Here is a 56293-nt window from a genome sequence, read left to right on the forward strand (position 1 = left end):
ACGGCCCGCGCCCCGCCCGGTGTCCTGTTCCGCGGGGGACTGCTGCTCGGTCACCCCTTCGAGCCCGCCGTTCCCGAGCCCTTCGCCCCCGACGCGTGCGAGGGGGCCAGGTGCCGCCGCGCGAAGGCCAGCGCCTCGGCGAGGTCGTCGATCCGCTCGGTACGGCCGCTCGCCTTGCGCGTGTTGATCTCCAGCACGACGAGGCCGTCGTAGCCGTTGCCCGCCATGCGCTCCAGGATCTCCGCGCACGGCTGGTTGCCCCGCCCGGGGACCAGGTGCTCGTCCTTGTTGGCCACCCCGAGCCCGTCGGCCAGGTGCAGGTGGGCCAGCCTGTCGCCGAGCTTGTTGAACATCTCCCTGGCGTCGACACCGGAGACCGCGGTGTGCGACAGGTCCAGGGTGACCTGGGGGAAGTCGTAGTCGATCGGGTTCCACCCGGGAGAGTAGGGGACCACCTCGTTGCCCCTGGCCTTCAGCGGGAACATGTTCTCCACCGCGAAGACCACGTCGGTCTCCTCGCGCATCCTGGCCAGGCCGACCTCGAACTCGCGGGCGTAGTCACGCTGCCAGCGGAAGGGCGGGTGCACCACGACCGTCCTGGCGCCGACCCGCTCCGCGGCCCGCTGCGCCCGCTGGAGCTTGACCCACGGGTCCTTGCCCCACACCCGCTGGGTGACCAGCAGACACGGCGCGTGGATCGCCAGGATCGGCAGCTGGTAGTGGTCGCTGAGCCGTTCGAGCACGTCGACGTCCTGGCTGACCGGGTCGGCGCCGACCATGATCTCGACGCCGTCGTATCCCAGCCGGGCCGCCAGCTCGAAGGCGTCAGGGGTGCGTTCCGGGTACACCGACGCCGTGGACAGGGCGATCTTCGCGGTGGATGCTCGGGTAACGCTCATACGGATTCCTCGCCTCCCGGCCAGAGCTCGCGTGAGCGGGTCCCCCTACCGCCGTCGGTTCTCTCACTCACGTTGCCAGCCTAAGCGCGCTCGGGGAACGATGGCGTATCGCCCGCTTGACGTGGCGCGGATCACCCGGGCACCGTCGCTACGGTTGGGGGCATGCCGCGGTTTGCCAAGGGCGCCATTCCCAGCCCGAACATCTGGAACACCCCGCAGATCTACGAGCTGGAGAACCGCGCCGTCGATCCCGAGGGGGTCGCCGACGCCGCGATGGCCGCCGTCAGGCCGCTGACCGGCGCGACGGTCGTGGACATCGGCTGCGGGACGGGCTACCACCTGCCGTCCCTGTCCGCGCGGGCCGCCCGGGTGGTCGGCGTCGAGCCGCACGACGACCTGGTCGAGCTGGCCAGACGCCGCTGCCGCTCCCTGCCGAACGTGGACGTGCGCCGGGGAACCGCCCAGGACCTGCCGCTCCCCGACGCCTCGGCCGACGTGGCCGTCGCCCGCTGGGCCTACTTCTTCGGCCCCGGCTGCGAACCCGGCCTGAAGGAGCTGTCCCGGGTCGTACGGCGCGGCGGCACGGCCTTCGTCATCGACCTGGACGCCACCCGCGGCGCCTTCGGCCGCTGGTTCAGCGCCTCGCTCCCGTCCTACTCCTCCGCCTCCGTCGAGGAGTTCTGGCGGCGCAACGACTGGCACACCCAGCCTCTCGACCTGCGCATGGCCTTCGAGCGCCGTACCGACCTCGAAGCCGTGCTCCGCATCGAGTTCACGCCGGAGGTCGCGGCGCGGGCCATCGCGGAGACGTCCGGGGTGGAGCTCGAATACCCCAACCTCCTGCGCTGGAAGCGGTTCTGACCTCGCCGGGAATGCGTTCCCCCGGTCCGGGGCTTGACCCTGACACTGACGTCAACGTTTACCGTGGCGCCGTAAGGAGGACCGGATGCGGATCGGGGAGCTCGCCAGACGGGCCGGGGTCAGTCCCAGGGCGCTGCGTTACTACGAGCAGCAGGGGCTGATCAGGGCTCGGCGGACGGCGAACGGCTACCGGGAGTACAGCGAGGCGGATCTCAAGCTCGTCACCGAGATCAGGTCGCTGCTCACGGTCGGGTTCACCCTGGAGGACGCCAAGCCGTTCGTGGCCTGCCTTCGGGCGGGGCACGAGTCGGGGGCCGACTGTCCCGAGTCCGTCGAGGTCTACCGGCGCAAGCTGGCCGAGATCGACGACGAGATCCGCGCGCTACTGGTCCGAAGGGCCGAGGTCGCCGGACAGTTGTCCACGGCCTGCCCCGGATGCGTGCTGACGAAACGGGAGTAGAAATGATCACCCTGACCGCGGAGAACTTCGCAGAACAGGTGCTGGAGAGCGACAAGCCCGTCCTGGTCGACTTCTGGGCCGAGTGGTGCCCGCCGTGCCGCATGATCGCGCCGGTCCTCGACGAGATCGACGCCGAGTACGGCGACCGCGTCACGATCGCCAAGATCAACTCCGACGACCACCCCGAGATCAGCGCCAGGTACGGCGTGCTCGGACTGCCCACGCTCAACCTCTACAAGAACGGCGAGGTCGTCAAGCAGGTCGTGGGCGCCAAGCCCAAGCGCCTGCTCCTGGCCGAGCTCGAAGGCCACATCTGAGCCCGTGGGGCCCTTCCCGGTGATCCACGGGGAAGGACCCCACGACTCAGGCGGGGACCGAGCCGCCCCAGAACCCGCAGCACCGCCTGCGCATGGCCGGCCTCCTCGCCCGCGCCCGGGACACGACGGGTGAAGTTGTCGGTCGGGACCGGTAGCCTCGCGGCCATGGCAAAGAGGGTCGGCTATCGCTGTGGTGAGTGCGGTTGGCAGACCGCCAAGTGGGTCGGTCGCTGCGGCGAGTGCCAGGCCTGGGGCACGGTCGAGGAGGAGACCGCGCGTGGCGGCGTCAACGTGGCCTCCGCGGGCGCCGTCTCCGCCCCCGCCGTCCCGATCGGCGAGGTCAAGGCCGAGGTCGCGCAGGCCCGCAGCACCGGGGTCGGCGAGCTCGACCGGGTGCTCGGCGGCGGCCTGGTCCCCGGCGCGGTCGTGCTGCTGGCCGGAGAGCCCGGCATCGGCAAGTCCACACTCCTGCTTGAGGCGGCGGCCAAGATCGCGCGTCAGCAGACCGTCCTCTACATCACCGGTGAGGAGTCGGCCTCCCAGGTGCGGCTCAGGGCCGACCGGATCGGCGCGATCCAGGACCGCCTCTACCTCGCGGCCGAGACCGACCTGGCCGCGCTGGTCGCCCATGTGGAGAAGGTCCAGCCCGACATGCTCGTCGTCGACTCGGTGCAGACGATCGGCTCGACCCTGGCCACCGGCGTCCCCGGCGGTGTCACCCAGGTCAGAGAGGTCGCGGGAAACGTGATCAGGCTGGCCAAGGAGCGCGGCATGTCCACGGTCCTGGTCGGCCACGTCACCAAGGAGGGCTCCATCGCGGGCCCCAGGACGCTTGAGCACCTGGTCGACGTCGTGCTCCACTTCGAGGGCGACCGCCACTCCCGGCTCCGCATGGTCCGCGCGATCAAGAACCGGTACGGTCCCGTCGACGAGGTCGGCTGCTTCGACCTGCACGAGAACGGCATCGAGGGCATCGCCGACGCCAGTGGCCTGTTCGTCTCCCACCGCAACGACCCGGTCCCCGGCACGTGCGTGACCGTCACCCTTGAGGGCACCCGCCCGCTGCCCGCCGAGGTCCAGGCACTGGTCGCGCGGACCGAGGCCCAGCAGCCGCGCCGCTCCTCCTCCGGGCTCGACACCTACCGCGTGACGATGGTGCTCGCCGTGCTCGAACGGCGGCTCAACGCCAAGCTCGGCGGCTGCGACGTGTTCACCGCGACCGTCGGCGGCATCAAGCTCAGCGACCCCGCGGTCGACCTGTCGGTGATGCTCGCCGTCGCCAGCGCCGCCGGGGACAAACCGCTGCCCCCCGGCCTGGTCGTGCTCGGCGAGGTCGGCCTGGCCGGTGAGCTCCGCCCGGTCCGAGACGTACGGCGCCGCCTGTCGGAGGCCGCCAGGCTCGGCTTCACCCGCGCCCTGGTCCCCTCCGGGTCCCTCGACTCGGGCAAAAGGCGCAACGGCGACCGCACCCTGGTCCCGGTCGGCGGCCGGGGCACATCCTTCATGCCAGGTTTCGATGTCGTTGAGGCGGAAAACGTCTGGGACGCCCTCACTCATGTCACTTAGGAGAGGCGATCCGGTGATTCCGGACTCGGGGGGACCTTCGCCGGTAAGCTAGACCTTATACGCGGACCACGGGGGTCATGTGGCAGCCACCTACAAAGGACTCGACGAACAAGGACTCGACGAACGCCGCAGAAGTGTCCTGGCCGCGGTCGCGCCGGGCACCGAGCTGCGCGACGGCCTGGAACGCATCCTTCGCGGCCACACCGGCGGTCTCATCGTGCTGGGCTACGACAGCACGGTCGAGGCGATCTGCAGCGGCGGATTCGAGCTGGATGTCGAGTTCTCCGCCACCCGACTGCGCGAACTGGCCAAGATGGACGGCGCCATCGTGCTGAGCTCCGACGACCACAAGATCGTCCGAGCCGCGGTGCACCTGATGCCCGACCCGTCCATCCCCACCGACGAGTCGGGCACCCGACACCGTACGGCCCAGCGCGTCGCCGTGCAGACGTCCCTTCCCGTGATCTCCCTCAGCAAGTCCATGCGGATCATCGCCCTCTACCTGGGCGGCATCCGCCATGTGCTGGAGGAGTCGGCGGTGATCCTGTCGAAGGCCAACCAGGCGCTGGCCACTCTGGAGCGATACAAACTCCGGCTCGACGAGGTCTCGGGCACGCTGTCCGCCCTGGAGATCGAAGACCTGGTGACCGTCCGCGACGTGGCCGTGGTCGCCCAGCGCCTGGAGATGGTCCGGCGCATCTCCAACGAGATCGCCGGCTACGTGGTCGAGCTCGGCACCGACGGCCGGCTCCTCTCCCTGCAGCTCAACGAGCTGGTCGCCGGGACCGAGAGCGACCGCGAGCTGATCGTGCGCGACTACCTCCCCATCTCGGCACGACGTCCGCGCCGCTTCGCCGACGCCCTGCACGACCTCGACCAGCTCTCCTCCGACGGCCTGCTCGACCTGACGGCCGTCGCGCACGTGCTCGGCCAGTCGGGCACCGACGTCCTGGAGAGCCCGGTCAGCCCCCGTGGCTACCGGCTGCTGGCCAAGGTGCCCCGCCTGCCCGTGACGGTCGTCGACCGCCTGGTCGACCAGTTCGGCAGCCTGCAGAAGCTCTTGGCCGCCAGCATCGGCGACCTGCAGGAGGTCGGCGGCGTCGGCGAGGCCAGGGCCCGGCACATCCGCGAGGGCCTGTCCCGCCTGGCCGAGTCGTCCATCCTGGAACGTTACGTCTGACCCGCCCTCCCGGGGTTCCACCGCGAACCGGCCCTCAAGCCGGTGCGTGCCTCGGCGATCTCAGGTGGGAAGACGGTAGGTCCCGTCGTCGAGGACCTCCGCCAGCCCGTCGGCGACCAGGCCGTCCAGCGCGCGCTCCCGCTGCGGGGCGTCGTCCCAGACCACGTCGAGGGCGTCCTTGGGGACGGGCTCGTGGGCCTGACGGAGTACGGCCAGCAGCCGCCCCCGGCACTGACGGTCCGTACCCGCGTAGGTCTGCCCCTTACGCGCCGGTCCCTCGTAGGGCGGTTTGCCCGCCAGCCGCCAGGCGCACAGGCCGACGACCGGGCAGTCGGCGCAGCGAGGGGCGCGAGCCGTACAGACCAGGGCGCCGAGTTCCATCACGGCCACCGCCCAGACCGGGGCGTCCTCCTCCCCGGGCAGCAGCGAGGCGGCGAGCTTGCGCTCGACGGGCGTGGTGGCCTTCGGGGGATACTCCTCCCCCCGCACGGCCCGCGCGAGGACCCTGCGCACGTTGGTGTCCAGCACGGCGTATCGCCCCCGGAAGGCGAAACTGGCCACCGCGGCGGCGGTGTACTCGCCGATACCGGGCAACGTCAGCAGCGTCGCGTGGTCGGAGGGCACCTCCCCGCCGTGCTCGTCGGTGATCACCCTGGCGCAGGCGTGCAGGTTGAGGGCGCGCCGTGGATACCCAAGACGCCCCCAGTGCCGTACGGCCTCGCCCGGCGGTTCCTTGGCCAGGGCCGCGGGCGTCGGCCAGCGCTCCATCCACTCCGTCCAGATGGGAAGCACCCTGACCACCGGAGTCTGCTGCAGCATGATCTCGCTGACCAGGATCGACCAGGGGGAGGCGTCCTCGGCCCGCCATGGAAGGTCACGCGCGTTGTCGGCGTACCAGGAGAGGACAGGCTCCAACAGGAGGTTCGACTCGGGCACTCTCCGACGATAGTGCCGTTCCGGACGTGCTTCGCCGCCTTCGCCGGACCTCGCCCTCCGAAACGACGACCAGAGCGGCGGGTCGCCCTTCACGGCCCTTGGAGAGTCACCATACTGTGCGTATGGATCCGGACACTTTCCGTAGTGATATAGGAGTGGACGTCTACTGGCGGCGGCGGATGGTCGCGCTCCTCGGTGTGCTCATGGTGGTCGCCCTGGTGGCATGGGCCTGCTCGGCAGGCGGACAGGACGACGGCCCCCGGGCGAACGGCACGGCCACCGGGTCCCCGTCACCGGATCCGGTCCTGGCGCTTCTGCCCGCGGTGACGATCACCCCGACGCCTCCCGCCCCACGATCCCCCGGGGCCACCCCCTCCCCGAAAGCCGCCGTCGTCAAGGCGAAGCCCAAGGTCCAGATCAGGCGCCCCGGCCAGACCTGCGACCCGTCCGACCTGGTCCTGGACATACGCGGACGGAGCGAGGTCTACCCGGGGGGCAGCCGACCCCAGTTCATCGTCACGCTGGTGAACACCAACAAGGTGATGTGCACCGCCAACGTGGGGGCACGGGCGCTTGAGGTCCGCATCACCTCGGGCGACGACCGGATCTGGTCGTCCGCCGACTGCGTCAGCGGAGAGGCCGAGGAGATCCGCCGGCTCGACCGGGGCATCCCGTACGTCCGGCAGATCGACTGGAACCGGCACCGCTCCGGCAGCGACTGCTCAGCCCATCGCCCCGCCGCCAAGGCCGGAACCTATGTGGCCATGGTCCGCACTCCCGACCTCAAGAGCCACAAGGCCGTCTTCCACCTCCGCTGACCTGCCCTTCCCCCCATTACAGTTTCCGAGGCTTTTGCAACGCGGTTTCTCGGGGCTCACACCTTGGGATTCCGGGGCCGTGCCGCGGTTTTTCCTGACCCGTCTACTTCTTCAGGACTTTTCCTGACCTGATAGGCCCACACCACCGCCCGCTTCTCAACCCGCCTCGGATTCCTCCAATTCACACCACCCAGATCGGTTTTCCCGGTTCTTCCACATAGCCTTTCCCGGCCTTCACCTGGCGTGCCCTCTCCACACTCACACGCGGTTTCGCCCTCCCGCGCCCAGGCCACGAACTCCCCCTGAAGCCCACCATCCGCCTCACGGGCCACACTCCGCTTCCCCCGGCCCTCACCCTGAAGCCCACCCTCTGCCTCACGGGCCACACTCCGCCCAGCCCACACCCCGCAGACGCGCAGCTCCCCAAACCGAGCCGTGGACCTCCCCTGGCTCCACACCTCAGCGCCCGCCGTCCACGCCACTCCCCATGCCGAGCCGTGGCCCTTCCCTGACTCCGTCCCGGCCCTCCATCCATGCCGCAGACCCACCGGGCTGTGGGTTTCCCCTTGCCTCGTCCTGGCTCCCGCTGTGCGCACCGAGGATGGCGGCCTGGTCCGACGTGATCACTACCGAAGAACGGTTGACTTCGTCTGCCCAGTGCCCTCCAGCCCGCTGAAGCAACCCGCGCGACCCCCACCCGGAACCAACCACCGCAGCTGAAGCCCCCACGCGGAAAGGAGCGCATGGCTGAACTGAAACCAGCACGAGCCCCACGAAACCCGGCCCATGCGCGCCAAAGGCGGTTCCGGCACCTTCCAACGCCCGAACCAAGGAAATTGGGCCTGTTGCCCTCGGTGCTCCCACCACCTGAGCCGAGGAAACCGACGCCCCCCACACCAGGAGTGAGGGGTTTTGCCTGTGCTTTACCGGTGCCAAGTGTGAGGGGTGTCGGTTCGGGTGCGCCGACGCTTGGACTGAGGAACACAGGAGCGAAGCGACGGAGTGACGAGGGAAAGCGTCGGCTCGAAGCACCCGAACCCGCGACGCCGAAGGCGGCGCAAAGAGACACGCCGAAGGCGGCGCAAAAGGTTACGCAGCGAGTGTCAGGCCCAGTGCCGTCAGGTTCGTCCTTGCCCAGTCGAGTTCCTCGGCGATCATGTTGACCAGGGCGCCGGGGCCCTTGGCGCGCAGCGGTACGGCCAGACCGTGGGTTTCGACCTCGATGTGGGCCGTGCCGTTCACCGCGCCGGAGAGCATCGCGGTGAGGGTGTCCTCAAGCACGGAACGGGTGCTGGGGAGCTCCTGGCAGGCGTCGCCGAAGTGGTTGTGGACGTGGCCGAGCTTGACGACGGGGGCACCAGCGGCGGCCAGGCCGCGCAGGGCGTCCTCCGGCTGCTCCGCGCCGCCCGCGAGGTGGCAGGCGTCGAGGCAGACGCCGAGATGCTCGGAGTCGATGCCGCAGACGCGTTCGAGGGCCTGCTTGGTGGTCTCCAGCACACAGCCGGGCCAAGGCTCGAAGCCGACCCTGACCGTCTTGCCGGTGACGCTGTAGAGGCCGCGCAGTTCGCGGGAGAGTCGTTCGAGGCGGCGGGCCGCGATGGCGTGCAGGTCGGCGGGCCAGTCACGGCGCCAGCCGATGGGGATGGTGGAGATGCTGCCGAACTGGACGTCGTCCGGGAGCAGGAAGGCCAGGATCTTGGCCAGGGACATCGTGTAGCGGTACCGCTCGGGCTTGGCCCAGTCGGGGCCGGGGCTCTCCTGGTTACGGCCACCGGTGCCGTTGAGGCTGACGACCTCCAGGCCGCGCTCCTCCAGGGAACGGCGCAGGCGGACCAGTTCGATCCGGTCGGCGATGAGGTGGTCGGCCACGCTCGGGGAGAGCCAGAGTCCGACGCCCATCCGCCCGACGCCGAGGCGCTTGCGCACCGGAACGGCGTACCTGGTCAGGTGGGCGATCAGGTTCTCCAGGTCCTCAGCGGGATGGACGCCCGCGTTGTAGGACAGGTGAACGAGAGTCCCGTCCTGGTGTCGCAAACGCATCCGATGCCTCCAAGCGTGTGGTGCTTTCGATCAGGTGGTCCTGGGACCCGCCTGGTGGGCCGAGCATCCCGCGCGGAGGCCGGTCACCGCGTCACCTCTGCAGGTGATTCGCCGGTACGCCGCGCGGCTGACCCCGGAAGGCGATCTCGCCGCGGAAAGCACGATGTGTGGCTCACTTGGTGAGCCTTGGCCAGGCTCACTCTACAGAGTGTAGTACTACCTTTGGTGGTAGGACACCTCCTTGTATAACAAATGAGCAGACCCCGCCGTGATGTCTCACGACGGGGTCTGCTTCAGTTCTCTGACCTGCCGGTCCTTCGGGGATGGAGCCCCGGGGACCGTTCGGCCTAGTGCTGGATCGGCTCCGCGATGGCGGCGGCCGAGTCCGGGACACGGTCCGTGGGCGCGGCCTCGCCGACGAAGGTGAAGGTGGCGTTGTCACCCTCGCCCTCGACGCCGATCTTGACGATCTGGCCGGGCCGGAGCTCGCCGTACAGGATCTTCTCCGACAGCGTGTCCTCCAGCTCGCGCTGGATCGTACGGCGCAGCGGGCGGGCACCCATCACCGGGTCGTAACCGCGGTCGGCCAGCAGCTGCTTGGCGTCGTCGGAGACTTCGAGACCCATGTCGCGGTCCTTCAGGCGCAGCGCCACCTGGGCGAGCATCAGATCGACGATCTTGATGATCTCCTTCGGCGTGAGCTGGTGGAAGACCACGATGTCGTCGACACGGTTGAGGAACTCGGGCCGGAAGTGCTGCTTGAGCTCCTCCTGCACCTTGGCCTTCATCCGGTCGTAGTTGGACTCGTTGTCGTTGGCCTTCGCGAACCCGACCCCGATGCCCTTGGAGATGTCACGGGTACCGAGGTTGGTCGTCATGATGATGACGGTGTTCTTGAAGTCGACCACCCGGCCCTGGGCGTCGGTCAGGCGACCGTCCTCCAGGATCTGCAGCAGCGAGTTGAAGATGTCCGGGTGCGCCTTCTCGATCTCGTCGAAGAGGACCACGGAGAACGGCTTGCGCCGCACCTTCTCGGTGAGCTGACCGCCCTCCTCGTATCCGACGTAGCCGGGAGGCGAACCGAACAGCCTGGAGACGGTGTGCTTCTCCATGAACTCGGACATGTCCAGCATGATCAGCGCGTCCTCGTCCCCGAAGAGGAACTCGGCGAGCGACTTGGACAGCTCCGTCTTACCGACACCGGAGGGACCGGCGAAGATGAACGAGCCACCCGGGCGGCGCGGGTCCTTCAGACCGGCGCGGGTGCGGCGGATCGAGCGGGACAGACCCTTGATGGCGTCGTCCTGGCCGATGATCCGCTTGTGCAGCTCGTCCTCCATGCGGAGCAGTCGCTGGGACTCCTCCTCGGTGAGCTTGAAGACCGGGATGCCGGTGGCGGTGGCCAGGACCTCGGCGATGAGCTCCTCGGTGACCTCGGCCACGACGTCCATGTCGCCGGCCTTCCACTCCTTCTCGCGGCGTTCCCGCTTGAGCTGGAGCTGCTTCTCCTGGTCGCGCAGCGCCGCGGCCTTCTCGAAGTCCTGCGCGTCGATCGCGGACTCCTTGTCGCGCCGCACGTTGGCGATCTTCTCGTCGTACTCACGCAGGTCCGGCGGCGCGGTCATGCGGCGGATGCGCATGCGCGAGCCGGCCTCGTCGATGAGGTCGATCGCCTTGTCCGGCAGGAACCGGTCGCTGATGTAGCGGTCGGCGAGCTGGGCGGCGGCGACCAGGGCGCCGTCGGTGATGGAGACCCGGTGGTGGGCCTCGTAACGGTCGCGCAGGCCCTTGAGAATCTCGATCGTGTGGCTGAGGCTGGGCTCGGCCACCTGGATCGGCTGGAAGCGGCGCTCAAGCGCGGCGTCCTTCTCCAGGTGCTTGCGGTACTCGTCGAGCGTGGTCGCGCCGATGGTCTGCAGCTCACCACGGGCCAGCATCGGCTTGAGGATGCTGGCGGCGTCGATCGCGCCCTCGGCGGCGCCCGCGCCGACGAGCGTGTGCAGCTCGTCGATGAACAGGATGATGTCGCCGCGGGTGCGGATCTCCTTGAGCACCTTCTTCAGGCGCTCCTCGAAGTCACCGCGGTAGCGCGAGCCCGCGACCAGGGCGCCCAGGTCGAGGGTGTAGAGCTGCTTGTCCTTGAGCGTCTCCGGAACCTCGCCCTTGACGATCTTCTGCGACAGGCCCTCGACGACGGCGGTCTTGCCGACGCCGGGCTCGCCGACCAGGACGGGGTTGTTCTTGGTCCTGCGGGACAGGACCTGCATGACCCGCTCGATCTCCTTGTCCCGGCCGATGACCGGGTCGAGCTTGCCCTCGCGGGCGGCCTGGGTCAGGTTGCGGCCGAACTGGTCCAGCACAAGGGAGGTCGACGGCGCCGTCTCCTGCGGACCGCCCGAGGCGGCCGGCTCCTTGCCCTGGTAACCGTGGAGCAACTGGATGACCTGCTGCCTGACGCGGTTGAGATCCGCGCCCAGCTTCACCAGCACCTGTGCGGCGACACCCTCGCCCTCACGGATGAGGCCGAGCAGGATGTGCTCGGTGCCGATGTAGTTGTGTCCCAGTTGCAAGGCCTCACGGAGCGACAGCTCAAGGACCTTCTTCGCACGCGGGGTGAAGGGAATGTGCCCCGACGGCGCAGACTGCCCCTGGCCGATGATCTCCTCGACCTGCTGACGCACACCTTCAAGACTGATGCCGAGGCTCTCCAGAGCCTTGGCGGCAACGCCTTCACCTTCATGGATCAAGCCAAGAAGAATGTGCTCCGTACCGATGTAGTTGTGGTTGAGCATCCGGGCCTCTTCTTGGGCCAGGACGACAACCCGCCGTGCGCGGTCGGTGAACCTCTCGAACATCTCGTCGCTCCTCACAGAGCGGTCAGGCAGGTCCGGGATATCCGGGCCCTGTCATCCCGCATGGTAGCCCCGACCCGGCGACCGCTCTACGCAGAAGACGTTCCCCGAGAGCAGGGCGTTCACCCTCCATCCAACTACTTGCGGGGGGTGCGATGTTCCCGATACGCCGCAAGCGAACGACGTTTATCGGCCGCTCAAACGCGTCATGCGGTCATGGCCGCCACCGGACCCCACCGTGGCCGCCATAACCGCATGATTCAACGATCTAGTGAGCCGCTTCGTACTGCTCGACGATCTTGGAGGCGATTCGACCGCGCTCGCTGACGTTGAGGCCGTGGGACTTGGCCCACGCCCGGATGTCGGCGCTCTTCTCCCTCGTGAGTGCCCGGGTACCACCCGCACGACGACGGCGAGGAGCCAGAGCACCGGAACGACGGGCGCTCTGCACGAAAGGCGACAGGGAGTCGCGGAGCTTCTTCGCGTTTACGTCGCTGAGGTCAATCTCATAGCTGGTGCCGTCAATCGCGAAGGCGACGGTCTCATTGGCCTCGCCCCCATCGAGGTCGTCGATGAGTATCTCCTGGATCTGCTTGGCCATCTACGCAATCCTTTCGCGGAGTATTGTTTCATTCGCTAGCTAAACATATACCCGCAATCGGAGAGCGGCAATTCCAGGAGCCCGGCGATTCTCGTCGCCCCGCGAGCCCGGGGAGTGATCAACCGTTCTGCGACTCGACCTGATCTCGTCGTTTTGCCGGGCGACGGCCGGCGGCTTCACTCCGAAGAAGCTTGACAACTCCGTAGATGAAGGCCCCGCCGACGACCACCGGGGGTATCAACGCGGACAATACCTCGTTCATTCGTCCTCGCTCCGCACCGTGGGTAACTTTCGGAGACCATGGAAATTTTGCCTGCGACAACCCGGGCCACGCTGGGAGGACGCGCTCGATCGGTCCGGTTCCGTCCACGGATGACCATAGCGTCACCTGCGGTCGGTGGGTGTCACTGGGGCAGACAGACCTGCCGCTCACTACCTTAATGCTTCTCTCCAGCCGTCTTACCGGTTGCGCTCCGTAAAGCCGGAGGGAAAAACCGGCAGGGCGATCTTGTGATGATCACTCCACCGGAAAACCATTGCGGTCCCGGCTCGGCGACTGCGGAGCCGTACGGCCTCCTGCTCACGTAGCCCCTGGTGAGGGGTCTGGAAGGGAAGATCAAACGGGCCGTCCACGAAGCCGGAGATCACCTCGGGCGGGTTCACCGCCGACAATGCCCCCGGTGCGAAGAACACCCGTATGGATAGTTGCCCTCTTCATGTTGCGGGGGGCCGTGGTGCGACTCCGCCGACAGAAGAAGACGGATCTTCCTTGTTTTCTTACCAAGAGTACGTCCTTGTCTGGCATCTAGGACATAGTCGTAGACCTTATAACCACCAAACAGGAGCGGACTCCGTAACAACCATGTGACACCAGGACGCCTCCTGAGCCATCGCTAAGAAGCCTCGGGAAGGGGAAGTCGGGTGGCGGGACAATCCCTTGGGGGACGCGAAGTCGGCGCCGCCCGGGAGGATGCCCTCCCCCGGCCGCGATCCATTCGGCCGTCTGTCCGCGAACTCCCCGCGGCGCGCGTTCTCCCTTTGGGGCCCCATAAGACCGTGTGGACGGCTGTCCAAAGGCCGCACCGCGTAGTTGTTCATCCCACGGCCCTTGGGGGTGGGGGCGCCGTGACGTCCGTGGCGCACGGCGTTTGTCGGCGAGGGAGGGGGGTGGACGGCCATAACGCTCCTCGTGCCGCCTCGAATGGGTTTGCGCTTCCATCGCGTCCTGAGGGGCCCTCGTTACCGGGCACGCCCTCCGGCGTGTTTCCCGTCACACGCGAACGCGCACACGAAACCCGGCGCACCGGGACGCGGACACGAAAAGGGACCGGCGGTTCAACCCGCCGGTCCCTTTTCCCGCGACTACTTGGTCTTGACGACCACCGTCGCGGCGACCTTGTCGTGCAGGCACTGCTTCAGGGGCTTGTCCCACAGCTGCCAGAGCACGTTCACCAGAGTGAAGATGTTGAGCACGAATCCGACCAGCGGAATGCCGCTCAGCGCGTAGGGGCCGTAGGAGACGCCCGCCCGCTTGATGGCGACATCGGGGGAGAGACCGCCCTGCAGAGCGCCTCCCACCCGGACGACCTTGATACCCATGACCATCTTGCCGACGGTCTGACCGTTCTGCCGCAACATCAGGAACTCATAGGCGACATAGATCAGACCGGCGATGATGGTGGTCAGGAAAGTCGACAGGGCGTACCCCGAGGGCTGGGTGATCACACCGCTCTCAAGGTCGAAACCGCCGTTGGTGATAAGGATCGCCGCGAGCACAAGGCTGAGGATCACCGTGGGGATCGCCAGAATGATGCCGTCGATCATCCTCGCCACCAGACGCTGCCACCATTCGGCCAGCGGAGCCGGCGCACCGGGGGGCGTGACCCCCTGGGGACCGTACCCCTGGCCGTACATGGACGCCTGGGCGCCGTAACCGGGTTGCTGGCCGTAGCCCTGCTGACCGTAGTCGGGCTGCCCGTAGGAGGGCTGCTGACCGTAGGACGGCTGGGCCGCCTGCTGGCCGTAGTCCTGGCCGTAGGAGGGCTGGGCGGCCTGCTGACCGTAACCCTGCTGCTGACCGTAGTCCTGACCATAGCCGGGCTGGGCGGCCTGCTGGCCGTAGCCCTGCTGCTGGCCGTAGTCGGGCTGCCCGTAGGCACCCGTCCCGCCCTGCTGACCGTAACCCGGCTGGGCGGCCTGCTGGCCGTACCCCTGCTGCTGGCCGTAGTCCTGGCCGTAGGAGGGCTGGGCGGCCTGCTGACCATAACCGGGCTGGGCGGCCTGCTGGCCGTAGCCCTGCTGCTGGCCGTAGTCGGGCTGCCCGTAGGCACCCGTCCCGCCCTGCTGACCGTAACCCGGCTGGGCGGCCTGCTGGCCGTACCCCTGCTGCTGGCCGTAGTCCTGGCCGTAGGAGGGCTGGGCGGCCTGCTGACCATAACCGGGCTGGGCGGCCTGCTGACCGTAGCCCTGCTGCTGGCCGTACCCGGGCTGGGTCTGCCCAGGTCCGGTGTTCGGCTGTGAGGCCTCCGATCGATATCCCACGACTGTCACATCGGGATCGAGTTCTCCGGGGGCTCGACCCGCGTTCTGTCCGTATTGCGGATGCCCCGACGGTGTGCGGTCGCGCTCGGGATCATCCTGCGGATACGGTGGCTGTCCGGTGCTCACCGCGTCACCTCACTTCGACTGCGCATGTGGCACATGTCAGACTCACATGCTTGCTGGTGCACAACGTATCGACATAGGTAACAACAGTCACCTTTCCGATCAGTCAGCACCACGGTCAAGCTAGTGGCCCCGCGGTGTCAGATGGAGCAGCATCCGGGTGTTTCCCAAGGTGTTCGGCTTGACGTGCTCCAGATCAAGGAACTCTGCCACACCTTCGTCATAGGAGGCGAGAAGTTCCGCGTAGACCTCCGGCGCGACGGGTGTGCCCTGGATCTGCCTGAATCCGTGTCTCGCGAAGAAATCGATCTCGAAGGTGAGACAGAAGACCCTGCGCAGTCCGAGGTCTCCGGCGACGCCGATGAGACGGGAGACGATCCGGTGGCCGATTCCCATACCCCGGCAGTCGGGATCGACGGCGACCGTGCGAATCTCGGCCAGGTCCTCCCACAGGACGTGCAGTGCTCCACAGCCGACGACCTTTCCCGCCACGTCGGCCACCCAGAACTCCTGGATGTCCTCATAAAGGGTGACGGTCGCCTTCTCCAGCAGGCGCGGCCCCGCTCCGGCGTAGGTGTCGACCAGGCGGCGGATGGCGCGGACGTCCGGCGTCCTGGCCCTGCGCACCGTGATCTCCGCCGACGACCCTTCCGGGACGTCGCCGGAGACCGCCACCGACTCCCCTTCCGGGGCCTCCGGGGAAACCTCGTCCCGGCCGGGTACGGCCCGCGCCGGGGACTGTTGCGCAACCTGCTCCATGACTGATCAGAGTACGTCCTCGTCACCGCTTGTTTACGGCCTGCCCTTATCTCGGCCGCGGGGTCCGTCGGATGAATCTCGCCGTCTTCTTCGCGCCCCGGGAGGCCGCCCGGCGAGCGCGTCTCGACCGGCCCCGTCCGAAGGCCTGGACCTGCGAGAATCTCCACCCCCGTGCCGGGGGAGGCGGATGCCCGGCGTGGCACATATGTCGATCATGAAATTGCGTGACCCGACCGTGACATTTCAGTTGCGAAAGCTCCACCGGCTTCACAGTTCTGGTTGAGCATGAACCGCCAATTGCACTAATGTCCGTCCTCGATGTCAGCACCCGTAAAGTGCTGCGCCGCCGAATCCCCGACTCGGGGAACCGGGGACCCACCCTCCAGCCGTCCCCCGGGGTGAATCCGATGTGCCACCGGCGCCTCGGTAGGGCTGCCTCCGGCCCGAACCCGTCAGCTAACCCGGTAGGCGGCCGAGAGAGGAGCCTGTTGGTGAAGCGCACGCGCAACCGTGGGAGAGAGAGCGCGGGCGGGAACGCCCGCCATCGAGAACACCGGGTGCGCAGGCCGCGGCACAAGGTGGTGATCGCCGGGCTCGCCTTCGCCTCCCTGCTCCTCGGCGCCCCCTTCGCCGCGACCGCGGAGCCGAAACCGAGTCTGCAGGAGCTCGCCAAGCAGGCCGAGAAGCTGCACACCGAGATCGAGACGCTCACCGAGCAGTACAACGGCGGGCGGGTCAAGCTCAAGCAGGCGCAGCGCGCCGCGGAGAGCGCGAAGAAGACCCTCGCCGCCAGCGAGTCACAGCTGGCCGAGCGGCGCACGAAGGCCACCCTGCTCGCCCAGAGCACCTACATGGCGGGTGGGCTCGCCTCGGCGCTGGCCTTCACCCAGTCGTCCAACCCGGACACCTTCCTCGACCAGGCCACCACGAACTACGCGCTCCAGCAGCAGCAGAGCGAGGAGGTCGCGCAGGTCAGCAAGGCGATCGAGACCGCCCAGCGCGCGCAGGCCAGCGCCAAGGCCCGCACCGACGAGGTCAAGAACCTCCTGTCCGACCTCGGCGACCGGCGGACCAAGATCGAACGGCTGGTGAAGCGGGTCGAGAGCGACCTGTTCAGCGAGGTGCGTTCGCAGGCCGGACGCAACCGGGGCAGCCGGGTCAAGGTCAACGTGCCGATCATCGGCTCGGGCAAGGCCGCCGAGGCCGCCCGCTGGGCCCTCACCCAGCAGCTCAAGCCGTACGTGTGGGGGGCCGAGGGCCCCAACTCCTTCGACTGCTCCGGCCTGGTGATGTGGGCCTACCAGAAGGTCGGCATCAGCCTGCCGCACTACACGGGCGACCAGTGGACCGCGGGCACCCACATCTCCTCAAGGAGCGACCTGCGCCCGGGAGACCTCGTCTTCTTCTACAGCGACCTGCACCACGTCGGGATCTACATCGGCGCGGGCCTCATGGTCCACGCGCCGCAGACCGGCGACGTCATTCACATCGCCCCGATCGACAACCGTCCCTTCGCGGGCGGGGTGCGCATCGCCGACTGAGCCGCCTGAACCGGCCGGACCGCCCCGAACCGCCGACGGCGGTTCGGGGAAGGACGCACCCGGGTCGCGTACGGCCGCAGCGGCCCCTCAGGGGGCCCCTGCCGTACGCGGGGGTCCGGGACGGCATCGGGTAAGGGCTCGCCTCAGATGAGGCGTCTGCGGGCCGCCCAGGCGACGGCCTCGATGGCCGTCGCCACGCCGATGCGGTCGCAGATTCCGCGGAGTCTACGGCGGACCGTTCTTCCGCTGATGTCGAGGCGGCGTCCGACCCGGTCGACCGTGACGCCCTTGGCCAGCTCCGCCAGCAGCACGAGATCCTCATCTGTGAGGCCGACCTCGCCCATGCCCAGGAGGCTGTCGCCGCGACGGGAATCCACTTCGGGATATGCCATCTGGAGTCGCTCCCCCCGCACCTGCTAATCGAGGCGTGAGTTGTCTGGAATCAGTGTCGCCCGTCAGGAACGGTAAACGGCTTGTTCAAAGGTCGTCAAGTTCCACACTTCATAGAGGTAGCACGCGCTGTTGACATAGTGGTCGCTACGTGAAGTACTCATGATATGTCGGCGCCTTTATGGTTAAGTCACGGACAAGTCAGGGTCCGTGGCCGGGGGCGCCCGCCGCGCGCCACGTCCTCGCAGACCAAGGTTTCGCCGGAGCCCCGCCGACCACGGCCCCGGCGCCGGCCGGCCGTATGGTTATGACCTATATGTGAATTTCGCCGGAAAAAGTGGAGCCCTTCCGCGCGCTTCGCCGAGCGCCTCACTACCCCTTGACGTGGCGGTTGGAAACCCTCCGCAATGGGAGGATGCCATGCCCCAGATTTACGGCATTCGGCGCAAATCTGGCGTAACATGCCGTTTACCGTACGGTATCGAACACACTGGAAATAGAGTTTCCGTCCTCCGTTTGGCCCCAATCAAATCACCGGGCTCCGGGCCCCCACATGAGACCGGGCCCGCCGCCCGGCCCGCCGTGAGGGGAGCCGGGCAACGGGCCCGGTGCAGGGAAGGAAGGGTCAGCCCGTGGGCTTGACCAGCGGGAACAGGATGGTCTCGCGGATGTTCTTACCGGTGAAGGCCATGATCAGACGGTCCACGCCGACCCCCACGCCACCCGTCGGCGGCATGGCGTACTCAAGGGCGGTGAGGAAGTCCTCGTCGAGCTGCATGGCCTCCGGGTCGCCGCCCGCGGCGAGCAGGGACTGCTCGGTGAGGCGGCGGCGCTGCTCGATCGGGTCGCTCAGCTCCGAGTAACCGGTGCCGAGCTCGGTGCCGAACCCGATCAGGTCCCACTTCTCGGTCAGCAGCGGGTTGTCCCGGTGCGTCCTGGCCAGTGGGGAGGTCTCCAGCGGGTAGTCCATGACGAACGTCGGCTGGACGAGGGTGTGCTCGACGAGCTCCTCGAACAGCTCCTGCACGAGCTTGCCCTGGCCCCACTTGGCGTCCCAGTGGATGTCGCGCGCGTCGGCGAGCTTGCGGACCTGGTCGAGCGGGGTCTCGGTCGTGACCTCCTCGCCGAGCGCCTCGGAGACCGAGCCGTAAACGGTGACCCTCGGCCACACCGGCAGCCCCAGGTCGATCTCCTGGCCGTCGTGGACCACCACGGAGTGCCCGAGGGCGGCCACGACCGCCCGCTGGATCATCCGCTGGGTCAGGTCGGCGATCCCGTTGTAGTCGAGATAGGTGCCGTAGGCCTCCATCATCGTGAACTCGGGGTTGTGGGTGGCGTCCGCGCCCTCGTTGCGGAAGTTGCGGTTGATCTCGAAGACCTTCTCGATGCCGCCCACCACGAGCCGCTTGAGGTAGAGCTCGATCGCGATGCGAAGGTAGAGCTCCATGTCGTAGGCGTTGATGTGGGTCCTGAACGGCCTGGCCGCCGCCCCGCCGTGGATCGGCTGGAGCATCGGCGTCTCGACCTCTAGGAAACCCTCCTCGTGCCAGAAGTCACGGATGGACCGCACGACCGCGCTGCGGGTGTAGGCCATCTTGCGCGCCTCGTCGTTGACGATGAGGTCCACGTAGCGCTGGCGGACCCGCGCCTCGGGGTCGGTGAGCCCGGCGTGCTTGTCCGGCAGCGGACGCAGGCACTTGGAGGTGATCGTCCAGCTGTCGGCCAGGATCGACAGCTCGCCCCTGCGGGAGGTGATGACCTCGCCCACGACGCCGATCTGGTCGCCGAGGTCGACGTCGCGCTTCCACGCCGCCAGGGACTCCTCGCCGACCCGGTCCAGGGAGATCATGACCTGGAGGTCGGCCGAGCCGTCGCGGATCGTGGCGAAGCAGAGCTTGCCGCCCGTGCGCGACAACATGACCCGACCGGTGACGCCCACCCTGTCGCCGGTCGCGGTGTCGGCGTCGAGGCCGGCGTATTTCTCGCGGACGTCGCCGTTGGTCGCGGTGCGCGGGAAGTTCACCGGGTACGGCTCGACGCCCTCCGAACGGAGACGGTCGAGCTTCTCCCGGCGCACGCGCATCTGCTCCGGCAGATCGTCGGCTGGGGTGGTCACTTCATCGGTCACAGGACAAGGTTACCGATGTCCGCCAGAGGGTGTTTCCCGCTTTTTCTCCGCGAAGAGACCAGGCCTCAGGTGGTGTTGCGGTGGTAGATGAGCCGCAGGCCGATCAGCGTGAGCCACGGTTCGTGCACGTCGACCGAGCGCGCCTCGCTGACCACCAGGGGCGCCGCGCTGCCGGTGGCGACGACGGTGACCTCGTCGGGGTCGTCGGCCAGTTCGGCCGCCATCCGCTCGACGATGCCGTCCACCTGCCCGGCGAAGCCGTAGATGATGCCCGCCTGCAGCGCCTCGACCGTGTTCTTGGCGATCACCGAGCGCGGCCGGATCAGCTCGACCTTGTGCAACTGCGCCCCGGCCGCGGCCAGCGCGTCCACCGAGATCTCGATGCCGGGGGCCGTGACCGCCCCGACGTACTCGCCCTTGGCCGAGACCGCGTCGAAGGAGGTGGCGGTGCCGAAGTCGACGATGACGCACGGCCCGCCGTACAGCTGGATGGCGGCCAGGGCGTTGACGATCCGGTCGCTGCCGACCTCCTTCGGGTTGTCCATCCTGACCGGGACCCCGGTGCGGATGCCCGGCTCGACGATCACGGCGGTGACGTCGCCGTAGTAGCGGCGGCACATCTCCCGCATCTCGTTGAGCACGGACGGCACGGTCGAGCAGAGCACGATGCCGTCGACGTCGGTGCCCTTGAGCAGCGGCGACTGCCCGAGCAACCCCTGCAGCACGACCGCGATCTCGTCGGCGGTGCGCCGGGCGTCGGTGGCGATCCGCCAGTGCTCGATGACCTCCTCGCCCTCGAACAGGCCGAGGACGGTATGGGTGTTACCGACATCGATGGCGAGCAGCATCAGTTCCCCCGAAGGTCCAAGGCGATGTCAAGGGCCGGCGCCGAGTGGGTGAGCGCGCCAACGGCAAGATAGTCAACCCCTGTTTCGGCTACGTCACGAGCCGATTCCAAGGTCAACCCGCCGCTGGCCTCAAGCCGGGCCCTGCCCGCGACCAGCCGTACGGCCCGCGACATCTCCTCGACGGTGAAGTTGTCCAGCAGGACCTCCTCCGCCCCCTCGGTGAGGACCGGCTCGATCTGGTCGATCCTGTCCACCTCGACCTCGATCGGCAACCCCGGGTAGGCGTCCCTGACCGCGCGGAAGGCCTCGGCCACCCCGCCCGCGGCCACCACGTGGTTGTCCTTGATCAACGCGGCGTCCGAAAGGGACATGCGGTGGTTGACGCCGCCGCCGCAGCGCACCGCGTACTTCTCCAGCGCCCGCAGCCCGGGAAGCGTCTTGCGGCTGTCCCTGATCCGTGCGCCCGTGCCCTCGACGGCCCGCACCCACCGGTCGGTCAGGGTGGCCACGCCGGACAGGTGGGTGAGCAGGTTGAGCGCCGTGCGCTCGGCCGTGAGCAGGTCGCGGGCCGGGCCGGAGACGGTCATCAGCACGTCACCCCGCGCCACCCGTTCGCCGTCCTTGGCCACGCGTTCGACCGTCATGCGGCTCCCGCCCACACGGGCGAACACCCCTTCGGCCACGGCCAGTCCGGCCACGACGCCGTCGGCCCTGGCGACCACGTCGGCGGTGGCGGTCAGCCCCTCGGGGATCGTGGCGAGGCTGGTGACATCACCGGCCTCCTGGAGGTCCTCGGCCACGGCGACCTCGATCAGCGCCGCGACCTCGGCCGGTTCGACGCCCACCTCGGTCAGGGCCGCCTCGACCCGCGGCGGCAGCGCGTCGGAGCCTCGTCCGTGCGGCACATATGTCATGGTCGTTCCCTCCGCTGTCAGGGTCACGTCGAGGTGCCCGAGCCACCATTCATCGTTCCGTCCGGCGAAGTCATCACGCCAGTGCGACCCGCGGGTCTCCTCCCGGTCGCGGGCCGCGGCGACCAGCGCGGAGGCGACCGTCAGCAGGTTCGTGGTCTCCCACGACTCCGTGCACGGCTCGACCGCGACCGGGGTCCACCGGACGTTCAGCAGCGCCTTGGCGGTCTCGCCCAGGGAGGCGCCGCTGCGCAGCACCCCCGCGCCCATGCTCATGTGCCCCTGGATCCTGGGCCTGGCCCTGGGGTCGATCAGCCCGGCCTGGCGTCCGTCGTCGACGGGCTCACCCGGCGCGGGCCGTACGGCGCGCTCGGCGTGGATGTCGTCGGCGATGCGGCGGGCGAAAACCAGGCCTTCGAGCAGGGAGTTCGAGGCCAGCCGGTTGGCGCCGTGCACCCCGGTGCAGGCGACCTCGCCGCAGGCGTACAGACCGGGCACGCTGGTACGGCCCCGCAGGTCGGTCCTGACGCCTCCGCTGGCGTAGTGGGCGGCCGGGGCGACGGGGATGGGCTGGGTGACCGGGTCGATCCCGTGTTCGAGGCAGACCGCGAGGATCGTCGGGAAGCGGGTGCGCCACTTCTCCGCGCCGAAGTGCCTGGCGTCGAGATACATGTGGGCGGCGCCGGTCTCACGCATTCGCCGCGTGATCGCCTTGGCCACGACGTCGCGGGGAGCCAGGTCGGCCAGTTCGTGGACGCCCTTCATGAAGCGGTCGCCCTCGGCGTCGATCAGGACGGCGCCCTCGCCCCTGACCGCCTCGGAGATCAGCGGCTGCTGGCCGGTTGAGTCCTCGCCGAGCCAGAGCACGGTCGGGTGGAACTGGACGAACTCCACGTCCCTGACCACGGCCCCGGCCCGCAGCGCGAGCGCGACGCCGTCCCCGGTCGAGACGACGGGGTTGGTGGTCGCGGCGTAGACCTGGCCCATGCCTCCGGTGGCCAGCACGACGGCGCGGGCCCTGACGGCGCCGACGCCGTCGCGTTCGCCCTCTCCCATGACGTGCAGGGTCACCCCGGTGGCCCGGCCGTCGGCGTCCTTGAGCAGGTCGAGCACCAGGGCGTGCTCGATGACCTGGATGGACGACTCGCCGACGGCCTTGACCAGCGCCCGCTGCACCTCGGCCCCGGTCGCGTCGCCGCCCGCGTGCACGATGCGGTCGCGGCGGTGGCCGCCCTCCCTGGTGAGCTGCAGCTCACCCGTTTCGTCGGTGTCGAACCTGGCGCCGGTCGCGATCAGTTCGCGCAGCGCGTCCGGCCCCTCGGTGACCAGGACGCGTACGGCCTCCTCGTCGCACAGGCCGACGCCGGCGACGAGGGTGTCCGACAGGTGCTCCTCGGGGGTGTCGGCCGGGTCGAGCACGGCGGCGATGCCGCCCTGGGCCCAGCGCGTCGAGCCCGCCGAGAGCACGTCCTTGGTGACGACCAGGACCTTCGCGCCGGGGTCGAGGGCGGCGGCGCGCAACGCGAGGGTCAGCCCCGCTACGCCTGAACCGACCACGACGACGTCGGCCTCGACTGTCCAGCCCGGTGGGGGCGCGGTCAACTTCAGGGGAATGGCCGGGATCGTCACTGCCGCCTCCTTGTGGGGATCGCTAGAGGCACCTCTATTTCGTCAATGTGACGATAACGCCCTCCCGAAAACCCTTGTTCCCCGGGTCCCCCCTTTTCGGTCGTCCCGTTCTCAGGGGGCCGGGGGAAGCATGGAGCGGCGGCCGGGGGCGGCCGGGGACTGGGTGGTCATGCCTCCGTCGACGACGAGGACCTGCCCCGTCAGGTAGCGCGACTCGTCGGAGGCCAGGAAGACCATGACGTGGCCGATGTCCTCGGGGGTGCCGAGGTAGGGCAGGGCGTTGAGGCGCAGGAGGTCGTCCACGACGTTCCGCGGGAGGTTGTCCAGCAGCGCCGGGGTGACCACCGCCCCCGGCGCCACGGCGTTGCAGCGCACGCGGTGCGGGCCGTACTGCACGGCGATCGACTTGGTGAGGTTGATGACGGCGGCCTTCACCGCGCCGTAGGAGATCTGCAGGACGTCCCCGACCAGTCCGGCCACCGAGGCGGTGTTGACGATCGAGCCGCCACCGGCCTCGATCATGTGGGGAAGGGCGTACCGGCAGCCCAGCAGGGTGCTGCGCACGTTGAGGGCGACGGCCCGGTCGAACTCGGCCATGTCCAGCCGCAGCAGGTCCAGGTCGGTGCGCGGGTCCGTGCCGCCGACGTGGTTGCAGAGCACGTCCAGGCGGCCGAACTCGGCGACCGTGGCGCCGACCATGGCGGCCACGGAGCCCTCGTCCATGACGTCGACCGACACCGCGAGGCCGCCGTCGATCATGTCGGCCGTCTCCCTGGCGGCCTGTCCGTCACGGTCCGCCACGGCGACCCGGGCGCCCTGCGCGCCCATCAGCAGCGCGGCGGCGCGGCCGATGCCGCTGCCCGCCCCGGTGACCAGCGCGACTTTCTCCTTGAGGCGGTCCATTCGCTCCCCCGATCAACTAGTCCTATTTATGAGACTAAAGGGGCATTTGTCGGCTTTATCGACCGCGTGTGGGAGACCCGCCCCCGACGGGTCGCCTGTCGTCGGGGAATCAGGCGCTCAGGGCCGTCTCCGCCGTACGGAGGGCGTGGTCGGGCAGCAGGGCCAGGAGTTGCCGGGTGTGGCCGGGGATCTCCACCTCCGCGAGGCCCTTGAGGAGGACCCTCAGCGGCATGGGCTGGTCGACGAGGACCGTGCCGTTGGACAGCAGCAGGGTGGGCACCTCCGTGTCGAGTTCGGCGTCGCTCAGCGTGGACCCGGCAAGCGCGCACAGGGCCTCCCCCTGGAGCCGGATCCGCTCCCGGAGCCCGGCGTCGCCGCCGGAGAGCGCGATGACGCGGTCGAGGTTCCAGGCGTAGAGCGCCGCGCGGTTGTCGTAGGTCGCGTCCACCCCCGCCGCGACGTCGGAGACGGTGGCGAGGGTGACGGCGTTGACGATGACGACGTGCGCCAGGATCTGTTCGGCGCCCCATTCGTCAGGTGGCGGAACGGGTCTCATGCCGGATTCCGCGACCGTGGCCGCGGCTTCGAGCAGGTCACGGCAGGCGTCTCTGAGCGGAGTCGTGTCGAGCATCTCTTCCTCCTGATGGGTCCGGACGTACAGGGGTCAGACCTCCAGCCGGGGCATGTCCCACGGAGCCTGCGGGAGGGCCTCGCCGGTTTCGAGCAGGGTCTTGAGGCCGGCCAGCACGGCGGGCCAGCCGTGCGCGATGCCGCGGTACATCTCCCGGTCGGGGAGCTTCTCGTGGGTCACGGCCAGACGGACGATGTCCTGGTGCGGTTCGATGACGAAGGTGACGACCGACGCCTCCCGGTCGGCACCGGGTTCGTCCTCGAAGGTGATGACCAGGCGTCTCGGGGGTTCGGCCTCAAGCACCTCGCCGACGACCGCGACGGTGTCCGATCCGTCGAGGCGCCGGTGCTCCCAGGTCGAGCCGGGCAGCCAGTCCGAGACGTTGGCGTGGTACCAGTAACGCGCCGTCAGATCCGCGTCCGTCAGCGCCCGCCACACCTGCTCCGCCGTCGCGCGGATGTAGGTGACGTAGACATAGCTCGGCATGGATGTGGATTCGTCGGTCATGGCGTACTCCTCTGCCCTGTCCTTGATGGCGGTCAACGCCCATAGGCGCGGTTGGTCGAATCCCGAGATCCACCGCTGCTCGATCTCGTGGATCGGCACCGGGTTGAGGTAGTGAAGCCGCTCCCTGCCGCGCCGTACGACCGTGACGAGGTTGGCCCGCTGGAGGATGTCGAGGTGCTGGGTCGCCGACTGGCGTGCCATGTCCAGACACTCACACAGCTCACGCAGCGTCTGGCCGTTGTGCTCACGCAGCCTGTCGAGCAGGAGCCGCCGGGTGGAGTCGGCCAGCGCCTTGAACGCCAGGTCCATCTCTGTCGCTTCGGGCTTCACGGCCCAATTATGCAGGCATTTGCCTGCATAACGTCAAGCACGGCCTCGAACACCCGTTCAGCCGGGTCTCATGGGCTTGAACCGCCGGTGAAGCCGGGTGCCCGGCCGTCCCGTGAGAGGGACGGCCGGGCACCTCGTCGCTACATATGTCGGAGCCCGGAGGAGGATCAGGCGCGGATCTGGGTGGCGGGGTGGCCCTGCAGGGCGGTCCGGGTCGGGGCGAGGGTGGCGGCGTAGGCGAGCCCCAGGGTGATGGCCGCTATGGCCCCGTACGTCAGGTACGGCACGTGCGGCAGCGGCGACCCCGTGATCCCGTAGCTGAGCGCCATCAGGGTCGGCGCCGTGATCAGGGTTCCCGCGACCACCGCGAGGCCGCCGACCAGCAGCGCCTCCCAGCGGACCATCCCGCGCACCTGCCGCCGGGTCCCCCCGACCAGGCGCAGCAGCGCGAACTCCCGCACCCGGGCGCCGGTGGCCGTCACCAGCGTGTTGACCACCGAGATCGCGATGAACACGATGATCATCCCGACCACCAGGAGGTTGGCCCAGTCGCTGAACTCCTGGACGGCGTTGACCGCGGCGCCCGCGCCGTCCCGGTCGAGGACGGTCAGGCCGGGGGCCAGCGCGGCGAGCCGCTCCTTCGAGCCACCGGTGACGTAGAGGCGCTCGGCCATCCCGGTCTCCGAGTGGTCACGGACCACCTGGTACGGCAGGGCGACCTCGCCGTACCCCAGGCCGCGTTCGTAGACGGCCACGACGGTGCGGGTCAGGCGGGTGCCGTCGCCGAGCAGCAGCCGGACCTCCTGCCCGACCGTGGCGCCGAAGCCGTCGGCGGCCAGCCTGCTCAGCGCGACGCCGTCGCCGCGCAGCCGGTCGAGGGAGCCGGAGGTGACGCCGAGGTCGATGCCGTGCGCGGGGACGGTCAGGCCGACGGCCCCCATCGGCTTGAACGTGCGCTCGCCCAGCTCGACCGTGTCGGCGAGCACCTGGGTCCTGATCGTCTCGGTGACGCCCGTGACGCCGGGCAGGGCACGGGCGGCCCCGGCGACCTCGGGGGACAGCCCGGGGCTCGCCTCAAGGACGTAGTCGGCGCGGTTTCCCTCGATCGCCTGCGTGGTGGTCGCGTGTCCCACGGTCGACTGGGCGAACAGGGTGGTCGAGGTGAAGGCGAACATCAGGATGAGCGGGCTGGCGACCGAGGCCAGCCGCTTGGCCGCGGTCCTGGTGTTGGCGACGGCCAGGTAGCCGCCGACCGGTGAGGTCCGCCTGACCAGGCCGCCCGCCAGGGTCGCGGCGAGCCGTACCAGCCAGGGGCCGAGGAGGGAGGCCGCGGTGATCAGCAGGAGCACGATCGCGCTCGCGCTCATCGCGGCCGTCTCCCCCGCGGCGACCATGGACAGGCCGGAGGCGGCCACGCCCATGCCGAGGAAGACCAGCCCGGTGATCATGCGGCCCCTGCCGAGCTCCCTGCGCTCGGCCATGGCCTCGCCCAGGGCCTCGGTCGGCTTGATGCTCGCGGCCCGCCGTACGGCTCCGCGCGCGGCCAGCCAGGCGGTGAGCAGGCCGAGGGCCGTGGCCGCGAGCAGCGGGATGGGGCCGACGACCGGGGCGAACCCCTCGGGCACCATGCCCCGGGCCAGGAACTGGCCGAACATCCACCTCCCCAGCACGACCCCGAGCGGCAGCGCGGGCAGAATGGCCGCCGCGGCGACGACCAGCGCCTGCCTGCCGATCATGGCGCGGACCTGCCTGGGGGTGGCGCCGACCGCCCGCAGCAGGGCGATCTCCCGGTCGCGCTGCCGTACGGCAAGGCCGAAGGCGCCGGAGACCACCAGCACCGCCACCATGACGACGATGCCGATGAGGCTGCCGCCGAGCCCGATGAGCATCTCCCTGCCCTCGTGCGCCGAGGGGGTCTCGGCCAGGCCCCGCTGGTCGCCGGAGTAGACGGCCACGGAGTCGCCGAGCGCCTGTTCGACCCGGTCGGCCAGTCCGTCACCGGTGCCGAACACCCCGAAGGCCGACACCTTCCCCGGCCTGGCGAACAGTTCCCCGGCGCGTTCCCCGGTGAAGAAGACCGACGGCTGCCGGGTGAGGCCGGGTCCGGCGACACCGGTCACGACGTACTCGCGGAGGCCGTCCCTGCCGGTGACGCCGACCTTCTCGCCCACCTTCCTGCCGAGCGTGACGTCGGTGGCGACCTCTCCGGCCGTGGCGGGCGCGCGCCCCTTGACCAGCCGGTACGGCGTGAGCCCCGCCGACCCCCAGGAACGGCCGACCACCCGGCCCTCGGTGCCCGTCAGGCCGACAGGGAAGGCGGTCTCGGGCACGACCCCGGTGACACCGGGCACCTTGCCGATCTTCTCGGCGAGGGTCGCGGGGATCGCGACCGGCTCGGAGAGCGGCAGGCCCATGTCGGCCTCGCCCTTCACGAAGGTGATCTTCTGCTGGCCGGCGACCACGACCGGGGCGGCGCCGTAGCGTTCGGTGGGGATCCTGGCGCGTACACCGCTCTCCAGGAGCAGCCCGCACGAGACGACCAGGACGACCGCGAAGAACAGCGCGAGGAACGACCCGACGAGGGAGATCGCGCGGCCACGCGAGGTGGCGAAGGCGAGTTTCAGCACGGCACGGCCCTCAGGCGGCCGAGCGAGGCCATGCGGCCCGCGATGGCGTCGGGTCCCGCGGCGTACATCTCGTCGACGAGCGTGCCGTCGGCGAGGAACAGCACCCGGTCGGCGTAGGAGGCGGCGACCGGGTCGTGGGTGACCATCACCATGGTCTGGCCGGTGGTGTTCACCACCTGGCGGAGCAGCGTGAGCACCTCGGCGGCGGTCTGGGTGTCCAGCGCGCCCGTCGGCTCGTCGGCGAAGACGACCTCGGGCCTGGTGACCAGGGCGCGGGCGATGGCCACCCGCTGCTGCTGGCCGCCGGAGAGCTGGGAGGGGCGGTGACCGGCGCGGTCGCCGAGCCCGACCCTGCCGAGCACCTCGGCCACCCAGGCGTGGTCCGGCCTGGTGCCCGCGAGCCGGAACGGCAGCAGGACGTTGTCGGTCACGGTGAGCGAGGGGATCAGGTTGAACGCCTGGAAGACGAAGCCCGCCCTGTCCCGGCGCAGTTCGGTGAGCTGGGTCTCGTTCATCCGCGACAGTTCGACGTCGCCGATGTGGACCGTGCCCGAGGTGGGCGTGTCCAGTCCGGCCGCGCAGTGCAGGAAGGTGCTCTTGCCCGAGCCCGACGGCCCCATGACGGCGGTGAAGCCGCCCCGGGGCAGGTCGACCGTGACGCCGCGTAGCGCGTGCACCTTCCTGCCGTATGTCTTGGTCACCGCGTTGAGGCGCACCGCGTGCGTCGACACCTGTCGTCCCCCGTCTTCGAATTCACTGCCTTGCAGGAGCAACGCTACGAATTCGGACAATACGGAAACGAGCCAGCGAGCTACCCAACCGATGGTAGGGATTACCCCCCTACGGCCGCCCCGTGGATCTCGTCCCCGCGCAGCAGGCCGTCGGGGGCCCCGGCGGGGTCGTGACCGAGGTCGACGACCCGGTTCTCCCGGTCGACGTGCACGATCCTGGGCTGGAAGACCCTGGCCTCGGCGTCGTCGAGCTGGCCGTACCCGATGATGATCACCAGGTCGCCCGGATGGACGAGATGGGCGGCGGCGCCGTTGATGCCGATGACCCCCGAACCCCTGGGGCCCGCGATCGTGTAGGTCACCAGCCTGGCGCCGTTGTCGATGTCCACGATGTGGACCTGCTCCCCGGAGAGCAGCCCGGCCGCGTCGAGGAGGTCCTCGTCGATGGTCACCGACCCCACATAGTGCAGATCGGCCTGGGTGACGGTGGCCCGGTGGATCTTGGATGTGAGCATGGTGCGGAGCATGCGTCGGATCACCTCTCGCTCGGTCGCGCCACCGGTCGGCGTGCGCGCCTGCGCGGAATATATCCGACGCCGGACACACCCCCAAGAGAGTCAGCGGGTGTCAGAGGGTGACGGTGACGTTGTCGATGAGCCTGGTCGCGCCGACCCTGGCGGCCACGGCGAGGACGGCCTCACCCCGGTGGTCGTCGCCGACCTCGGTGAAGGTCGCCGGGTCGACCAGCACCAGATAGTCGAGCTCGACCCCGGGCTCGGCGTCGAGCACCGCCCGCGACTCGGCCAGGACCTCGGCGGGCGTACGGCCGCGGGCCCCGGTGAACAGGGCGCGGGACAGGGAGAGCGCGGTGTGCCGTTCGTGCGTGGACAGATAGCGGTTCCTGCTGGACAGCGCCAGGCCGTCCGCCTCACGGACGGTCGGCGCGCCCATGACGGAGACGGGCACGTCGAGGTCGGCGACCATCCGGCGGATCATGGCCAGCTGCTGGGCGTCCTTGCGCCCGAAGACCGCGATGTCCGGCTGGACCAGGTTGAACAGCTTGAGCACCACGGTCAGCACACCGTCGAAGTGACCGGGTCTGAACGCCCCCTCGACGATCGTGCCCATCCGCCCTGAGGACACCGAGACCTGCCGGTCCGCGGCGTACATGTCGTCGGCCGAGGGGGCGAAGACGATGCTCACGCCCTCGTCGGCGCAGGTCTCCAGGTCGGCGTCAAATGTCCGGGGATAGCGGGAGAAATCTTCGTTCGGCCCGAACTGGAGGGGGTTGACGAAGACGCTCACCGCGACGTGGTCGGCCTGCTCACGGGCCAGCCGGATCAGTGAACGATGGCCCTCGTGCAGCGCGCCCATGGTCGGCACCAGCGCCAGCGTCGCCCCGGACGCGCCGATCCCCAGGCTGTGCTTCGCCTTGACCAGCCCGGCGCGGTCACCGGCCACGATCACGTCCATATGTTCCCTCCCAGGGCGTCGAGGAGGCGCTCGGCGGCCTCGGGCTTGAGCAGCCCGGCCGCCAGCGCGCGGTCCGCGGTGAGCCTAGCGAGGGCGACGTAGGCGTCCGCCGCCTCGGGTGCCGCGAGGATCAGGGCGTCGACGTGCTTGCGGACCGTCCCGGCGTCGCCGCGCACCACGGGACCGGTCAGCCCGGAGATGCCCAGCCGCAGCACGTTCTCCAGCGCCGCCCCGAGCAGTGGCCCGAGCATCCGGCCCGGCTGTTCGACACCGACGCGTTCGAGCAGCTCGGAGGACTCGGCGACGAGCGTGACCATGTGGTTGGCGGCACCCGCCAGGGCCGCGTGGTAGAGCGGCCTGTCGTCGTCGGCGATCCAGACCGGCTCGCCCTCCATCTCGATGACCAGCGCCTCCGCCACGGGCCTGAGCATGTCGGGGGCGGTCACGCCGTACGAGATGCCGGTCAGGCGGCGTAGGTCGTCTTCCCTGCCGGTGAAGGTCATCACCGGGTGCAGGGCCAGCGGGAGGGCCCCCGCCCTGATCGCGGGGTTCAGCACGGCCAGGCCGTACGCGCCGCTGGTGTGGGCAACGAGCTTGCCCTGGAAGGCGGCGCCGGTGCCCGCCAGCCCGGAGACCAGGTCGGGCAGGACGTCGTCGGGGACCGTCATGAGAATGAGGTCCGACGTGGCCACCACGTCCTCAGGCCGGGACGGTGTGACGCCCAGCCGCTCCGCGGCCCGTTCCCTGGAGGAGTCGGAGACGCCACTGGCGGCGACGACCCGGTGTCCGGCGCGTGCCAGCGCGGCGCCGAGCGCCGAGCCGACCCGGCCTGCTCCAATCACTCCGACGGCCAGCCGCGCCGGGCGATCGACTGCGTCCATGACGTCCCGTCCTTCGACAAGATTGGGGCTCCATGCCCAGTTGACCAGCGTAACGGGCCTGCCCCACCCGGCTGCGCGAAGGCACGTGTCCGAAAGCGGCGGCGGTCCTGTCCCAGGTCTGCCCCGGGCCGGGCCGCTTTTCCCCTCTCGTCGCATGCTTTCTCACCGAGGGGGGCGTCCCTGTAGCGTCGGGGATCGTGTGGCTCACCTGGCGCGCCGCGACACAGCGGGCGCTCTACGGCGAAAACGGCTTCTATCTGCGCGAACGACCTTCCGCCCACTTCCGGACCTCGGTCAGCGCCGCAGCCAGTGCCACAGTCGGCACCTCGGCCGTTCTGGCGGGGGCCGTACTGCGCGAACTGGCCGAACTGGCCGGGCCCGCCGGGATGATCGACCTGGTGGACGTCGGCGCGGGTGAGGGCGCCCTGGCGGCCGGGGTGCTGGCCCTGGCGCCGCAGGAACTCCGTTCCCGGCTACGGGTGACCTGCGTGGACGTCGCCCCCCGGCCTCCGGACCTGCCCGAGGAGATCGGCTGGGAACCGGTGGTGCCCGAGGGGGTCGAGGGGCTGGTGATCGCCAACGAGTGGCTCGACAACGTTCCCCTCGACGTGGTCGAACAGACGCCCGACGGCCCCCGGCTGGTCATGGTCGATCCCTCGGACGGCGCGGAGCGGCTCGGCGACGCCCCGGAGGAGGCCGACCTTGCCTGGCTCGACCGCTGGTGGCCGCTCGGCCCCGTCGGCGAGCGCGCCGAGATCGGCAGGCCCCGCGACGAGGCCTGGGCCTCGGTGATCGTACGGCTGGCGCGCGGCCGGGCCGTCGCCGTCGACTACGCGCACCGGCTGGGCGCCCGCCCGCCGTACGGCTCGCTCGCCGGTTACCGTGGCGGCGCGGCCGTGGCGCCGGTCCCCGACGGGTCGTGCGACATCACCGCGCACGTCGCGCTGGACGCCTGCGCGGCGGCGGGCGAGCGGGTCGGGGCGGTCACGACGACGTTGACCACCCAGCGGGAGGCCCTGCGCGCCCTGGGCGTCACCGGCGCCCGCCCGCCCCTCGACCTGGCGGGCTGGGACCCGGTGGGGTATCTGCGCGCCCTGTCACGGGCCTCCCTTGAGGCGGAGCTGATCGACCCCCACGGCCTCGGCGCCTTCGGCTGGCTGCGCCAGTCACGGCCCTGACCGTACGGATACGCCCGTGGTGAATTCGCTGGGGTGGCGGGGCCGGCGCGATGAGGATGGTCGGCATGAGGCTTCTTGTATTGGGTGGCACGCACTTCGTCGGCCGGGCCGTCGTTGAGGAGGCGGTGCGACGGGGCGACGAGGTCACCATCGTCAACCGGGGCAGAAGTCCCCTCCCACCGGGGACGGCGGGGGCGGGCGTCGAGACGCTCGTCGCGGACAGGACCGACCGCGAGGCGCTGCGCGCGGCCCTTGACGGTCGTGAGTGGGACGCGGTCGTCGACACCTGGAGCGGGGCGCCGAAGGTCGTCGCCGAGGCGTGCGGGCTGCTGGACGGGCGGGTCGGCCACTACGGATACGTGTCCAGCAGGTCGGTCCACAGCTGGCCGATCCCACCGGGGGCCGACGAGAGCGCCCAGGTGGTCGAGAGCGACCCCGACTCCGAGGCTGCCGACGACTACGCGGAGGCCAAGCGCGGCGGCGAGCTGGCCGTTCTGCGGGTCTTCGGCGAGCGCGCCCTGCTCGCCCGCGCCGGGCTGGTGATCGGCCCCTACGAGAACATCGGGCGGCTGCCCTGGTGGCTGCGCCGCGTCGAGCGGGGCGGCCGGGTGCTGGCGCCGGGCAGGCCGGGCCGTCCGCTGCAGTACATCGACGCCAGGGACATCGCGATCTGGATGCTCGGGGCTGCGCAACGGGGTGTCGGCGGCGCCTTCAACACGGTCAGCCACCCCGGGCACGCCACCATGGGCGAGCTGCTCGACGAGATCATCAGGGTGACCGGCTCCGACGCCGAGCTGGTCTGGACCCCCGCCGAGGTGATCGAGGAGGCGGGCATCGCCGCGTGGACCGAGCTGCCGGTCTGGCTGCCGGAGGGCGGCGAGGAGGACGGCCTGCATGACGGGGACGTCTCGGCCGCCCACGAGGCGGGGCTCGTCTGCCGTCCGCTGCGGGAGACGGTCGTCGACACCTGGGAGTGGCTCAAGGTGGAGGGCGACCCGGCGCTCAGGGCCGACCGCCCCTCGGTCGGCCTCGACCCGGCCAAGGAGGCCAAGGTCCTCGACGGCCTGACCTGACACGCGGTTTCCCGGCGGCCGGGGCCGTACGGCGGGCGGCTCCCTGCCCTGGCGGTGTTTCCTCGGCGGCCGGAGGCCGGTCGTCGCAGGCCCGAAACAAATGATCGGGCCTGAAACACAACTCCATGAGCTTCGGAAACAAGCGGTCACCCCTGTTCCCGGAAAACGGGGATCGTGGAGGTCGCGGCTGTTCGCTATTGTCTGGATCGTTCTACTTGGTGTGATCCCGCCATGCCGGTCCACGGCGTCGGCCGACAGCGACCGTGACGAGGTTCGCGTGAAAGAGACCATGGCTCCTCCCGCGGCCAGGGAAAAAGCCCCCCGCCTCCCCTCTCTGACGGGTTTGAGGTGGTTCGCGGCATTTGCTGTTTTCGGTTTTCATCTGTTCACCGGCGGCATAACGGATGACCCCGGAACACAGCGCTTTCTCGGGGCGGTCTTCTCCGCGGGCTCCTCCGGGGTGCCGTTCTTCTTCGTGCTGTCCGGCATGGTGCTGACCTGGTCGTCCAGGCCGGGAGACCGGGCGTGGGCGTTCTGGCGGCGACGGGCCGCCAGGATCGTCCCGAGTCACATGGTCACCTGGATCGCCGTCCTGGCCCTGTTGACCGTGGCGGGACGCGTCGTGGCGCCGGGACCGGCCGTGAGCGGATTTTTCCTCCTTCAGGCCTGGGTACCGGACGAAACCTATTACTTCGGCGGCAACACCCCTTCCTGGTCACTCTCCTGCGAAATGGCGTTTTATGCGGTTTTCCCGCTTCTACTGCCGCTTCTTCGACGTATTCCAGGAAACCGGCTCCTACTGACCTCGGCGGGGTTGTGGGCCGGTACATGGATGGTCCCGTTTGTCAGCTTCTCGATGCCGGAAAGCATCGGTTACTGGTTCGTCTGGATCTTCCCGGTGACCAGGGCACTGGAGTTCGCACTCGGCATGACCGTGGCGCTGATGGTCAAGGAAGGCCGCTGGCGGGGACCCGGCCTGCCCGTGGCCGTCGTCCTGGTCCTGGTCGCCTACGCGACCGTCCCGCTGGTCTGGCAGCGCGCGGGCTGGGTGGCGTGGATGGCGGGACCGTTCGCCGTGCTGATCGCCGCCGCCGCGACGGCCGACGTGCGCGAGAAGCGTTCGCCGCTGCGCCTGCCCGTCCTGGTCTGGCTCGGGGAGATCTCCTTTGCCTTCTACCTGGTGCACCAGCCGACGATCAGCCTGGTCAACCGGGTGCTCGGGCGCACCCCGGCGCACGCGCTCCTGGTGACGCTGACGGCGCTGCCGCTGGCCGTACTGCTGGCCTGGGCGCTGCACCGCCTCGTCGAGCGGCCCGCCGAGCGCCTGTTGTCAGGCGGGCGCCCGGGGGCCGCGTGAGGCCTCAGACCCGTGCCTCCAGAGCCGTCAGGCCCCGGATGACGTAGCCGGGGTTCCAGGTGGGCTCGGTGGCGAGTTCCATCCGGGGAGCCAGGCGCAGCAGGGCGCCGAACGACTCGGCCAGCTCGATCCTGGCCAGCGGGGCGCCCAGACAGAAGTGGATGCCCGCGCCGAAGGAGATGTGCGGGTTCTCCGTACGGCCGAGGTCGAGGCGGTCGGGGTCGGCGAACACCTCGGGGTCCCGGTTGGCCGATCCGAACAGCAGCGCCACCTCCGCGCCACGTGGGATGTCTACCCCGCCGACCGAGATGTCCTCAAGGACCCAGCGCTCGAACATCTGCAGCGGGGTGTCCCAGCGCATCAGCTCCTCGATCGCCGTGGGCAGCAGGCCGTGGTCGGCGCGCAGCCGTTCCAGCTCGGCCGGGTTGCGGAACAGCGACCACCAGCCGATTCCGGTGACGTTGACGGTCGCCTCGTGACCCGCGTTGAGCAGCAGCACGCAGGTGCCGACCAGCTCCTCCTCGGTCAGGGTGTCACCGCCGTCGGCGACCAGGGCCAGGGCGCTGATCAGGTCGTCGCCGGGGTTCGCCCGGCGGGCGCGGGCCAGCTCCGACAGGTAGCCGGAGAACTCCTCCGCCGCCCGTACGGCGGTGCGCTGCGTCTCGGGCGACGGGTTGAGCTCGTACATCCCGCAGATGTCGGCCGACCAGGGCCGCAGCAGGTGCCGGTCCGCCTCGGGGACGCCGAGCATCTCGGCGATCACGGTCACCGGGAGCGGTTCGGCGACCTCCGCGATGAGGTCGCCGCCGCCACGTGCCACGAAGTCCTCGACCAGCCCCGTGGCGATCGAGGCGACCTTGGGCCGCAGCGCCTCGACCATCCGCGGGGTGAACGCCCGGGAGACCAGGCGGCGCAGGCGGGTGTGGACGGGCGGCTCGACGTCGAGCATCCCGGCCCTGACCACCCGCCAGAACGGGTCGAGGAAGGGCGGCTCCTCCGGTCTGCCGAACTCGGCGTGCGTGGCCACGTGCAGGTAGGACCGGCCGAGTCTCCGGTCGCGCAGCAACGCGTTGACGTCGGCGTGCCGGGCGACCAGCCACTGGCCGGTCGGCTCGAAGAAGGTGACCGGCCGCTGTCTCAGCTCGGCGTAGGCGTCATAGGGGTAGGCGACGAATTCCGGACTCCATGGGTCAAAACGCACAAACCCATGCTAGGGCTCCGGAGTCTTCTCGACGGCCCGGGAACGACGGCGGGCCCGGATGTTGAGCAGCTCGACCACCAGCGAGAACGCCATCGCGAAGTAGATGTAGCCCTTGGAGATGTGCTGTCCGAAACCCTCCGCGAGCAGCACGACGCCGATCAGCACCAGGAACGACAGCGCCAGCATCTTGATCGTCGGGTGCTTGTCCACGAAACGGCTGATCGGCCCCGAGGCGAAGAGCATCACCACGACCGCGACGATGACCGCGATGACCATGATGGCCAGCTCGTCGACCATGCCGACCGCGGTGATCACCGAGTCGAGGGAGAAGACGATGTCCAGCACCATGATCTGCAGGATCACCATGCCGAAGGAGGCCGCCGCCTTCCGGCCGCCGGAGTGGTCCTCGCCGTTCTCGGTGTGGCCGTGGATCTCGTGAACGCTCTTGACCAGCAGGAACAGCCCGCCGAGGATCAGGATCAGGTCGCGTCCCGATATCTCGTGCCCGAAGATCTCAAAGAGCGGGGCGGTGAGCCGTACCACCCAGGACAGGGCGAGCAGCAGCGCCAGGCGGCTGACCAGGGCGGCGAGCAGGCCCAGCCTGCGGGCGTTGTCACGCTGTTCCGGCGGGAGTTTCCCCGCCAGGATCGAGATGAAGATGATGTTGTCGATGCCCAGCACGATCTCCAGAGCGATCAGCGTGAGCAGACCTATCCAGCTCGCCGGGTCGGCCACCCAGTCCATCGGGTCCTCCAGTTTCGGTGGGGAGAGCGCCGCCCGCGCGCGGCGCGTGACCTGACGGGCGTTCACGGTCACAGCTCCAGACGATCGGACAGAACCGGAAGTTCCTCAGGATCACCGCCGAAACTCCAGCCCTCCGGACCCCTTCCCGCAGACTTGCCAAGCACCGCCTCTGTGTGGGTATAGTCCGGTTCGTAGGTCATGAGTGCCAGCGACAAGCCCCGGCTAGCTGGCCGGCAACCCTCGCGTCCGCGGCGGGGTGCCCCGGGTGAGGACCTGGTCCGGCACGAGGTGTGCCGGGCAAGCGCGGGCTCCAGCACCAAGGCCATGGCTTGGGGTCCGATGACCTCCAAGGAGCTTTGGCGTGTCCGCACTGACGATCTTCACCTCCGCCGCCGAGACCGTGACCGTCCCGGCGACCCGTGTCCCCGACGACCGGCCGATCCCCGCGGTCCTCGGCGCCGACCTTGAGGTGCCCGTCAAGGGCGGCAGGCTGGTGCCGTACGCCAACCTCGACTACGCCGCCAGCGCCCCCTGTCTTGAGCCGGTGAGCGCCGCCGTCGCCGCCGCGCTCCCGGCCTACTCCAGCGTCCACCGCGGCGCCGGATACGCCTCCCAGCTGACCACCGCCCGCTACGAGCAGGCCAGGCACACCGTGCGGGCCTTCGTCGGGGCCCGTCCCGACGACGCGGTGATCTTCACGAGGAACACCACCGACGCCACCAACCTGCTGGCCCGCAGCCTGCCCGCCGGGACCACCGTGGTGGTCTTCGAGACCGAGCACCACGCCTCGCTCCTGCCCTGGGCCGACGTCGTACGGCTGCCCGCCCCGGCCTTCCCCGGTGAGGCCGTCCGCGCCGCCGACGACGCGCTGGCCGCGATCGACGGCCCCAAGCTGCTGGTCGTCACCGCCGCCTCCAACGTGACCGGCGAGCTGTGGCCGATCGCCGCGCTGGCCCACATCGCCCACCGTCACGGCGCCCGCATCCTGGTCGACGCCGCCCAGCTCGTCCCGCACCGCCGCCTCAACCTGACCGCGCTCGACCTGGACTACGTGGTCTTCTCCGGTCACAAGCTCTACGCCCCGTTCGGCACCGGCGCGCTGATCGGCCGCTCCGACTGGCTCTCGGTCGCCGAGCCGTACCTCCGGGGCGGCGGGGCCGTCAGGGCCGTCGAGGACGAGACGACCGACTGGCACGACGACCCCGAGGCCCGTCACGAGGCGGGCACGCCGAACGTGCTGGGCGCCATCGCGCTGGCCGCCGCCTGCGACGCGCTGAGCGCGACCGGCTGGGACGTGCTGGTGCGCGAGGAGAAGCGTCTGCTGGCCCGCCTGCGCGCCGGTCTGGCCGGGATCGAGGGTGTGCACGAGCTGTCCCTGTGGGGCCCCGACCACGCCCGCGTCGGCATCGTCTCCTTCGTCGTGGACGGCTTCACCGCCCGTGAGGTGGCCGAGACGCTGTCCGGCGAGTACGGCATCGGCGTACGGGACGGCAAGTTCTGCGCCCACCCCTTCGTCAGGCACCTGCTCGGCGCCAAGGACGGCGGCTGCGACGACGTCACCGCCTCCGCGGTGCGCGCCTCCATCGGCGTCGGCAGCACCACCGAGCACGTCGACCGTCTCGTCGAGGCCCTGCGGGATCTCGTCACGCGCCGCTGACGTGACAGCATGGGGCTATGACTGAGCCCCGGGAAGTGAACGTGGGGATCGGGGCCGGAGCCGACGCCGTCGCGGGAGCGGCGGCGGCCGGCAAGGAGCTGGCCACCGAGGACATGGTCCTGAACATCGGCCCGCAGCACCCCTCGACCCACGGCGTGCTACGACTGCGCCTGACGCTGGACGGCGAACGGATCAGCGCCGCCGAGCCGATCGTCGGCTACATGCACCGGGGCGCGGAGAAACTGTTCGAGGTCAGGGACTACCGGCAGATCATCGTGCTGGCCAACCGGCACGACTGGCTGTCGGCGTTCGCCAACGAGCTGGGCGTCGTGCTCGCGGTCGAGCGGATGCTCGGCATGGAGGTCCCCGTCAGGGCCGTGTGGGCGCGCACCCTGATGGCCGAGCTGAACCGGGTGCTCAGCCACCTGATGTTCCTCGGCTCCTACCCCCTCGAACTGGGCGCGATCACCCCCGTCTTCTACGCCTTCCGCGAGCGCGAGACCCTCCAGGCCGTGATGGAGGAGATCTCCGGCGGCCGGATGCACTACATGTTCAACCGGGTCGGCGGCCTCAAGGAGGACCTGCCGTACGGCTGGCTCGACCGGGTGACCCTGGCCGTCGCCGACGTACGGCGCCGCCTGCCCGACATCGAGGCCCTGATCAGTGGGAACGAGATCTTCCTGGCCCGCACGGTCGGCGTCGGGGTGCTCGACCGCGAGACGATCATGCAGTACGGCGTCAGCGGCCCCATCGCCCGTGCCTCCGGCGTCGGCCTCGACCTGCGCAGGGACGACCCCTACCTCGCCTACGGCGAACTGCCGGTCAAGGTCGTGACCCGTTCCGCGGGAGACTGCAACGCCCGCTTCGAGGTGCTGCTCGAACAGGTCCGCGTCTCCCTCGACCTGGCCGACGTCTGTGTGGAGCGGCTGCGGTCCCTGCCGAGGGGGCCGATCAACCAGCGCCTGCCCAAGGTGCTGAAGGTCCCCGAGGGCCACGTCTACGCCTGGACGGAGAATCCACTCGGCATCAACGGCTACTATCTGGTCTCTCGTGGCGAGAAGACCCCCTGGCGGCTGAAGCTCCGGTCCGCCTCCTACAACAACGTCCAGGTGCTGAGAGAGATGTTGCCTGGACATCTGGTTTCCGACATGGTGGCCATCCTGGGGTCGATGTTCTTCGTGGTCGGTGACATCGACAAGTGACCCGGAGCGCGGAAGGGGGGACATGAGCGAGCGCGTGGACGCCGCTTCCCGCATCGGAGGCCCGAAGCGGGACAAGTACATCGACTGGCTCCGCGCGGTCAGCCTGATCGTCGTCGTGGTCTGGCACTGGGCGTTCACGATCCTGCAGTGGGGGCCGGCCGGCCCCTCCCCGACCAGCCCGCTCGGTTTCACCTCGGGGTTGTGGATCCTCACCTGGCTCTTCCAGGTGCTGCCGCTCTTCTTCTACGTGGGCGGATACGTCCACCTGATGTCGTGGAACCGCGCCTGTGAACGCGGGGTCGGCATCGGCGCCTTCGTGTGGCGGCGCATCCGGGCCCTGGCGATCCCGGCGCTGGCGCTGTCCTTCGCGTGGCTCGCCTTCGGCGGGGTCATCTGGTTGATCTTCGACGTGCCGTGGATCGGCCGGGCCGTGCTCCTGGTGCTGAGCCCGCTGTGGTTCATCGGCGTCTACCTGATGCTGGTCGCCCTGCTGCCCGTGATGCTGTGGCTGCACCGGCGCTTCGACGTACTGGTGCTCATCTGGCTCGGCGGCGCGGCGCTGGTGGTCGACGTGCTGCGGCTGCGGTACGGCCTTGAGGCCATCGGCTGGCTCAACATGGTGATCGTGTGGGGTCTGGCCCACCAGGCGGGCTTCTTCTACGACCGGATGGTCGCGATGCCCCGCAGACTGGACGTCGCGACCCTGTGGACCGGGCTGTTCGCCCTGGTCGGCCTGGTCTACTCGGGCATCTACCCGGGGTCGATGGTCGGGGTGCCCGGCGACAAGCTGTCGAACATGGCTCCGCCGACCTTCGTCATCGTGGCCCTGCTGATCTTCCAGATCGGCCTGGTCGAGGTGCTGCGGCCCGCGATGGAACGGCTGCTCGAACGGCCTCGCTGGGGGTGGGTCAACACCACGATCAACCGGTTCGCGCTGCAGCTGTTCCTGTTCCACACCACCGGCATGGCGATCCTGAACGGGGTGTTCTGGGGGCTGACCGGCTCACCGCCCGGCAGTCAGATCCCGCCGACGCTGATCTGGTGGCTGGAGCGGCCCCTGGCGATCGCCGGGCCGCTGCTGTGCACGATCCCGTTCCTGTTGATCTTCGGCCGCAGGAACTCGGCGACCGCCACCCGGTGACGGGTCAGCTTTTCGCGAGCCCGGGCCGACGCCGCTTCTTCCACAGCCGGCGAAGGCCCGCGAAAACCGCGTAGAGGGTCATGACGAAAAACGCGCCGAGCAGCAGCAGGTCGAAAACGAGCCTGAACTCCCTGTTGACCACACTCGGATCGTCGGCGTCATAGACGATCGAGACCTTCTCACCCTCGGCGTAACTCCCCCGGATCTCGGCGAAACGCCGGACGTCCTTCACGAAGAAGTTGACCTTGGTGAGTTGGTAGCTCTCCCCTGCCTTCACGGTTCTGGTGGACATCGCCGTCGCGGTGGTCCGGCCGCCGTGAAGATACATGTCGAGGTGCGACGCGCCCACCCGCACCCCCAGGATGGTCGTGAAAGCCCATCCGACGCACAGCAGGACGCAGGCGATCACGTACACCCCGTTGACGGACCCGTCGTCCACCGGCTCCTCGTCCTCGCCCGGCCCGAGGTCCCAACGTAATCGTCTGGCCATCGACCTTGCCTCCCACATCGAACGACGGCGGGTGGAGACAGTTCACGTACGACGCGCTCGCAAGGGGCGATTTTCCGCCAGAACGAACATCAGTATGTGACCACGATAAAACGACACGCAATGATTCCGAGTGCCGAGAAGAAATGTTCATCGCCCGTCGGCGTCGTGTATTCCACACGTTAATTCGGACCGTGTCCGAAACCGTGTTCACGCGAAAGCCCGGCGAACTCGTTCGTCCGCCGGGCTCCCACGCGTTCAGCCGACCGTGGCGGCCTTCTCCCCCGTCTTCACGTCCGTGGGCAGGTCCACACTGTCCCGCAGCCTGATGGGCTTGAGGAACAGCGCGGCGACCACGCCGACCATGGCCACGGCGGCCGAGATGAGGAAGATGTGCCCGGTGGCGTCGCCGTACGCGGCCCGCACGACCTCCTTGATCGGCTCGGGCAGGGCCTGGATGTTGAGGGTGCTGCGCCCACCCCCGGCACCCGAGGCCCCGATCCCGGCCTTGGCCAGGCCCTCGGCGATGCCGGTCGCGACCTGGTTGGCCAGGACGGCGCCGAGGACCGAGACACCGATGGTGCCGCCGAGGGAACGGAAGAAGGTGACCGCACCGCTGGCCGCGCCGAGTTCGCTCAGCGGGACGGTGTTCTGGATGGCCAGCACGAGGTTCTGCATCGACATGCCGACCCCGGCGCCGACCAGCACCATGGCCCCGGCGATGAGCAGCAGCGAGGTCTGGTGGTCCATCGTGGACAGCACGAGGAACCCGGCCGTGAGCACGATCGCGCCGGTCACGATGTACGGCTTCACCCGGCCGCTCCTGGAGATCATGCGCCCGGAGACGGTCGAGGAGACCAGCACGCCGAGCATCATGGGGATCGTGAGCAGACCCGCCTCGGTGGGGCTGTAGCCACGGCCGATCTGGAAGTACTGGCCGAGGAAGACCGAGCCGCCGAACATGGCCATGCCGACCGCGAGGCTGGCCAGGATGGCCAGGGCCGGGGTACGGCGGCGGATGATCCGCAGCGGGACGACCGGTTCGGCGACCCGCGACTCGACCCAGGTGGCCAGCACCAGGAGCAGCGCACCGCCCCCGGCCATGGCCGCGGTCTGCCAGGACAGCCACTCGAAGGAGTTTCCGACGAAGGTGACCCAGATGAGCAGGACACTGACCCCGGCGGCGATCAGTGTGGCGCCCACGTAGTCGATCCTGACGTCCGTACGGCGCACGGTGACCACCCGCAGCGTCTTGTGCAGCAGCGCGAAGGCGACCACGGTGAACGGCACCGCCACGAAGAAGCACCAGCGCCAGCCGAGCCAGGAGGTGTCGGCGATCAGGCCGCCGAGCAGCGGTCCGGCGACGGTCGCGACGGCCATGACACCGCCGAGGTAGCCGTTGTAGCGTCCACGCTCCTTGGGGCTGATCATCGCGGCGATGATGACCTGCACCAGGACCTGCAGGGCACCCATGCCCAGGCCCTGAACGGCGCGGAAGGCGATGAGCTGGGCGGTGTTCTGTGCGAAACCGCAGGCCAGCGAGCTGACCATGAAGATGACGATGGAGACCTGCAACAGCAGCTTCTTGCTGAACAGGTCGGCGAGCTTGCCCCAGATCGGTGTCGAGGCCGTCGAGGCGAGCAGCGAGGCGGTGACCACCCACGTGTACTGCGACTGGGTGCCGTTGAGCGCGCCGATGATCTGCGGAAGCGCCACGGACACGATCGTGCTGCTGATCATCGCCACGAACAGGACGAGCAGCAGACCGCTCAACGCCTCCAGGATCTGACGATGGCTCATGCGAGCGGTCTCTGTGTGGGCGCCCACGCACACACCTCCAAAGCGGTGGAAACAGGATGACCGTGACACCTTACATGCCCATTGGGAAAGTTTGCGCACTGGGCATCTTTTCCCGGAGGGTGAGATACTGGCGCCATGGAGAGCACAGCGGGACTGCGCGAACGCAAGAAGGCCGAGACCAGGCAGGCCGTCCACGAGGCCGCGCTACGGCTGTGCGCAGAACACGGCCTGGACAACGTCACCGTCGAGGCCATCGCCGACGCCGCCAACATCTCCCGGCGGACCTTCTCCAACTACTTCGCCGGCAAGGAGGACGCCCTCCTGTACGGCGACGAGCGGCGCATCAGGCTGCTCGTCGAACGGATCCGCTCCCGGCCCCCCGAGGAGCCCGCCTGGCAGGCGCTGCGCGGAGCCGTACGGGACCTCTACGGCGAACTCGGCGACCCCGACGTCGCCTGGGCGGTGCGCGCCCGGCTCGCCAAACAGCACCCGTCCCTGCTGGCCAGGCAGCTGGCCAACCACGCCGCCCTGGAACGTGACCTGGTCCAGGCCATCACCGACCGCGACGGCTCGACCGACACCGTACGGCCCCGCGTCCTGGCGGCCGGGTTCCTCGTCGCCCTGCGCATCGCCACCCACCTGTGGACCGACGAACAGGAACCCCGCCCCCTCCAGGAGGTCATGGAACAGGTTCTGGACCAGATGTCGGCGCCTTTCTAAGGCGCCGCCTTCGGCGTCGCGGGCTGTGTCCCTTTGCGACGCCTGGCGGCGTCGCGGGCTTGGGCGCTTCGAGTCGGCGCTTTCCCTCGTCACTCCGTCGCTGCGCTCCTGCGTTCCTCAGTCCAAGCACCGACGCGCCCAAGCCGACACTCCTCACACTTGGGGCCGGTAACCCCAACCCCCTCACCGACGATGAGGTCGGGCCGACTTTCCTCAGATGGCGCGGTCTTTGGTCCTCAGGCACCCAAACCGACATTCCTCACACCTGGGGCCGGTAACCCCAACCCCCTCACCGACGATGAGTTCGGGCCGACTTTCCTCAGATGGCGCGGTCTTTGGTCCTCAGGCACCCAAACCGACATTCCTCACACCTGGGGCCGGTAACCCCAACCGGTTCAGGCTCGCTTTCCTCGGATGGCGCGGGCTTCGGTGCTGATCGCCCTTGGTTGGTCAACGGCTGCTGGAGACCTCACCCGCTCAGCAGCCACGACACCGGACGTCGAAACAGGACCTGACCCCCACTCCCGAGACCGTCACCCCGCCCCGAATCCGTGATCCGGCTTCGGACCGGAAGGCCCGTTCCTACGTAGGATCGAAGATCCATATGAAACGGGAGGGCCTTTGCTGGCGCCGTACCGTTCGATCCTGGCCCTGCCCGGAGCGCTCGCCTTCTGCGGGGCGGGGCTGCTGGCCAGGATGCCGGCCTCGATGATGGGGCTGAGCCTGCTCCTGCTGCTGTCCGCCGAGCGGGGGTCGTACACGCTGGCCGGGCAGGTCACCGCCGCCTACGTCTTCCTCGCCGCCGTCGTCAGCCCCTTCCAGGCGCGGCTGGTCGACCGGCTCGGGCAGCGGGCCGTACTGCTTCCGCTCACCCTGGTCAACCTGGTCGCCAAGGGCGCGATGGTGCTCTCGATCACCTCGGATCTGCCCTCGCCGTTCCCGCAACTGTGCGCGGCGGCGGGCGGCGCCACCTCCCCGCTGGTCGGCGCCTACGCGCGGGCCAGGTGGAGCGCGTTGCTCAGGGACCGGCCCGAGCTTCGTGCCGCCTACGCCCTGGAGTCGCTGGTCGAGGATCTCTGCGCGGTCGTCGGCCCGCCACTGGCCGCCCTCCTGGCCGACGCCTTCTCCCCGCTGGCCGGGCTCGTCCTGGCGATCGGCTGCGGCTTCGCCGGGACGGTGCTGTTCGCGGCGCAACGCCGTACGGAACCACCGCGCAGGCCCCCGGGCCAGCGGACTCGCGAGCCGCTGGGTGTGGTGCGGCTCGGCCCGGTCTGCCTCACCACGGCCGGGCTCGGTCTCCTCTCCGGGAGCGTCAACTTCACGGTCGTCGCGTTCTGCTCGGAACAGGGCGTGCGCGGGCTGAGCGGCCTGGTGCTCGGGGCCGTCGCGGGCGCCTCGGTCCTGGCCGCGCTGTTCGTCGGCGCCGTAGGTCTCCCGCCCCGCCGCCTCGTACGGCTCGCCGCCCTGGCGACGGCCGCCCTCAGCGCCGCCCTGCCCCTCGCGGCGGCCGTCCCCTCGGGGGCGGTCGTCCTGGTCGGCGTGGCCGTGACGCTGCTGGCGTTCGCCGCCGCGCCCGCCACGATCGCGAGTTTCACCCTGGTCGAACAGCTCGTGCCCGCCTCACGGCTCTCCGAGGGGATCGCCTGGACCACCTCGTTCCTCCTGGGCGGCTACGCCCTCGGCGGCGCGCTCACGGCTATGGTGATCGACAACTTCCACGCCGGTTTCCTCGTCCCTCCCGCGGTGGCTCTGGTGACGGCCTGTTGCGCCTTCCTGATCCCGCGAACCCCTTCGGCCTCTCTTCAGCCGACTCGCTGAAGCCCGATCACCCGCCGGAGGGAGCACCTGGACCCGGCGTATGGTCACCTCGCCGCCGAAATTTAGTCAATAACTTTGACTATCAATGATCCTTACTATAGCGTGATCGTCATCACCGGACGTGCTTCACCAGGGGAGAAGACGACAATGACGATCACCGTGGAACTCACCCGCTTCCGTGTCGCCGCCGACCGCGCCCAGGCGCTGCTCGACGCGCGACCCGCGATGCTGACCGACTTCGCCGCCGACCGCGCCGGATTCCTCGGCGCCAGGCTGATCCGCCTGTCCGACGACGAGTGGCTGGACATCGTGGACTGGCGCTCCCCCGAGGACTTCGCGGCCTCACGTGCCAAGGGCGCGAACCTGCCGGGAATCGCCGCCTTCTTCGCGGCGATCGACGAACTGGTCAGCATGGAGGAGGGCCGCCAGGAGACATGACTTCTCGGCGCCGGTGCCCGTACAGGATGGCAGGCTGCACCATGCCATGGCCGACGCACTCGTTGGCTTCGGGAAAGCCCCCAGATATCCCGGACCAACGCGATTCGAGGCGTTCGGGAAACGCATGATCGTGACCGCATAGGGTCCGGGGCATGGCTGAGAACTGGCAGACGGACAGGATCGGAAGCGCGTTGCGGGACGAGAACCCCACCGTGCTGCGGCGGCTGGACTCCGGATTCGCAGTGATCGGGGATGTTCAGTTCCTGCCGGGATACTCGGTGCTCCTGGCGGACGACCCAACCGTGGAGAGGTTGTCGGACCTGCCGAAAGGCAGACGGCAGGCTTTCCTGTCCGACATGGATGACCTGGGGGAGGCCGTCGAGCGGGCCTGCCGACGTCTCGACCCAGCCTTTCGCCGGGTCAACCTGGAGATCCTTGGCAATACCGACGCCTTCCTGCACGCTCATGTATGGCCAAGGTTCGACTGGGAGCCGGCCGACCTTGTGAGCAAACCCGTCTGGCTCCACCCCCACGGCAACTGGCACGACAACCGCTTCGCCCTCGGCCCGCAACACGATGCCCTGCGAGAAACGATCAGCGAAGAACTCGACCGACTACGCCTCTAGTCAGTCGAAGAGCGCCCCGATCAGGGCGCCCTGGCCGGACTGGAGGACGTGGGCGTCTTCCAGTGGAATCCAGAAGCACTCGAAATCGGTGGGCTCCCGCTCGCTGTCGTGAAGCTCCTGGCCGGCCCACCGCTCCGGTGTGGGCTCGGCGAGCTCCAGCTGGAAGACGTGGCGGTGTTGGATCTCGAACCGGTAGGGGCTGATGTCGTAGACGACCTCGCCCAGCTTCCTGACGATCCCGAACCCGGTGAAGCCCGTCTCCTCCCGCGCCTCGCGAAGCGCGGCCTCCTCCGGAGCCTCCCCCGGTCTGACGCTTCCTGCGGGAATCTGAATTCCGACCTCCTCATAGCTGCAGCCGATGTGCCGGAAGACCAGCAACCGCCCGTCACGAACGACGTAGCACAGGACCTTGTCCTTCACGACCTTGCCCGTCACCGATTTCCCCTCCATTAATGACGACCATTGGGGACGTCCAGATTAAGGACACCGGCAAAAAGAACTTGAACACCCCGACGCCAAACATGAAGAGTTCCAACCGAACGCCCCGGCCCCATGTGTGAGAAGTGTCGGCTTGGGCGCGTCGGTGTCTGGACTGAGGAGTGAGGGAGCGCAGCGGACGAACGACGAGGGAAGACACCGACCCGAGGCGCCCAAGCCCGCGACGCCGAAGGCGGAGCAAAGAGACGCAACACAGAGAGACACAGGAACAAAGCGGATGAGGGACAAAGGAAAGTACTTACGCAGGGTGAAACCCATCGACGCCACCGGGCATTACGGCTACGTAGAGGCACACCCCGAACCCCGGCCTGGGCTCGCGCCCAAGCCCGTGAGGCCTCCTGTCGTCGCCAACAGGCAGGACGAACCTTTCACCCTTGGTGAGCTGACCCTGTGCACCGACGTACGGCCCGCCGACTGGGCCGTCTCCGCCACGCTCCCCTTCGACTGGAACATCGTGGCGTGCATGCTGCCGCCGGTCTTCGGGGCCTACGCCCGGCTGTTCCATCCGCCGCGCATAACCGTGGGTGACGTCGAGCAGGAGACCTCCTGGAGGAAGGTGGCCTTCGCCAACGGGCGCGTCCCTCATCCCGGGATGCAGTGGCCGTACATCACCGGTGCATGGAGCTTCTTCAACGACGAGCAGCCGGGCATCTGGAGCTATCCGCCCGAGGAGGGAACACTGCCGCTGCGGCAGGTCGCCCGACTGGTCCACCTGCTCTCCCCGCACACCACCACCCCCGAGCGGTGCTGGTTCGCCGTCTGGGATGGCTTCGGCGACCTCAACCTCCCCGTGGATGACGAGGAGATCCCCAGAGTCGAGATGCCCGCGCGGTCGATGCTCCTTCTGGAAGGGCCACTGGGGGCGGCGACCACCTCGCTTTCCGACATCCCATGGTCGGGTCGGTACGCCAGCCTGTGGTGGCCGCAGGACCGGGCCTGGTGCGTCGCCACCGACGTTGACCTGATGACCACCTACATCGGCGGCAGCCCGGAGTGCGTCGCGGCCCTGCTGGCCGACGAGGAACTGGAGATCATGGAAATCCCCGTCGACCAACGCCTGTCCTGGGGCAGCGACACCGTCAACCCGCCTCCCACCGGCAAGAGCCCCTGGTGAGACAACACACGGCCGCCGCATGGCGAGACGCCCAGCCGAACGTCCGGCTTGGATCAGCGATCTTGGACGACGGCTACGAGCCCTGCCCGTCCGGCGTTTCGGGAAGCCGGCCGACCACCTTGCCCTCGGAGTCCAGCACCTTGATCATCGGGTTGTCGTCGCCGTCGATCTCCAGCACGATCCTCGGGCGTCCTCGTGAGTCGCTGAGCACCAGGAAAGCTCCTTCCGGGGTGCTGTAGCCGAGCTGGACGCGGGGCGGCATGGCGGGCACCAGGTCGATCGGGAGCGCCGGATCGGGCATGTGCTTCATCTCCAGCATCGCCGCGCCGTGAACGCCCTCCCAGCGGGTGGCCAACGTGATCGCCTGCGCGTTGGTGTAGTCGAGCGAGATGCTGGCCCCGACGGAGGAGGAGACGATTCCTCCTTTCTCGTTGCCGTCGCCGTCATTGAAGATCAGGTAGGTGCCTTCTGGTCCCTGGCGCTGGTCGGCGGGATACGTCCTACCTCCGCTGATGATCGGGGGTTTGCTCGAACTCACCAGGAAACGCTGCCAGCCCCGGCGGTCCACCACCCGGAATGACTTCCTGGCCTGCTCCCCGGAGGTCTCCGCCTGGGCGGTTCCGCTGCCCGCCATCACGGTCGTGCCACCCACCAACAGCGCGGCCGCCGCTCCGATCGCAGCCCGCCGATCACACTGCTCCATCTCCCGTTTCCCTTCTCGCCGGAGGGCAACAGTGGATCATCCGGGCGCCGCCGTGTCCCTGCGGCCAGCATGAAGATCACGGGTAGGGACTACCCCCCTGCGCTTGCCCCTTTGCGCGCTACCAGGCAGAGCAAAGAGACATGCCTTGTGCTTTCCCGGCCCCAAGTGTGAGGAGTGTCGGCTTGGGCGCGTCGGTGTCTGGACTGAGGAGTGAGGGAGCGCAGCGGACGAACGACGAGGGAAGACACCGACCCGAAAGCGCCCAAGCCCGCGACGCCGCCAGGCGGAGCAAAGAAACACAACCCGCGACGCCGCCAGGCGTCGCAAAAGGACACAACCCGCGACGCCGCAGGCGGCGCAAAGAGTCACCGCTCTTCTTCGGAGTCCTTGGGTACCTTGCAGCAGTGTTCGAGGTAGAGGGCGGCGCCGATCAGGAGGACGCACGAGACGAACGAGCCGCCCGCGATCATGAAGTCCTGGCGGGGGATCTCCTGCTCAAGGAGTTCGGCGGTGTAGAGGGTGAATCCGGCGAACATGCCCCCGAAGACCGCCCCCGCGTACGCCGACGCCTTGGCCAGTGCCGCGAGGCGGGCGACCGCGAGCGGTTCGACGGGCTTGGTGTCCGGCTTCCGTTCGATCCTCGCCCGGGTCATCCACCCGCTGTAGGCCTCACCGATCGCCAGCAGCAAAACCGTGGGGATCGCCGTCCACGGCACCCTCGGCAGGATCGAGTAGAACGGCCTCAGCAACGCCCACGACACGATGGCGCACACGACGAGAACACCGACGAGCACCCCGGGACGGCTCGGCCTCACTCCGGCCTCTGGAGGGTCAGGTCTGGGCGAAGCCGTACAGAGGTCTGATCCAGGTCGGCGAGCAACTCCGTGATCCCACGCCCGCCGAGTACGGCGTCCGGGTCGATCTGGGCCCAGGGGACCAGCACGAAGGCGCGCTCGTGCGCCCTGGGGTGCGGCAGCGTCAGCTCGGGGGTGTCGGAGGTCAGGTCGCCGACCGCGATCAGATCGACGTCCAGGGTGCGCGGGCCCCAGCGTTCGGCGCGGACCCTGCCGAAGACGTTCTCCACGTTCAGAGCACGTTCGAGGAGTGCCCTGGGTTCCAGGGTGCTGGAGGCGATGACCACCACGTTGAGGTACGGCCCCTGCTCGGGCCCCCCGACCGGGTCCGTCTCGTAGACCGGGGAGACCGCGACGAACTCCAGCTCCGAGGAGTCGAACAGCGAGTCGAGTGCGCCCTGCAGCGTGTCGAACCGGTCGCCCAGGTTACTGCCGAGGGCCAGCACGATCTTCATGATCTGCTCCTGACGATCGTCACGACCACGTCGTCGAACGGCAGCGGGATGGGTGCGGCGGGTTTGTGCACGCTCACCTCGGCCGACTGAACCGCCTCACGGGCCAGGCAGACGTCCGCCAGGCGCTGGGCCAGCGTCTCGATCAGGTTCACCGGCTCACCCTCGACGACCTTGACCAGGTCCTGGGCGAGCTCTCCGTAGTCGACGGTCTTGTCGAGGTCGTCGCCCTCGGCGGCCGGGGCGGTGTCGAGGAGGAGCGTGACGTCCACCACGAACTCCTGGCCGAGCTCCCGCTCGGCGGCCAGCACGCCGTGGCGCCCCCGCGCCCTCAGGCCCCTGACGCTGATCCGGTCCGTCACGCGGCTTCCTCCTCCTCGTCGTCGTCGGTTTGCAGAACGGGAGATCCGTGGTGCAGCCAGAGCCGCCATCCACCGGAGGTCCTGACGAAGGTGTTGCTCGCCACGACCTTTCCCGCCGCGAAGCTGGAATCACCCTCGTCGCCCGCGGTGAGGATGTTCTCCTCACAGGTGAGGATCGCCACGTCCCCGAGCACCATGACGCGGACGTCGGTCAGCACGAACTGGATGTAGGGCGTGTTGGCCATGATGAGCGCCCAGGAGCGCAGCACCTCCTGGCGGCCGTTGATGATCGGCCACCCCGGGTGCACGCAGCTCACCTGGTCACCTTCGAGGTCCTCGGCCCAGATCTCGGTCATGCGGTCGAGGTCGGCGTTCTCGATCGCGGTGTAGAACGCCTGGTTGACCGTCTCGACGGCGGTGGTGTCGACGCTCATGATCTCGCTCTCTGAACTGCTGCGGCCACGCGGACGGCGTCCGCGTTCGGGCGTACGTCGTGCACTCGAACGCACCAGGCCCCCGCCTGCGCGGCGAGGGCGGTCACGGCGATCGTGGCGTCGTCGCTCTGGCCGAAGGGTCGGGGGGTACCGTCCTGGTCGGCCAGCAGACGGCCGAGAAAACGCTTGCGTGATGCTCCGATGAGCAGGGGGTATCCCAGCTCGGCGAGGTGGTCGATGCCCGCGAGCACGGCCCAGTTGTGGTCGGAGTTCTTCGAGAAGCCGATCCCGGGGTCGAGCACGATCTGACTCTCCGCGACCCCTTCGGCGAGCACGGAGGCGACCCGCTTCGACAACTCCTCGCGAACCTCGGTCACAACATCACCGTAGATCGCCCGGCTGTCCATCGAGTGGCTGTGGCCGCGCCAGTGCATCACCACGTACGGCACGCCGGCGGCGGCCACCACTCTCGGCATCTCCGGGTCGGCCAGGCCGCCGCTGACGTCGTTGACGAGCTTCGCACCCGCGTTGACCGCCGCCTGCGCGACCTCGGCCCGCATGGTGTCGACACTGACGGTGACGCCTTCTCGGCTCAACGCCCTGATGACCGGTTCGACCCTGGCCAGCTCCTCGGCGAGCGAGACCCTGGCCGCACCGGGCCTGGTGGACTCGCCGCCGACATCGACGATGTCCGCACCCTGTTCGACCAGCTCAAGCCCATGCCGTACGGCCGTCGCCACGTCGAACCACTGTCCTCCGTCGGAGAAGGAATCAGGGGTGACGTTGACCACGCCCATCACCAGGCAGCGGCCCTCGCTGGGCAGCCCCGGCACACTCCACGTAGTCATGCGGACAAGCCTAGGCGTTGTCCGCCCTTCGCCCATATCGCGGGTCCGGCTTGTGTCATACCAAGGGATCCCGCCCGGTGTGCGACGGGTGGCACAAGGTGCGAAGTGTCCGGACTGGAGGGGCTGGAGCAGGCTGGACCTTGGCAAGTCTGGCGATATCAGCCCGAGCACGATCAGAGACTAGCCTTCCCTCCCCCGCCTCGTCCCCCTTTCCCGCACCCCTTCCTTGGGCTCCGAAACAGATGCCGTTCATCCCCATAAATCACTGAAAACCTCCACAAATCCTCCTAAGGCCCACCGTCAGTCCGTGGGGAGCAGCGTCCCGAGAGGGCCGAGGTCGAGGTTGAGATCGGCGGGGGACAGGTCGAAGTGCTCACACAGTTCCTTCATCGCGCCTTCGAGGCGCATCAACGTCAGGCCCAGTGTCTCGATCTGCTCGTCGGACAGGTCCCCCTGTTCCATCCGTCGCACGCACTGCCGCTCCATCAGCTGACGCACCAGTTCGACGAGGGTGAGGACGAGGCACGTCAGGTCGCGCTCGACCCGCTCGGGGTCGGTGTCGAGGCGCCAGCCGTCCCGCCGTACGGCGGAGCGCCTCTTCTCCGGCCGCGTCCCGCGCGGCCAGGTCACCCTTGATCGGGCCGCCCCCGACAGCACCCCGGCCGACCATGTCGTCCTGGACCGTGCCGTCCCCTGCCTCGGGCCCCCGGACACGGGCGGCTCACCTCCTGACCGGTTCACCGAGGCCCTCCGGATCGATCATGGTCGCCTCCGTGATGGACGTGATCAGCACGCGGAGAGAGATCCGTACGAGATCGACGTCGGCGATGGACAGGACGAGGTCGCCGGTCACCACGACGCCACCCGCCAGCAGCCGGTCCAGGAGATCGACGAGCGCCACCCGCTCCGGTGGCAACCGTCCCCGCCGGGTCAGCTCGGCTCCCCGGGAGACCTCAGACGTCATCCGGCGCCTCCGCCGTACCAAGGTCGATGTCGGTGAAGGAGTAGGGGGCCCACGGGCCGGTGAGCTCCAGGTCGAGACCCCGCCCACGGAGGGTGTCGAGAGTCGCGACGAACTCGTCGGCGAGGTCGTCGTCGACCAGATAGGCACCGTTGAGCACCATCCACTCCTCACGTCCCGAGAGTTCGGGGTCCTGGGGGCGGTGACGTCTGCTCGCCACGGCGACGACGGACAACGCGGCGTCGACCCGCTCGGCCTCGGTCGCCGCGTGGCGCCACGCGGTGTCCCGGTCGTGCAGGCTCGCCTGGCGCCGTTTCAGGTAGGCCGTTCCCGGGCTCTCGCCCTCCTGCTCCCGCCCGCCGGACGACGGGGTCCCCGCGGGCTGCCCCGCGTACGCCTTCACCCCCCACTCCCTGCGCCCGGCGACGTGGGAGAGCACCTCGGCGAAGTCGTCGTGCCGCCGTTCCAGCAGGGCGCTCACCTGCTCCTCGCCGGTGTAGACCGTGACAAGCCGCACCGGGGCCGTCGCGACCGCCTCCGAGACGGCCTCGACGACACGGTGGTGGGCGCGGGCGGTGGCCTCCACCCAGTCCAGGTCCTCCAGCGAGCGCCGGAGCGGCTCCTCCCCGAACCGGTCGAGCGGTACGGCGCTGACGTACGCGACCAGACCGGCGTGCTCGATCGTCCTCACCGGCGCGCCGCCCACCCCCTCCAGGCCGGACGGGTCGGGGCCGCCCGCGCCGTGTGCGATCGCGTACACGTATGTGCCGGTCTCAGTCACGGCCCTCCCTCGGCACGCGTGACCGCTCTCCGGTGGCCCCGCCGCGCGTCACGCCCCTGAGGTCCTCCCGCGCCTCGACGAGCCCGTCCTCCTCAAGCGCGGTGAGCCGCCTGCGGAGCCTGCGGTTCTCCTCAACCAGGTCGCGGTCCTTCGAGGTCAGCCACGGATCGTGCTCCCACCAGTCGATGCCCAGCTCGCGAGCCGTGTCCACCGAGGCGATCAGCAGGCGCAACTTGATCGTGAGCAGCTCGATGTCCAGCAGGTTCACGCGGATGTCTCCCACGATCACCACGCCTCTGTCGAGCACGCGTTCCAGGATGTCGCCCAGGCTGGTCGTCTCCCGTCCGGCGAGCGACCTGCTGCCGTATCCCTGGGGCACCGTGGAACCGGGTCGTACCGGATTGGTCATCTCACGGCCCCTCACTGTCTCCCCTGCCGCGCCTGTAGCGCCGTGTCCTGCGGTAGGACAGCAGGTCTCCCTCCCGGTCCAGTTCGACCTCGTAGAGCGCCAGGACGTCCCCGGAGGAAGGAACGCGACGGTCCTCGACGACCTCGACCCCGACGAGCCAGCCGTCCTCCTTCGGCTGCACGAACGTGACGCCCTCGACCACCTTCGCGGTCAGCTCGGTGATCTCCCGTACGGCGACCCGGCCCACGGTCCCCGCGGTGAGACGCCGCCCTCTGGTCCGCGGAGGCTCCTCCTCAAGGGGTTCCTCGTCGTAGAGGTCGTCGGAGACGTCCACTTCGGCGATCCGCTCACCGCGGGTTCTGCGCCTGGCCGGCACGGGATCACCCCCTCTCCCCGTCGCCCGGCAGGGCGGTGCCGTCTGTGCCGGGGCGGCCCGTCAACCGCCCGAGGACCCGCGTCACCGCCTCGGTCTCCTCCTCCTCGGTCATCAGACCGGCACGCCTCGCCTCCGCTATCTCCTCCAGCCTCCGCCGGACCCCGGCCGGGCTCCGTGTCTCCAGCTCGACCTGCTCCTCGATCAGCTCCGCGAGCCGGATCAGCCCACGGATCGGAGCGAACGGCAGGCCCAGGGTCAGGCCGAACAGGTCCATCCGTCATCCCTCCCCCGCCTGTGAGGTCGTGACGAAGTCGTACGGTGCCAGCGGTCCGAGCAGCCGTACGGTCACCCGGTCCGCCCACCGGTCGCCGAACTCCTCGACGGCCCGCTCGAACTCCTCCGACCGGTCGGTCTCGATGAGGAACGCCGCGTGCACGGCGTCCTGTTCGTGGGTCGGCTCCCGTACGGCGACGGCGACGCTCAGCGGGGCGAGGGCACCGACGATCTCCTCGGTGTCGGCGTCACGTCTGGCCGCCACACCCTCGCCGAGCAGTTCGCCGAGCCGGATTCGCGCGTCCCATGTCGCGTCCTCTGGCTTGCCGCGAATCCCGTCGAGCAGCCGGGAGGCCTCGGCGTTCTCCGCGAGGACCTCACCGATCACCACCGGTTCGACGTAGCGGCCCCTGACGATGTACTCCGTCCGCCCTTCCAGGTCGTCCAGTGCGTCGCGGAACGCGTCGTGGTTGGGGGCGAGCAGTTCGTCGACGACCGCCCCGTCATCGGTCAGCACCGCTCCGAAGCGGAGCGGCAGCACCGGTACCTCGGCGGCGGCCTCGTCCAACAGCCGTTGATGGGCGAAGAGGTCCTCCGGCCTGCCGAGCGGGCGGTCCAGCGCGATCTCGCTCGTCAGGGCGGCGATCTCGCCGTGCCGTACCAGCCGGATCCGTCCGGGCGGGTCACCGACTCCCCTGGCGTCAGGGTCCACCTCGGTGTCGCCCGGCACGATGCCGTAGACGTAGGAGGCGCCGCCTCCCGCCTGCCGTACGGCTTCGCCGGTCCCTGCGGTCTCGGTCTCTTTCGTGGAGCGGGGCATCTCAGTCCTCCCCCCTTCGCCGTCTGCGAGGCGCCGGTTCGGGTTCCTCTTCGGACTCCTCGGCACCCAGGAAGTCACGCAGCTTGTCTCCCGCCGCGTCCAGCGCCCCCTGCGTGATGCCCTTGGTCTTCGCCCTGCCCACGCCCTGTGTCATGTCCTGCACCACTTCCGGCAGGCCCTTTCCTCCTGTCTGCGTGAGGTCGAGCCGGTTCGCGGCCTCCGCGAAACGCAGATAGGTGTCGACGCTGGCCACGACGATGCGGGCGTCGACCGTCAGAATCTCTATGCCGACGAGCGAGACCCTGACGAAGGCATCGATCACGAGGCCCTTGTCAAGGATCGTGTCGATGACGTCGGCCAGTCCTGAGGAGGATCCGCCACCCCCTCCCGCCCCCGAAGGTTGCACGATGGTCATCAGCCGCCTCTCCCCGGCTCCGCGATGTCCTCCCGGATCCCACGTCACGTGCTCCGGGCGGCTGCCCG

Annotated in this window: 57 protein-coding genes and 2 riboswitches (1 of these 59 running past the window's edge); of the genes, 18 read left to right on the plus strand and 39 right to left on the minus strand. The window is 69.2% G+C overall.

Annotated features, from left to right (window positions below; translation table 11 throughout):
- Nucleotides 1–50 precede the first annotated feature (50 nt).
- On the minus strand, nucleotides 51–899 hold the full coding sequence (locus ABT340_RS29405) for a sugar phosphate isomerase/epimerase family protein (RefSeq protein ID WP_352014093.1): 849 nt from the start codon (nucleotides 897–899) through the stop codon (nucleotides 51–53).
- Between the two features lie 162 nt (nucleotides 900–1061).
- Between ABT340_RS29405 and ABT340_RS29410 the strand changes: the two genes are divergently transcribed.
- From ABT340_RS29410 to disA, 5 genes are all read left to right on the plus strand, one after another.
- Nucleotides 1062–1760 (plus strand): class I SAM-dependent methyltransferase, encoded by a 699-nt coding sequence (locus tag ABT340_RS29410; RefSeq protein ID WP_352014094.1) that lies wholly within the window; start codon nucleotides 1062–1064, stop codon nucleotides 1758–1760.
- A gap of 85 nt (nucleotides 1761–1845) precedes the next feature.
- The gene (locus tag ABT340_RS29415) at nucleotides 1846–2220 is read left to right on the plus strand and encodes a MerR family transcriptional regulator (protein ID WP_352014095.1); all 375 of its coding nucleotides are present in this window, start codon (nucleotides 1846–1848) and stop codon (nucleotides 2218–2220) included.
- 2 nt (nucleotides 2221–2222) lie between these two features.
- The gene (trxA, locus tag ABT340_RS29420; RefSeq protein ID WP_352014096.1) at nucleotides 2223–2537 is read left to right on the plus strand and encodes a thioredoxin; all 315 of its coding nucleotides are present in this window, start codon (nucleotides 2223–2225) and stop codon (nucleotides 2535–2537) included.
- 165 nt (nucleotides 2538–2702) lie between these two features.
- Nucleotides 2703–4103, plus strand: a complete 1401-nt coding sequence (radA, locus tag ABT340_RS29425; protein ID WP_352014097.1) for a DNA repair protein RadA — start codon at nucleotides 2703–2705, stop codon at nucleotides 4101–4103.
- Between the two features lie 79 nt (nucleotides 4104–4182).
- The gene (disA, locus tag ABT340_RS29430) at nucleotides 4183–5283 is read left to right on the plus strand and encodes a DNA integrity scanning diadenylate cyclase DisA (protein WP_352014098.1); all 1101 of its coding nucleotides are present in this window, start codon (nucleotides 4183–4185) and stop codon (nucleotides 5281–5283) included.
- Nucleotides 5284–5343: 60 nt separating this feature from the next.
- Here the strand turns inward: disA and ABT340_RS29435 are convergent, their stop codons facing one another.
- Nucleotides 5344–6219, minus strand: a complete 876-nt coding sequence (locus ABT340_RS29435) for an HhH-GPD family protein (RefSeq protein ID WP_352014099.1) — start codon at nucleotides 6217–6219, stop codon at nucleotides 5344–5346.
- Nucleotides 6220–6341: 122 nt separating this feature from the next.
- On the opposite strand from ABT340_RS29435, the gene ABT340_RS29440 reads away from it, so the two are divergent.
- Nucleotides 6342–7037: a hypothetical protein gene (locus tag ABT340_RS29440; protein ID WP_352014100.1), complete on the plus strand. Its 696-nt coding sequence runs from the start codon at nucleotides 6342–6344 to the stop codon at nucleotides 7035–7037.
- Nucleotides 7038–8126: 1089 nt separating this feature from the next.
- Here ABT340_RS29440 and ABT340_RS29445 read toward each other — a convergent pair.
- The 5 genes from ABT340_RS29445 to ABT340_RS29465 form a co-directional block, all read right to left on the minus strand.
- Nucleotides 8127–9077, minus strand: a complete 951-nt coding sequence (locus tag ABT340_RS29445) for a TIM barrel protein (RefSeq protein ID WP_352014101.1) — start codon at nucleotides 9075–9077, stop codon at nucleotides 8127–8129.
- Nucleotides 9078–9424: 347 nt separating this feature from the next.
- A complete protein-coding gene (locus ABT340_RS29450) occupies nucleotides 9425–11932 on the minus strand; it encodes an ATP-dependent Clp protease ATP-binding subunit (RefSeq protein WP_352014102.1) in 2508 nt (835 codons plus the stop codon).
- A gap of 265 nt (nucleotides 11933–12197) precedes the next feature.
- The gene (locus ABT340_RS29455; protein ID WP_184724583.1) at nucleotides 12198–12530 is read right to left on the minus strand and encodes a histone-like nucleoid-structuring protein Lsr2; all 333 of its coding nucleotides are present in this window, start codon (nucleotides 12528–12530) and stop codon (nucleotides 12198–12200) included.
- A gap of 1362 nt (nucleotides 12531–13892) precedes the next feature.
- Nucleotides 13893–15071, minus strand: coding sequence for an RDD family protein (locus ABT340_RS29460; RefSeq protein ID WP_352014103.1), 1179 nt, complete (start codon nucleotides 15069–15071; stop codon nucleotides 13893–13895).
- A 246-nt stretch (nucleotides 15072–15317) separates the two neighbouring features.
- A complete protein-coding gene (locus tag ABT340_RS29465; RefSeq protein WP_352014104.1) occupies nucleotides 15318–15953 on the minus strand; it encodes an amino-acid N-acetyltransferase in 636 nt (211 codons plus the stop codon).
- Between the two features lie 334 nt (nucleotides 15954–16287).
- Nucleotides 16288–16439, plus strand: a riboswitch (cyclic di-AMP (ydaO/yuaA leader).
- A 5-nt stretch (nucleotides 16440–16444) separates the two neighbouring features.
- Between ABT340_RS29465 and ABT340_RS29470 the strand changes: the two genes are divergently transcribed.
- Nucleotides 16445–17494 (plus strand): NlpC/P60 family protein, encoded by a 1050-nt coding sequence (locus ABT340_RS29470; RefSeq protein ID WP_352014105.1) that lies wholly within the window; start codon nucleotides 16445–16447, stop codon nucleotides 17492–17494.
- A gap of 143 nt (nucleotides 17495–17637) precedes the next feature.
- Here ABT340_RS29470 and ABT340_RS29475 read toward each other — a convergent pair whose 3' ends face one another.
- From ABT340_RS29475 to ABT340_RS29530, 12 genes are all read right to left on the minus strand, one after another.
- Nucleotides 17638–17886, minus strand: coding sequence for a helix-turn-helix domain-containing protein (locus tag ABT340_RS29475; protein WP_386188844.1), 249 nt, complete (start codon nucleotides 17884–17886; stop codon nucleotides 17638–17640).
- Between the two features lie 623 nt (nucleotides 17887–18509).
- The gene (gene lysX, locus ABT340_RS29480; protein ID WP_386188979.1) at nucleotides 18510–19967 is read right to left on the minus strand and encodes a bifunctional lysylphosphatidylglycerol synthetase/lysine--tRNA ligase LysX; all 1458 of its coding nucleotides are present in this window, start codon (nucleotides 19965–19967) and stop codon (nucleotides 18510–18512) included.
- Nucleotides 19968–20077: 110 nt separating this feature from the next.
- A complete protein-coding gene (locus tag ABT340_RS29485; RefSeq protein ID WP_352014107.1) occupies nucleotides 20078–20860 on the minus strand; it encodes a type III pantothenate kinase in 783 nt (260 codons plus the stop codon).
- Nucleotides 20860–23400, minus strand: a complete 2541-nt coding sequence (locus tag ABT340_RS29490) for an L-aspartate oxidase (RefSeq protein WP_352014108.1) — start codon at nucleotides 23398–23400, stop codon at nucleotides 20860–20862. The genes ABT340_RS29485 and ABT340_RS29490 overlap by 1 nt, the downstream gene beginning before the upstream one ends.
- A gap of 111 nt (nucleotides 23401–23511) precedes the next feature.
- A complete protein-coding gene (locus ABT340_RS29495) occupies nucleotides 23512–24303 on the minus strand; it encodes an SDR family NAD(P)-dependent oxidoreductase (RefSeq protein ID WP_352014109.1) in 792 nt (263 codons plus the stop codon).
- 109 nt (nucleotides 24304–24412) lie between these two features.
- Entirely contained in the window at nucleotides 24413–24934 is a 522-nt protein-coding gene (locus ABT340_RS29500) for a hypothetical protein (RefSeq protein ID WP_352014110.1), read from the minus strand.
- Nucleotides 24935–24967: 33 nt separating this feature from the next.
- Nucleotides 24968–25771, minus strand: coding sequence for an ArsR/SmtB family transcription factor (locus tag ABT340_RS29505; protein WP_352014111.1), 804 nt, complete (start codon nucleotides 25769–25771; stop codon nucleotides 24968–24970).
- Between the two features lie 167 nt (nucleotides 25772–25938).
- On the minus strand, nucleotides 25939–28398 hold the full coding sequence (locus ABT340_RS29510; protein WP_352014112.1) for an FtsX-like permease family protein: 2460 nt from the start codon (nucleotides 28396–28398) through the stop codon (nucleotides 25939–25941).
- On the minus strand, nucleotides 28392–29129 hold the full coding sequence (locus ABT340_RS29515) for an ABC transporter ATP-binding protein (RefSeq protein WP_352014113.1): 738 nt from the start codon (nucleotides 29127–29129) through the stop codon (nucleotides 28392–28394). The genes ABT340_RS29510 and ABT340_RS29515 overlap by 7 nt, the downstream gene beginning before the upstream one ends.
- 101 nt (nucleotides 29130–29230) lie before the next feature.
- The gene (gene panD, locus ABT340_RS29520; RefSeq protein ID WP_352014114.1) at nucleotides 29231–29656 is read right to left on the minus strand and encodes an aspartate 1-decarboxylase; all 426 of its coding nucleotides are present in this window, start codon (nucleotides 29654–29656) and stop codon (nucleotides 29231–29233) included.
- A gap of 100 nt (nucleotides 29657–29756) precedes the next feature.
- Nucleotides 29757–30602 carry a pantoate--beta-alanine ligase gene (gene panC, locus ABT340_RS29525; RefSeq protein WP_352014115.1) on the minus strand — a complete coding sequence of 282 codons (846 nt, stop codon included), beginning with the start codon at nucleotides 30600–30602 and terminating at the stop codon, nucleotides 29757–29759.
- Complete coding sequence (locus ABT340_RS29530; protein WP_352014116.1) at nucleotides 30593–31483, minus strand: Rossmann-like and DUF2520 domain-containing protein; 891 nt, start codon at nucleotides 31481–31483, stop codon at nucleotides 30593–30595. The genes panC and ABT340_RS29530 overlap by 10 nt, the downstream gene beginning before the upstream one ends.
- Before the next feature lie 197 nt (nucleotides 31484–31680).
- Between ABT340_RS29530 and ABT340_RS29535 the strand changes: the two genes are divergently transcribed.
- The 3 genes from ABT340_RS29535 (at nucleotide 31681) to ABT340_RS29545 (ending at nucleotide 35091) form a co-directional block, all read left to right on the plus strand.
- The gene (locus ABT340_RS29535) at nucleotides 31681–32661 is read left to right on the plus strand and encodes an SAM-dependent methyltransferase (RefSeq protein WP_352014117.1); all 981 of its coding nucleotides are present in this window, start codon (nucleotides 31681–31683) and stop codon (nucleotides 32659–32661) included.
- Nucleotides 32662–32726: 65 nt separating this feature from the next.
- A complete protein-coding gene (locus ABT340_RS29540; protein WP_352014118.1) occupies nucleotides 32727–33734 on the plus strand; it encodes an NAD-dependent epimerase/dehydratase family protein in 1008 nt (335 codons plus the stop codon).
- Nucleotides 33735–34023: 289 nt separating this feature from the next.
- Nucleotides 34024–35091, plus strand: a complete 1068-nt coding sequence (locus ABT340_RS29545) for an acyltransferase family protein (protein ID WP_352014154.1) — start codon at nucleotides 34024–34026, stop codon at nucleotides 35089–35091.
- A 4-nt stretch (nucleotides 35092–35095) separates the two neighbouring features.
- On the opposite strand, the gene ABT340_RS29550 is transcribed toward ABT340_RS29545, so the two are convergent.
- Together ABT340_RS29550 and ABT340_RS29555 are read right to left on the minus strand one after the other, a co-directional pair.
- On the minus strand, nucleotides 35096–36292 hold the full coding sequence (locus tag ABT340_RS29550) for a cytochrome P450 (RefSeq protein WP_352014119.1): 1197 nt from the start codon (nucleotides 36290–36292) through the stop codon (nucleotides 35096–35098).
- Between the two features lie 9 nt (nucleotides 36293–36301).
- The gene (locus tag ABT340_RS29555; RefSeq protein ID WP_449343610.1) at nucleotides 36302–37102 is read right to left on the minus strand and encodes a TerC family protein; all 801 of its coding nucleotides are present in this window, start codon (nucleotides 37100–37102) and stop codon (nucleotides 36302–36304) included.
- Nucleotides 37103–37230: 128 nt separating this feature from the next.
- Nucleotides 37231–37346: riboswitch (SAM riboswitch) on the plus strand.
- Nucleotides 37347–37397: 51 nt separating this feature from the next.
- Here ABT340_RS29555 and ABT340_RS29560 point away from each other — a divergent pair.
- Genes ABT340_RS29560 through ABT340_RS29570 form a run of 3 tightly spaced genes read left to right on the plus strand, consistent with a single transcriptional unit; the run spans nucleotide 37398 to nucleotide 41036 of the window.
- Nucleotides 37398–38693, plus strand: coding sequence for an aminotransferase class V-fold PLP-dependent enzyme (locus tag ABT340_RS29560; RefSeq protein WP_502992538.1), 1296 nt, complete (start codon nucleotides 37398–37400; stop codon nucleotides 38691–38693).
- 17 nt (nucleotides 38694–38710) lie between these two features.
- On the plus strand, nucleotides 38711–39895 hold the full coding sequence (locus tag ABT340_RS29565; RefSeq protein WP_352014120.1) for an NADH-quinone oxidoreductase subunit D: 1185 nt from the start codon (nucleotides 38711–38713) through the stop codon (nucleotides 39893–39895).
- A 22-nt stretch (nucleotides 39896–39917) separates the two neighbouring features.
- Entirely contained in the window at nucleotides 39918–41036 is a 1119-nt protein-coding gene (locus tag ABT340_RS29570; RefSeq protein ID WP_352014121.1) for an acyltransferase family protein, read from the plus strand.
- Between the two features lie 4 nt (nucleotides 41037–41040).
- On the opposite strand, the gene ABT340_RS29575 is transcribed toward ABT340_RS29570, so the two are convergent.
- Nucleotides 41041–41526: a DUF3592 domain-containing protein gene (locus ABT340_RS29575; RefSeq protein ID WP_352014122.1), complete on the minus strand. Its 486-nt coding sequence runs from the start codon at nucleotides 41524–41526 to the stop codon at nucleotides 41041–41043.
- A gap of 255 nt (nucleotides 41527–41781) precedes the next feature.
- Nucleotides 41782–43323 carry an MDR family MFS transporter gene (locus ABT340_RS29580; RefSeq protein WP_352014123.1) on the minus strand — a complete coding sequence of 514 codons (1542 nt, stop codon included), beginning with the start codon at nucleotides 43321–43323 and terminating at the stop codon, nucleotides 41782–41784.
- A gap of 135 nt (nucleotides 43324–43458) precedes the next feature.
- Between ABT340_RS29580 and ABT340_RS29585 the strand changes: the two genes are divergently transcribed.
- From ABT340_RS29585 to ABT340_RS29600, 4 genes are all read left to right on the plus strand, one after another.
- Nucleotides 43459–44043: a TetR/AcrR family transcriptional regulator gene (locus tag ABT340_RS29585; protein WP_352014124.1), complete on the plus strand. Its 585-nt coding sequence runs from the start codon at nucleotides 43459–43461 to the stop codon at nucleotides 44041–44043.
- A gap of 621 nt (nucleotides 44044–44664) precedes the next feature.
- Nucleotides 44665–45861: an MFS transporter gene (locus ABT340_RS29590; RefSeq protein ID WP_352014125.1), complete on the plus strand. Its 1197-nt coding sequence runs from the start codon at nucleotides 44665–44667 to the stop codon at nucleotides 45859–45861.
- Nucleotides 45862–46008: 147 nt separating this feature from the next.
- Nucleotides 46009–46299: an antibiotic biosynthesis monooxygenase gene (locus ABT340_RS29595; protein WP_352014126.1), complete on the plus strand. Its 291-nt coding sequence runs from the start codon at nucleotides 46009–46011 to the stop codon at nucleotides 46297–46299.
- A 152-nt stretch (nucleotides 46300–46451) separates the two neighbouring features.
- Nucleotides 46452–46925: an HIT family protein gene (locus tag ABT340_RS29600; RefSeq protein ID WP_352014127.1), complete on the plus strand. Its 474-nt coding sequence runs from the start codon at nucleotides 46452–46454 to the stop codon at nucleotides 46923–46925.
- Here ABT340_RS29600 and ABT340_RS29605 read toward each other — a convergent pair whose 3' ends face one another.
- Nucleotides 46926–47360, minus strand: a complete 435-nt coding sequence (locus tag ABT340_RS29605) for an NUDIX hydrolase (protein WP_352014128.1) — start codon at nucleotides 47358–47360, stop codon at nucleotides 46926–46928.
- A gap of 310 nt (nucleotides 47361–47670) precedes the next feature.
- On the opposite strand from ABT340_RS29605, the gene ABT340_RS29610 reads away from it, so the two are divergent.
- A complete protein-coding gene (locus tag ABT340_RS29610) occupies nucleotides 47671–48537 on the plus strand; it encodes a hypothetical protein (RefSeq protein WP_352014129.1) in 867 nt (288 codons plus the stop codon).
- Nucleotides 48538–48610: 73 nt separating this feature from the next.
- On the opposite strand, the gene ABT340_RS29615 is transcribed toward ABT340_RS29610, so the two are convergent.
- From ABT340_RS29615 to ABT340_RS29685, 15 genes are all read right to left on the minus strand, one after another.
- Nucleotides 48611–49240, minus strand: a complete 630-nt coding sequence (locus ABT340_RS29615) for a hypothetical protein (RefSeq protein WP_352014130.1) — start codon at nucleotides 49238–49240, stop codon at nucleotides 48611–48613.
- A 365-nt stretch (nucleotides 49241–49605) separates the two neighbouring features.
- Complete coding sequence (locus ABT340_RS29620; RefSeq protein WP_352014131.1) at nucleotides 49606–50055, minus strand: DUF3180 domain-containing protein; 450 nt, start codon at nucleotides 50053–50055, stop codon at nucleotides 49606–49608.
- Entirely contained in the window at nucleotides 50052–50549 is a 498-nt protein-coding gene (gene folK / locus ABT340_RS29625; RefSeq protein WP_352014132.1) for a 2-amino-4-hydroxy-6-hydroxymethyldihydropteridine diphosphokinase, read from the minus strand. The genes ABT340_RS29620 and folK overlap by 4 nt, the downstream gene beginning before the upstream one ends.
- Nucleotides 50546–50908: a dihydroneopterin aldolase gene (gene folB / locus ABT340_RS29630; RefSeq protein WP_352014133.1), complete on the minus strand. Its 363-nt coding sequence runs from the start codon at nucleotides 50906–50908 to the stop codon at nucleotides 50546–50548. The genes folK and folB overlap by 4 nt, the downstream gene beginning before the upstream one ends.
- Complete coding sequence (locus tag ABT340_RS29635) at nucleotides 50905–51342, minus strand: nuclear transport factor 2 family protein (RefSeq protein WP_352014134.1); 438 nt, start codon at nucleotides 51340–51342, stop codon at nucleotides 50905–50907. Before ABT340_RS29635 ends, folB begins: the two co-directional genes overlap by 4 nt.
- Nucleotides 51339–52190 carry a dihydropteroate synthase gene (gene folP / locus ABT340_RS29640; protein WP_352014135.1) on the minus strand — a complete coding sequence of 284 codons (852 nt, stop codon included), beginning with the start codon at nucleotides 52188–52190 and terminating at the stop codon, nucleotides 51339–51341. Before folP ends, ABT340_RS29635 begins: the two co-directional genes overlap by 4 nt.
- A gap of 300 nt (nucleotides 52191–52490) precedes the next feature.
- Entirely contained in the window at nucleotides 52491–52904 is a 414-nt protein-coding gene (locus ABT340_RS29645; RefSeq protein WP_352014136.1) for a gas vesicle protein K, read from the minus strand.
- 7 nt (nucleotides 52905–52911) lie between these two features.
- Complete coding sequence (locus ABT340_RS29650; protein WP_352014137.1) at nucleotides 52912–53154, minus strand: gas vesicle protein; 243 nt, start codon at nucleotides 53152–53154, stop codon at nucleotides 52912–52914.
- Nucleotides 53144–53932, minus strand: coding sequence for a GvpL/GvpF family gas vesicle protein (locus ABT340_RS29655; RefSeq protein ID WP_352014138.1), 789 nt, complete (start codon nucleotides 53930–53932; stop codon nucleotides 53144–53146). Before ABT340_RS29655 ends, ABT340_RS29650 begins: the two co-directional genes overlap by 11 nt.
- A complete protein-coding gene (locus ABT340_RS29660; RefSeq protein WP_352014139.1) occupies nucleotides 53925–54341 on the minus strand; it encodes a gas vesicle protein in 417 nt (138 codons plus the stop codon). The genes ABT340_RS29655 and ABT340_RS29660 overlap by 8 nt, the downstream gene beginning before the upstream one ends.
- 1 nt (nucleotide 54342) lies before the next feature.
- A complete protein-coding gene (gene gvpO, locus ABT340_RS29665) occupies nucleotides 54343–54717 on the minus strand; it encodes a gas vesicle protein GvpO (RefSeq protein ID WP_352014140.1) in 375 nt (124 codons plus the stop codon).
- Between the two features lie 4 nt (nucleotides 54718–54721).
- Nucleotides 54722–54991 carry a gas vesicle protein GvpG gene (locus ABT340_RS29670; RefSeq protein ID WP_352014141.1) on the minus strand — a complete coding sequence of 90 codons (270 nt, stop codon included), beginning with the start codon at nucleotides 54989–54991 and terminating at the stop codon, nucleotides 54722–54724.
- Between the two features lie 3 nt (nucleotides 54992–54994).
- Entirely contained in the window at nucleotides 54995–55810 is an 816-nt protein-coding gene (locus ABT340_RS29675) for a GvpL/GvpF family gas vesicle protein (RefSeq protein ID WP_352014142.1), read from the minus strand.
- A gap of 1 nt (nucleotide 55811) precedes the next feature.
- Nucleotides 55812–56225, minus strand: a complete 414-nt coding sequence (gene gvpJ / locus ABT340_RS29680) for a gas vesicle protein GvpJ (RefSeq protein ID WP_352014143.1) — start codon at nucleotides 56223–56225, stop codon at nucleotides 55812–55814.
- A 44-nt stretch (nucleotides 56226–56269) separates the two neighbouring features.
- Nucleotides 56270–56293: the end of an SRPBCC family protein gene (locus ABT340_RS29685; RefSeq protein WP_352014144.1), read on the minus strand. The gene runs 1125 nt beyond the window's last position; the window shows 24 of its 1149 coding nt (coding positions 1126–1149); its start codon lies off the right edge, out of view; it ends in the stop codon at nucleotides 56270–56272.

The organism is Streptosporangium sp. NPDC000239 (genome assembly GCF_040300765.1).
Taxonomy (GTDB): domain Bacteria; phylum Actinomycetota; class Actinomycetes; order Streptosporangiales; family Streptosporangiaceae; genus Streptosporangium.

Coding starts and splice junctions, on each gene's coding strand:
- ABT340_RS29405 (WP_352014093.1), bottom strand. CDS start 899: ATGAGCGTTACCCGAGCATCCACCGCGAAGATCGCCCTGTCCACGGCG.
- ABT340_RS29410 (WP_352014094.1), top strand. CDS start 1,062: ATGCCGCGGTTTGCCAAGGGCGCCATTCCCAGCCCGAACATCTGGAAC.
- ABT340_RS29415 (WP_352014095.1), top strand. CDS start 1,846: ATGCGGATCGGGGAGCTCGCCAGACGGGCCGGGGTCAGTCCCAGGGCG.
- trxA (WP_352014096.1), top strand. CDS start 2,223: ATGATCACCCTGACCGCGGAGAACTTCGCAGAACAGGTGCTGGAGAGC.
- radA (WP_352014097.1), top strand. CDS start 2,703: ATGGCAAAGAGGGTCGGCTATCGCTGTGGTGAGTGCGGTTGGCAGACC.
- ABT340_RS29440 (WP_352014100.1), top strand. CDS start 6,342: ATGGATCCGGACACTTTCCGTAGTGATATAGGAGTGGACGTCTACTGG.
- ABT340_RS29445 (WP_352014101.1), bottom strand. CDS start 9,077: ATGCGTTTGCGACACCAGGACGGGACTCTCGTTCACCTGTCCTACAAC.
- ABT340_RS29450 (WP_352014102.1), bottom strand. CDS start 11,932: ATGTTCGAGAGGTTCACCGACCGCGCACGGCGGGTTGTCGTCCTGGCC.
- ABT340_RS29455 (WP_184724583.1), bottom strand. CDS start 12,530: ATGGCCAAGCAGATCCAGGAGATACTCATCGACGACCTCGATGGGGGC.
- ABT340_RS29465 (WP_352014104.1), bottom strand. CDS start 15,953: ATGGAGCAGGTTGCGCAACAGTCCCCGGCGCGGGCCGTACCCGGCCGG.
- ABT340_RS29475 (WP_386188844.1), bottom strand. CDS start 17,886: ATGGCATATCCCGAAGTGGATTCCCGTCGCGGCGACAGCCTCCTGGGC.
- lysX (WP_386188979.1), bottom strand. CDS start 19,967: ATGCGCGTGCGCCGGGAGAAGCTCGACCGTCTCCGTTCGGAGGGCGTC.
- ABT340_RS29485 (WP_352014107.1), bottom strand. CDS start 20,860: ATGCTGCTCGCCATCGATGTCGGTAACACCCATACCGTCCTCGGCCTG.
- ABT340_RS29495 (WP_352014109.1), bottom strand. CDS start 24,303: ATGGACCGCCTCAAGGAGAAAGTCGCGCTGGTCACCGGGGCGGGCAGC.
- ABT340_RS29500 (WP_352014110.1), bottom strand. CDS start 24,934: ATGCTCGACACGACTCCGCTCAGAGACGCCTGCCGTGACCTGCTCGAA.
- panD (WP_352014114.1), bottom strand. CDS start 29,656: ATGCTCCGCACCATGCTCACATCCAAGATCCACCGGGCCACCGTCACC.
- panC (WP_352014115.1), bottom strand. CDS start 30,602: ATGGACGTGATCGTGGCCGGTGACCGCGCCGGGCTGGTCAAGGCGAAG.
- ABT340_RS29530 (WP_352014116.1), bottom strand. CDS start 31,483: ATGGACGCAGTCGATCGCCCGGCGCGGCTGGCCGTCGGAGTGATTGGA.
- ABT340_RS29540 (WP_352014118.1), top strand. CDS start 32,727: ATGAGGCTTCTTGTATTGGGTGGCACGCACTTCGTCGGCCGGGCCGTC.
- ABT340_RS29545 (WP_352014154.1), top strand. CDS start 34,024: ATGGCTCCTCCCGCGGCCAGGGAAAAAGCCCCCCGCCTCCCCTCTCTG.
- ABT340_RS29565 (WP_352014120.1), top strand. CDS start 38,711: ATGACTGAGCCCCGGGAAGTGAACGTGGGGATCGGGGCCGGAGCCGAC.
- ABT340_RS29570 (WP_352014121.1), top strand. CDS start 39,918: ATGAGCGAGCGCGTGGACGCCGCTTCCCGCATCGGAGGCCCGAAGCGG.
- ABT340_RS29575 (WP_352014122.1), bottom strand. CDS start 41,526: ATGGCCAGACGATTACGTTGGGACCTCGGGCCGGGCGAGGACGAGGAG.
- ABT340_RS29580 (WP_352014123.1), bottom strand. CDS start 43,323: ATGAGCCATCGTCAGATCCTGGAGGCGTTGAGCGGTCTGCTGCTCGTC.
- ABT340_RS29585 (WP_352014124.1), top strand. CDS start 43,459: ATGGAGAGCACAGCGGGACTGCGCGAACGCAAGAAGGCCGAGACCAGG.
- ABT340_RS29595 (WP_352014126.1), top strand. CDS start 46,009: ATGACGATCACCGTGGAACTCACCCGCTTCCGTGTCGCCGCCGACCGC.
- ABT340_RS29600 (WP_352014127.1), top strand. CDS start 46,452: ATGGCTGAGAACTGGCAGACGGACAGGATCGGAAGCGCGTTGCGGGAC.
- ABT340_RS29615 (WP_352014130.1), bottom strand. CDS start 49,240: ATGGAGCAGTGTGATCGGCGGGCTGCGATCGGAGCGGCGGCCGCGCTG.
- folK (WP_352014132.1), bottom strand. CDS start 50,549: ATGAAGATCGTGCTGGCCCTCGGCAGTAACCTGGGCGACCGGTTCGAC.
- ABT340_RS29635 (WP_352014134.1), bottom strand. CDS start 51,342: ATGAGCGTCGACACCACCGCCGTCGAGACGGTCAACCAGGCGTTCTAC.
- folP (WP_352014135.1), bottom strand. CDS start 52,190: ATGACTACGTGGAGTGTGCCGGGGCTGCCCAGCGAGGGCCGCTGCCTG.
- ABT340_RS29650 (WP_352014137.1), bottom strand. CDS start 53,154: ATGACGTCTGAGGTCTCCCGGGGAGCCGAGCTGACCCGGCGGGGACGG.
- ABT340_RS29660 (WP_352014139.1), bottom strand. CDS start 54,341: ATGACCAATCCGGTACGACCCGGTTCCACGGTGCCCCAGGGATACGGC.
- ABT340_RS29670 (WP_352014141.1), bottom strand. CDS start 54,991: ATGGACCTGTTCGGCCTGACCCTGGGCCTGCCGTTCGCTCCGATCCGT.
- ABT340_RS29675 (WP_352014142.1), bottom strand. CDS start 55,810: ATGCCCCGCTCCACGAAAGAGACCGAGACCGCAGGGACCGGCGAAGCC.
- gvpJ (WP_352014143.1), bottom strand. CDS start 56,225: ATGACCATCGTGCAACCTTCGGGGGCGGGAGGGGGTGGCGGATCCTCC.